Annotated in this window: 56 protein-coding genes and 5 pseudogenes (2 of these 61 cut by a window edge); 44 read left to right on the top strand and 17 right to left on the bottom strand. The window is 52.1% G+C overall.

Annotated features, from left to right (window positions below; genetic code table 11):
- The 6 genes from ACEVJK_RS00560 to ACEVJK_RS00585 form a co-directional block, all read left to right on the top strand.
- Positions 1–63 carry the end of a C-terminal binding protein gene (locus ACEVJK_RS00560; protein WP_186852054.1) on the top strand. It extends 957 nt beyond the left edge of the window, so the window shows 63 of its 1,020 coding nt (coding positions 958–1,020); its start codon lies beyond the left edge, outside the window; it ends in the stop codon at positions 61–63.
- 46 nt (positions 64–109) lie between these two features.
- Complete coding sequence (locus tag ACEVJK_RS00565) at positions 110–784, top strand: RraA family protein (protein ID WP_186852053.1); 675 nt, start codon at positions 110–112, stop codon at positions 782–784.
- 419 nt (positions 785–1,203) lie between these two features.
- Positions 1,204–2,244 carry a tripartite tricarboxylate transporter substrate binding protein gene (locus ACEVJK_RS00570; protein WP_186852052.1) on the top strand — a complete coding sequence of 347 codons (1,041 nt, stop codon included), beginning with the start codon at positions 1,204–1,206 and terminating at the stop codon, positions 2,242–2,244.
- Positions 2,245–2,326: 82 nt separating this feature from the next.
- A complete protein-coding gene (locus ACEVJK_RS00575) occupies positions 2,327–2,503 on the top strand; it encodes a hypothetical protein (RefSeq protein WP_374740047.1) in 177 nt (58 codons plus the stop codon).
- Positions 2,445–2,795, top strand: coding sequence for a tripartite tricarboxylate transporter TctB family protein (locus ACEVJK_RS00580; RefSeq protein ID WP_243200916.1), 351 nt, complete (start codon positions 2,445–2,447; stop codon positions 2,793–2,795). Before ACEVJK_RS00575 ends, ACEVJK_RS00580 begins: the two co-directional genes overlap by 59 nt.
- 12 nt (positions 2,796–2,807) lie before the next feature.
- The gene (locus ACEVJK_RS00585; protein WP_240287247.1) at positions 2,808–4,361 is read left to right on the top strand and encodes a tripartite tricarboxylate transporter permease; all 1,554 of its coding nucleotides are present in this window, start codon (positions 2,808–2,810) and stop codon (positions 4,359–4,361) included.
- 260 nt (positions 4,362–4,621) lie between these two features.
- Here the strand turns inward: ACEVJK_RS00585 and ACEVJK_RS00590 are convergent, their stop codons facing one another.
- The 12 genes from ACEVJK_RS00590 to ACEVJK_RS00645 all read right to left on the bottom strand — a co-directional run bounded on the left by ACEVJK_RS00590 (position 4,622) and on the right by ACEVJK_RS00645 (position 18,894).
- Positions 4,622–5,458 carry a nitroreductase family protein gene (locus ACEVJK_RS00590; RefSeq protein WP_374739753.1) on the bottom strand — a complete coding sequence of 279 codons (837 nt, stop codon included), beginning with the start codon at positions 5,456–5,458 and terminating at the stop codon, positions 4,622–4,624.
- 16 nt (positions 5,459–5,474) lie between these two features.
- Positions 5,475–5,723: a TIGR04076 family protein gene (locus ACEVJK_RS00595; protein WP_147572103.1), complete on the bottom strand. Its 249-nt coding sequence runs from the start codon at positions 5,721–5,723 to the stop codon at positions 5,475–5,477.
- Positions 5,724–5,806: 83 nt separating this feature from the next.
- Positions 5,807–6,589 (bottom strand): IclR family transcriptional regulator, encoded by a 783-nt coding sequence (locus ACEVJK_RS00600; RefSeq protein ID WP_374739754.1) that lies wholly within the window; start codon positions 6,587–6,589, stop codon positions 5,807–5,809.
- Between the two features lie 156 nt (positions 6,590–6,745).
- Positions 6,746–8,128 (bottom strand): allantoinase AllB, encoded by a 1,383-nt coding sequence (gene allB / locus ACEVJK_RS00605; protein ID WP_207721878.1) that lies wholly within the window; start codon positions 8,126–8,128, stop codon positions 6,746–6,748.
- Positions 8,129–8,151: 23 nt separating this feature from the next.
- The gene (locus ACEVJK_RS00610; protein ID WP_186852049.1) at positions 8,152–9,345 is read right to left on the bottom strand and encodes a Zn-dependent hydrolase; all 1,194 of its coding nucleotides are present in this window, start codon (positions 9,343–9,345) and stop codon (positions 8,152–8,154) included.
- A 114-nt stretch (positions 9,346–9,459) separates the two neighbouring features.
- Positions 9,460–10,899: a sodium:solute symporter gene (locus tag ACEVJK_RS00615; RefSeq protein ID WP_147572100.1), complete on the bottom strand. Its 1,440-nt coding sequence runs from the start codon at positions 10,897–10,899 to the stop codon at positions 9,460–9,462.
- A 261-nt stretch (positions 10,900–11,160) separates the two neighbouring features.
- Positions 11,161–11,808, bottom strand: a complete 648-nt coding sequence (locus ACEVJK_RS00620; RefSeq protein ID WP_374739755.1) for an aspartate/glutamate racemase family protein — start codon at positions 11,806–11,808, stop codon at positions 11,161–11,163.
- Between the two features lie 264 nt (positions 11,809–12,072).
- Positions 12,073–13,611, bottom strand: a complete 1,539-nt coding sequence (locus tag ACEVJK_RS00625; RefSeq protein WP_374739756.1) for an amidohydrolase family protein — start codon at positions 13,609–13,611, stop codon at positions 12,073–12,075.
- 272 nt (positions 13,612–13,883) lie between these two features.
- Positions 13,884–15,374 (bottom strand): UDP-glucose--hexose-1-phosphate uridylyltransferase, encoded by a 1,491-nt coding sequence (gene galT, locus ACEVJK_RS00630; RefSeq protein ID WP_186852047.1) that lies wholly within the window; start codon positions 15,372–15,374, stop codon positions 13,884–13,886.
- Positions 15,375–15,410: 36 nt separating this feature from the next.
- A complete protein-coding gene (gene galE, locus ACEVJK_RS00635) occupies positions 15,411–16,400 on the bottom strand; it encodes a UDP-glucose 4-epimerase GalE (RefSeq protein WP_186852046.1) in 990 nt (329 codons plus the stop codon).
- A 26-nt stretch (positions 16,401–16,426) separates the two neighbouring features.
- Entirely contained in the window at positions 16,427–17,728 is a 1,302-nt protein-coding gene (locus ACEVJK_RS00640) for a galactokinase family protein (protein ID WP_240287240.1), read from the bottom strand.
- 131 nt (positions 17,729–17,859) lie between these two features.
- Positions 17,860–18,894, bottom strand: coding sequence for a LacI family DNA-binding transcriptional regulator (locus ACEVJK_RS00645; protein ID WP_186852044.1), 1,035 nt, complete (start codon positions 18,892–18,894; stop codon positions 17,860–17,862).
- 157 nt (positions 18,895–19,051) lie between these two features.
- Here ACEVJK_RS00645 and ACEVJK_RS00650 point away from each other — a divergent pair, with 157 nt between their 5' ends.
- The gene (locus ACEVJK_RS00650; protein WP_186852043.1) at positions 19,052–20,101 is read left to right on the top strand and encodes an aldose epimerase family protein; all 1,050 of its coding nucleotides are present in this window, start codon (positions 19,052–19,054) and stop codon (positions 20,099–20,101) included.
- Between the two features lie 114 nt (positions 20,102–20,215).
- Here ACEVJK_RS00650 and ACEVJK_RS00655 read toward each other — a convergent pair whose 3' ends face one another.
- The 4 genes from ACEVJK_RS00655 to ACEVJK_RS00670 all read right to left on the bottom strand — a co-directional run bounded on the left by ACEVJK_RS00655 (position 20,216) and on the right by ACEVJK_RS00670 (position 24,352).
- Complete coding sequence (locus tag ACEVJK_RS00655) at positions 20,216–20,974, bottom strand: creatininase family protein (RefSeq protein WP_374739757.1); 759 nt, start codon at positions 20,972–20,974, stop codon at positions 20,216–20,218.
- A gap of 39 nt (positions 20,975–21,013) precedes the next feature.
- Positions 21,014–21,940, bottom strand: a complete 927-nt coding sequence (locus ACEVJK_RS00660) for a sugar phosphate nucleotidyltransferase (RefSeq protein ID WP_240287236.1) — start codon at positions 21,938–21,940, stop codon at positions 21,014–21,016.
- A 141-nt stretch (positions 21,941–22,081) separates the two neighbouring features.
- The gene (locus ACEVJK_RS00665) at positions 22,082–22,429 is read right to left on the bottom strand and encodes a hypothetical protein (RefSeq protein ID WP_374739758.1); all 348 of its coding nucleotides are present in this window, start codon (positions 22,427–22,429) and stop codon (positions 22,082–22,084) included.
- Between the two features lie 123 nt (positions 22,430–22,552).
- Positions 22,553–24,352: a hypothetical protein gene (locus ACEVJK_RS00670; RefSeq protein ID WP_374739759.1), complete on the bottom strand. Its 1,800-nt coding sequence runs from the start codon at positions 24,350–24,352 to the stop codon at positions 22,553–22,555.
- Positions 24,353–24,567: 215 nt separating this feature from the next.
- Here ACEVJK_RS00670 and ACEVJK_RS00675 point away from each other — a divergent pair, with 215 nt between their 5' ends.
- The 13 genes and pseudogenes from ACEVJK_RS00675 to ACEVJK_RS00735 form a co-directional block, all read left to right on the top strand.
- Positions 24,568–25,995 carry a ParB/RepB/Spo0J family partition protein gene (locus tag ACEVJK_RS00675; protein WP_374739760.1) on the top strand — a complete coding sequence of 476 codons (1,428 nt, stop codon included), beginning with the start codon at positions 24,568–24,570 and terminating at the stop codon, positions 25,993–25,995.
- Between the two features lie 300 nt (positions 25,996–26,295).
- The gene (locus ACEVJK_RS00680) at positions 26,296–26,637 is read left to right on the top strand and encodes a hypothetical protein (protein ID WP_374739761.1); all 342 of its coding nucleotides are present in this window, start codon (positions 26,296–26,298) and stop codon (positions 26,635–26,637) included.
- Complete coding sequence (locus ACEVJK_RS00685) at positions 26,637–27,347, top strand: antirestriction protein ArdA (protein WP_374739762.1); 711 nt, start codon at positions 26,637–26,639, stop codon at positions 27,345–27,347. The genes ACEVJK_RS00680 and ACEVJK_RS00685 overlap by 1 nt, the downstream gene beginning before the upstream one ends.
- 101 nt (positions 27,348–27,448) lie before the next feature.
- Complete coding sequence (locus ACEVJK_RS00690) at positions 27,449–27,883, top strand: PcfB family protein (protein ID WP_374739763.1); 435 nt, start codon at positions 27,449–27,451, stop codon at positions 27,881–27,883.
- Positions 27,870–28,868, top strand: a pseudogene (locus tag ACEVJK_RS00695) (type IV secretory system conjugative DNA transfer family protein); the annotation flags it as partial. The gene ACEVJK_RS00690 and the pseudogene ACEVJK_RS00695, both read left to right, overlap by 14 nt.
- Positions 28,869–28,928: 60 nt before the next feature.
- Positions 28,929–30,815 (top strand): DUF4368 domain-containing protein, encoded by a 1,887-nt coding sequence (locus ACEVJK_RS00700; protein ID WP_374740027.1) that lies wholly within the window; start codon positions 28,929–28,931, stop codon positions 30,813–30,815.
- Positions 30,816–30,947: 132 nt separating this feature from the next.
- Positions 30,948–31,196, top strand: coding sequence for a hypothetical protein (locus tag ACEVJK_RS00705; protein ID WP_178566223.1), 249 nt, complete (start codon positions 30,948–30,950; stop codon positions 31,194–31,196).
- Between the two features lie 350 nt (positions 31,197–31,546).
- Positions 31,547–31,906, top strand: a complete 360-nt coding sequence (locus tag ACEVJK_RS00710; protein ID WP_374739764.1) for a DUF3847 domain-containing protein — start codon at positions 31,547–31,549, stop codon at positions 31,904–31,906.
- On the top strand, positions 31,872–33,368 hold the full coding sequence (gene mobQ, locus ACEVJK_RS00715; protein WP_374739765.1) for a MobQ family relaxase: 1,497 nt from the start codon (positions 31,872–31,874) through the stop codon (positions 33,366–33,368). The genes ACEVJK_RS00710 and mobQ overlap by 35 nt, the downstream gene beginning before the upstream one ends.
- Positions 33,365–33,667: a hypothetical protein gene (locus tag ACEVJK_RS00720; RefSeq protein WP_374739766.1), complete on the top strand. Its 303-nt coding sequence runs from the start codon at positions 33,365–33,367 to the stop codon at positions 33,665–33,667. The genes mobQ and ACEVJK_RS00720 overlap by 4 nt, the downstream gene beginning before the upstream one ends.
- 11 nt (positions 33,668–33,678) lie before the next feature.
- A complete protein-coding gene (locus ACEVJK_RS00725; RefSeq protein WP_374739767.1) occupies positions 33,679–35,550 on the top strand; it encodes an AAA family ATPase in 1,872 nt (623 codons plus the stop codon).
- Positions 35,551–35,692: 142 nt separating this feature from the next.
- The gene (locus tag ACEVJK_RS00730; protein ID WP_009243220.1) at positions 35,693–35,851 is read left to right on the top strand and encodes a transposon-encoded TnpW family protein; all 159 of its coding nucleotides are present in this window, start codon (positions 35,693–35,695) and stop codon (positions 35,849–35,851) included.
- A 41-nt stretch (positions 35,852–35,892) separates the two neighbouring features.
- Positions 35,893–36,780 (top strand): annotated as a pseudogene (locus ACEVJK_RS00735) (VirD4-like conjugal transfer protein, CD1115 family); the annotation flags it as partial.
- Between the two features lie 160 nt (positions 36,781–36,940).
- On the opposite strand, the gene ACEVJK_RS00740 reads toward ACEVJK_RS00735, so the two are convergent.
- Positions 36,941–37,777, bottom strand: coding sequence for a helix-turn-helix domain-containing protein (locus tag ACEVJK_RS00740; RefSeq protein ID WP_374739768.1), 837 nt, complete (start codon positions 37,775–37,777; stop codon positions 36,941–36,943).
- A 361-nt stretch (positions 37,778–38,138) separates the two neighbouring features.
- Here ACEVJK_RS00740 and ACEVJK_RS00745 point away from each other — a divergent pair.
- The 24 genes and pseudogenes from ACEVJK_RS00745 to ACEVJK_RS00860 form a co-directional block, all read left to right on the top strand.
- Positions 38,139–38,267: pseudogene (locus ACEVJK_RS00745) on the top strand (Maff2 family mobile element protein); the annotation flags it as partial.
- Positions 38,268–38,530: 263 nt separating this feature from the next.
- Positions 38,531–38,752 (top strand): annotated as a pseudogene (locus ACEVJK_RS00750) (phosphotransferase); the annotation flags it as partial.
- A 363-nt stretch (positions 38,753–39,115) separates the two neighbouring features.
- Positions 39,116–41,035 (top strand): tetracycline resistance ribosomal protection protein Tet(32), encoded by a 1,920-nt coding sequence (gene tet(32) / locus ACEVJK_RS00755; protein WP_002602099.1) that lies wholly within the window; start codon positions 39,116–39,118, stop codon positions 41,033–41,035.
- Between the two features lie 81 nt (positions 41,036–41,116).
- Entirely contained in the window at positions 41,117–41,461 is a 345-nt protein-coding gene (locus ACEVJK_RS00760; protein ID WP_002602098.1) for a helix-turn-helix domain-containing protein, read from the top strand.
- 323 nt (positions 41,462–41,784) lie between these two features.
- Positions 41,785–42,552, top strand: coding sequence for a class I SAM-dependent methyltransferase (locus ACEVJK_RS00765; protein ID WP_002602097.1), 768 nt, complete (start codon positions 41,785–41,787; stop codon positions 42,550–42,552).
- Positions 42,553–42,756: 204 nt separating this feature from the next.
- Positions 42,757–43,203, top strand: a complete 447-nt coding sequence (locus ACEVJK_RS00770) for an RNA polymerase sigma factor (protein WP_002602096.1) — start codon at positions 42,757–42,759, stop codon at positions 43,201–43,203.
- Positions 43,193–43,396, top strand: coding sequence for a helix-turn-helix domain-containing protein (locus ACEVJK_RS00775; protein WP_002602095.1), 204 nt, complete (start codon positions 43,193–43,195; stop codon positions 43,394–43,396). The genes ACEVJK_RS00770 and ACEVJK_RS00775 overlap by 11 nt, the downstream gene beginning before the upstream one ends.
- A 533-nt stretch (positions 43,397–43,929) precedes the next feature.
- Positions 43,930–44,328, top strand: a complete 399-nt coding sequence (locus ACEVJK_RS00780; RefSeq protein WP_002602094.1) for a plasmid mobilization relaxosome protein MobC — start codon at positions 43,930–43,932, stop codon at positions 44,326–44,328.
- On the top strand, positions 44,300–45,922 hold the full coding sequence (locus ACEVJK_RS00785; RefSeq protein ID WP_002602093.1) for a relaxase/mobilization nuclease domain-containing protein: 1,623 nt from the start codon (positions 44,300–44,302) through the stop codon (positions 45,920–45,922). The genes ACEVJK_RS00780 and ACEVJK_RS00785 overlap by 29 nt, the downstream gene beginning before the upstream one ends.
- Positions 45,923–46,108: 186 nt before the next feature.
- A complete protein-coding gene (locus ACEVJK_RS00790) occupies positions 46,109–46,300 on the top strand; it encodes a hypothetical protein (RefSeq protein ID WP_006058351.1) in 192 nt (63 codons plus the stop codon).
- A complete protein-coding gene (locus ACEVJK_RS00795; protein WP_002605636.1) occupies positions 46,290–47,048 on the top strand; it encodes a phage replisome organizer N-terminal domain-containing protein in 759 nt (252 codons plus the stop codon). Before ACEVJK_RS00790 ends, ACEVJK_RS00795 begins: the two co-directional genes overlap by 11 nt.
- Entirely contained in the window at positions 47,045–47,902 is an 858-nt protein-coding gene (locus ACEVJK_RS00800; RefSeq protein ID WP_002605635.1) for an ATP-binding protein, read from the top strand. The genes ACEVJK_RS00795 and ACEVJK_RS00800 overlap by 4 nt, the downstream gene beginning before the upstream one ends.
- Complete coding sequence (locus ACEVJK_RS00805) at positions 47,899–48,081, top strand: transposon-encoded TnpW family protein (RefSeq protein ID WP_002605634.1); 183 nt, start codon at positions 47,899–47,901, stop codon at positions 48,079–48,081. The genes ACEVJK_RS00800 and ACEVJK_RS00805 overlap by 4 nt, the downstream gene beginning before the upstream one ends.
- Positions 48,082–48,181: 100 nt before the next feature.
- On the top strand, positions 48,182–49,792 hold the full coding sequence (locus ACEVJK_RS00810; RefSeq protein ID WP_002605633.1) for a recombinase family protein: 1,611 nt from the start codon (positions 48,182–48,184) through the stop codon (positions 49,790–49,792).
- 87 nt (positions 49,793–49,879) lie between these two features.
- Positions 49,880–49,972 (top strand): annotated as a pseudogene (locus ACEVJK_RS00815) (Maff2 family mobile element protein); the annotation flags it as partial.
- Between the two features lie 9 nt (positions 49,973–49,981).
- Entirely contained in the window at positions 49,982–50,848 is an 867-nt protein-coding gene (locus ACEVJK_RS00820) for a VirB6/TrbL-like conjugal transfer protein, CD1112 family (protein WP_374739769.1), read from the top strand.
- A gap of 47 nt (positions 50,849–50,895) precedes the next feature.
- Positions 50,896–51,990 carry a DNA cytosine methyltransferase gene (locus tag ACEVJK_RS00825; protein WP_374740029.1) on the top strand — a complete coding sequence of 365 codons (1,095 nt, stop codon included), beginning with the start codon at positions 50,896–50,898 and terminating at the stop codon, positions 51,988–51,990.
- 124 nt (positions 51,991–52,114) lie between these two features.
- Positions 52,115–52,369 carry a type II toxin-antitoxin system prevent-host-death family antitoxin gene (locus ACEVJK_RS00830; protein WP_374739770.1) on the top strand — a complete coding sequence of 85 codons (255 nt, stop codon included), beginning with the start codon at positions 52,115–52,117 and terminating at the stop codon, positions 52,367–52,369.
- Positions 52,362–52,688 (top strand): type II toxin-antitoxin system RelE/ParE family toxin, encoded by a 327-nt coding sequence (locus tag ACEVJK_RS00835; protein ID WP_374739771.1) that lies wholly within the window; start codon positions 52,362–52,364, stop codon positions 52,686–52,688. The genes ACEVJK_RS00830 and ACEVJK_RS00835 overlap by 8 nt, the downstream gene beginning before the upstream one ends.
- Positions 52,689–52,807: 119 nt before the next feature.
- Positions 52,808–53,203: a PrgI family protein gene (locus ACEVJK_RS00840; RefSeq protein WP_374740030.1), complete on the top strand. Its 396-nt coding sequence runs from the start codon at positions 52,808–52,810 to the stop codon at positions 53,201–53,203.
- The gene (locus tag ACEVJK_RS00845; RefSeq protein ID WP_374739772.1) at positions 53,151–55,520 is read left to right on the top strand and encodes a VirB4-like conjugal transfer ATPase, CD1110 family; all 2,370 of its coding nucleotides are present in this window, start codon (positions 53,151–53,153) and stop codon (positions 55,518–55,520) included. The genes ACEVJK_RS00840 and ACEVJK_RS00845 overlap by 53 nt, the downstream gene beginning before the upstream one ends.
- Positions 55,501–57,159, top strand: coding sequence for a C40 family peptidase (locus tag ACEVJK_RS00850; protein WP_374739773.1), 1,659 nt, complete (start codon positions 55,501–55,503; stop codon positions 57,157–57,159). The genes ACEVJK_RS00845 and ACEVJK_RS00850 overlap by 20 nt, the downstream gene beginning before the upstream one ends.
- A gap of 13 nt (positions 57,160–57,172) precedes the next feature.
- Complete coding sequence (locus tag ACEVJK_RS00855) at positions 57,173–57,436, top strand: DUF4315 family protein (protein ID WP_374739774.1); 264 nt, start codon at positions 57,173–57,175, stop codon at positions 57,434–57,436.
- Positions 57,437–57,438: 2 nt separating this feature from the next.
- Positions 57,439–57,671, top strand: partial view of a DUF4366 domain-containing protein gene (locus ACEVJK_RS00860; RefSeq protein ID WP_374739775.1) — the 5' portion only. It continues 493 nt past the right edge of the window; 233 of the gene's 726 nt are visible here — the first part of the coding sequence; the start codon lies at positions 57,439–57,441; its stop codon lies beyond the right edge, outside the window.

Genomic DNA, 57,671 nt, shown 5'->3' on the forward strand with positions numbered 1-57,671 from the left:
CCTCGTCGCTATGTAGCCAATCGCGCAGTTTTAGACAAAGATTTAGGACTTAAGTTTATTTGAAACGAACCGAAGGCTAATTGGTACAAATAGGGTAAAGGAGAGCAAAATGAGTATAGGAAACAAAATTGTATATGAAATCAACCGGCCTGATAAAAAACTGGTAGAACTGTTCCGAGAGATGCCAGTGGCCAACATCGATGATAATATGGGACGAATTGCAGCGGTAGACGCGGCAATTCGTCCCATGAACCGGAGCCCTTTACTGGGCACAGCCTTTACAATCCGTATGCCGCAGGGAGACAACCTCATGTTCCACAAAGCTATGGATATGGCTTTGCCTGGGGATGTCATCATGATCGACGCTGGCGGTAGTGTAGACCGTGCCATTTTCGGTGAACTAATGGTCAGCTATTGCCGAGTTCGGGGGATCGCCGGTATTGTCTGTGATGGGGCGATCCGCGATCTTGATGGGATTAGCACACTGACAGATTTTGCTGTCTATGCAAAAGGTGTAACCCCCAATGGGCCTTACAAGAATGGACCTGGAGAAATCAATGTTCCTATTGTTATTGGAGGGAAAACAGTAAAACCAGGAGATATTATTGTCGGAGATGGAGATGGTATTGTTATTATCGATCCTGTAGACGCCGAAGCACTGGCCGCCGCTACCTGCAAGACGATGGAAAAGGAAGCAAAAATTATGGAAAATATTATCCATAAAGGCGAATATATTCGCCCTTGGGTAGATGAAAAGTTAAAAGAAATCGGGTGTGATTTTTAAGTTTTTTTCTATTCAATGCATCTAGAAACAAATCCAACCGAGAATTAGAACAGTTAGCGCGGATATCGTTTAAATTGTTCCAACTCATGAACAACTCGAAACCTTCTCTGTAATCTATCACGAATGTGTCTTTATGAAAATCTTTTGTTTCACAGGGGTAACAGTCACTTCATTCACTACATTAAATTACCTTATAAATGAAGAAATTTTTCATTCCCCCTTTAAGAATCGGAAAAATAGATAAAAACGACCCTTCTTTTCTATAAATATTTTCCGATTGAATGAAGTAAATGTAGAGGCTATACTTCAAATTGTAGTGATAGTTTCCTTGTATTTAGTCTCCAGTGTAAGGTATTGTCGATTTGTTCGGGAACCCACCCCCGTACAAATAAAAATTAGGATGAAAAGGAGAATAGATTATGAAAAAGAAACTTGCATCCATTACCGCGTTGTCCTTGGCTCTGGTAATGACCTTAAGCGCTTGCGGAAACAACAACACCAAGACGCCCTCTACATCCGCTGACGGTGGTACGTCTACATCAGCACAGGCCCCTTCTCAAACCGGAACCTACCCAGGAAATAAAAATATTACACTGTACTGTGGCTATTCTGCCGGCGGCAGCTCCGACACCCTGTGCCGTCTGATGGCGGTTAAGGTCGGTGAGATTCTCGGTACTACCTGTACCGTCGAAAATGTTACGGGTGCCTCTGGTTGGGTGCTATGGAATCAAATGCTGGAGAGTACCGACCCCGATGGATATAGCTTTTTCCTCATCAACAGCCCCAATGTAACTGCCGGTAAATACGATGTGAATAACACGATGAAGTATGATCATAATGACTTCGAGTTAATTTGCAACCAGGTTACCGACTCAAGCTGTATGGCCATCCGAGTAGATGATGATCGTTACTCTGACTGGGAGAGCTTTGCAAACTACTGGAAACAGGAAGGTGTAATGATTACCTCCGCATCCGGTATGGGTATTACCTCTGACGATTCTACTACTGATATGCTGGTGGCGAATGACCTTGGTGTTGAAGTAGACATTATTGCTTCTGAAGGCTCTGGTGACAATATTACCTTCTTGCTGAACGGTACCACCGACTTTGTAATGGGTAATGTTTCCGAAATGGCCGCCGGTCATCTGGATGGTCAGTATAAAGTTCTGTGCGTATTTGCTGACGAGCGCGACCCCAATTTGCCCGACGTTCCTACTTACAAGGAGCTGACTGGAACCGACATTACTGGCTGCTCCAGCCGCGGATATGCTATGTTGAAGGATGTGCCCGAGGATATTAAAGTCGTTCTAGCTGACGCAGTTAAGCAGGCGGTTCAGGATCCTGATATGATTAAGCAGCTGTCTGATATTTACACCACCACTGATTTCAAGGAAGGCGAGGAGTATCTAAACTACCTGACCGAAATGCAGAACACTGCCCGAGAGATCTGGGGTGCCTAATCCGCGCTTCATAACATGACAGATATCACATAATAATAGGCGGCGTCCCCCCAGGCGCATCCGCCTGGGGGACGCTGGCTTTGTGTCTTATATCCGCAAAGGGGAGGAGATCCTTGGTGAACAGAAAGGCAAAGCAGGACATTTTTGCCTGTATTTTGATTTACGCATTCATGTTGTTTTGTTTCATGCAGACCTTTACTATGAAGAGCGGCGCCGAAACTATGCCGCGGCTGATTTTGTCAGTGGCTCTGATATGTAATACAGCTCTTTTAGTCCGCACGGTAAGGCAATTAAAAAAGAATCCTTCCAACGAGGGATATACATCTATCTCTGAAATTAAAGTCCCAATTCTGATGTTTTTGGGTGTCGTATTATATTGCGTCCTATTTAGCTTTACGAACTATTTTATCGCAACGGCGATTTTGATCCTCGTATTTATGCTAATTGAGAAAGTCAAGCCGCTTTGGTTGATTTTAACAATAGACGCCGTTTATTTAGTTTTTATTTACGTTTTGTTTGTAGTGGTACTGAAAGTACCTCTGTTGAAGTAAGGGGGCAAGCATATGTTTAACTTAATGGCGCAAGGTGCCGCTATGCTCACACAGCCCGACGTAATCGTTGCAATTATCGCCGGCACATTAGGCGGTATGTTTATTGGCGCTATGCCTGGATTGTCTGCCTCTATGGCAGTGGCGTTGTTGATTCCCGTAACCTTCGGTATGAGTGGCGAGGCAGGCATCACTTTGTTGGTTGCGGTTTATACCTCCGCAATTTATGGCGGTTCTATTACCGCATGTCTGCTCCACACCCCTGGCACTCCTGCATCAGCAGCCACCGCAGCAGATGGATTCGCGCTTACCCGCCAGGGCAAAGGACTCAAGGCAATTGGCACCTCCACCATCTGTTCGATGATTGGAGGAACAATTTCCGCAATTGCATTGCTGTTCATTGCGCCGGCTCTTTCCCAAGTCGCCTTGAAATTCAGCAGCCTGGAGTACTTTCTGATTGGGGTATTCGGTCTTACCATTATTGGGTCTTTGGCCGGCGATAACATGATGAAAGGGTTGCTCTCCGGTTGCCTCGGATTGATTATTGGCTGCGTGGGCCTGGATATCCAAACATCGGCCCCCAGATATTGCTTCGGTTTTTTAGAGCTTCAAGCAGGCATTAACTTAGTCCCCGCTATGATAGGCCTGTTTTCCATCAGCCAAGTCATGTTTTCGATAGAAGATGTAGTAAAAGGAAAATCTACCGTTCTGGATGAGAATGCCAAGAATTTGTCTGGCAGCCCGCTATTACCTTGGCGCGAATTCAAGCCGTTACTTCCCACGATTGCACAAAGCTCTATTATTGGCATTCTTGTTGGAATTTTGCCTGGTGCTGGCGGCGATATCGGCTCTTGGATTTCTTACAACACCGCAAAGAACTCCTCGAAGAATCCTGAACAGTTTGGACATGGCTCGCTTGTCGGTATTGCAGCATCTGAAACCGCCAATAACGCAGTCACCGGAGGTGCCCTGATTCCTCTCTTGACCTTGGGAATCCCCGGTTCTGGCGTGGCAGCTATCATGCTGGGCGGATTGATGATTAAGGGATTGAATCCCGGCTATAAGCTTTTTACTGATGCCACTACCGGTCCTATCGTCTATTGTATTATCTTAGCATTTGCAATCGCAAATATTTTAATGGGCGTTGCCGGATTGCTAGTATGTAAACAGGTAGTTAAAATTTCTACTGTAAAGATGACGATATTGGCGCCGCTGATTATCGCATTGTCCACTGTGGGCTCCTACGCTGTCCAACAGAGCATTTTTGATGTGTGGATTATGTTGATTTTTGGTTTTATCGGCTATTTCATGCGCAAGTACGGATTTGCTACGGCACCTGTAGTTCTGGCTATGATCCTAGGGCCAATAGCTGAAAGCAATTGGAGACAGACATTGGTCATCACGAAGCGTACAGGGCTATTCCAATACTTTTTGACAAGACCAATTTCCATGGTTTTGGTCGTGTTGATTCTTGTAGCATTGTTCAGCCCTGTATTGATGAAAATTATCAATAAGAAGGCCGCCCCTTCTGATCCAGACGTTTTAGCTGACACCGCTCATGAAGATTGATTCTCTGCGATAACCAGATACAGGATAGCAGAAGCATTCGCAACAATATTTTTCTTATAGAACATCGGCTTTTACATGTCAACCTCTGAATATATATAACTATATACCAAGAAGGTATAAGCATATAGGGCTGACGAAAGCAAAGAGTGTGCCGCCTGTGAAAACAGGCGGCACACTTCTTTTACGCATCAGGGTTTTGTTCCATCCATCTCCAATTATTAATCAGGATATGTCGCGGAGCTGTAGCGCTTCAGTCTCTACTATCGCCAAAAAACTTCCAGAGGATCCCTGGCCACAAGCCGTCTGAACTTCACATCAGGGTATCCGAAGATCATGCATCCACAGATTCGTTTTCCTTCCGGCAGTCCTATCAGCGCTCCAAACCGCTTCATATACTCCATTTGAGCGGTCAGCAGGCCCATCTGCCCACACCAGCAGGTGCCCAACCCAAGCGAGGGTGCCATGAGCGACAGAAATGTAAGAGAAAACTGGCTGTTCTCCTTCCATCGCTCGTGGTCCATATCTGCCAGAGTAAATATCAGCTGAGGTGCGCCGTAAAAAAGCGCGTCTGTCTTTTTCTCCTCCTGGACCAGTACAGGGCGCATGACACGGCTTCGCAGTGGAAAGTCCTCCGGCAAAGTTCTTGCGATCTCACAGTATAGTTGATTGATCTGTACCACTTTTTCCCGTCCGCTCACCACCAAATAGCTGATCCCCTGCGCATTCTTTGCGGTCTGAGGATAGCGTCCGGCATTGAGAAGTCTCTCTATGACATCTTTAGGGACCAGATCAGACCGATATCGGCGCACTGACCTGGGTGTCCGAAGGAAGGCCAGAGCCTCTTCCGGGGGCAGGACCAGAGGCTGTTCCGTCTGCAGGGGCGCATATGGATGTTCCATACAGCCGGTGGGGCATACCGCCGCACAATGACCGCAGCGGCTGCATCTGTCCAAATCAATCTTTACCCCATATTCTGTTTGCGTGATGGCATCCGCTTGTAGTACACATTCTCTATAACACATTCCGCAGGAGGGGCACTGTATTTCGTATGTTCTATCAGCTGCTCTGTTTCCCATTGTTTTCCTCTTTTCAGTCATTTCTGCACAGCGGATCTCAATCCAGGCGCATCACTTGGAATACGACGCTTTCGCCGCAGTCGGGACACTGAACTGGCGTCGGCTTTACACTTCCGCCCCGGCGGGCGGCATATACAAACGGATAAACGGCGTTTAAAGCCACAGCGCACAGTTCCGCGCTCTTTTCCTTTTCAATAAATGCGCCGCTGAAATAGATCTCATCCCCCGCCTGATAGTGGGGGCAGCCGCTCTCCAATACCACAATCTTTGTTTTATGGTCTTCCATGGCGATCCTCCTTTTGTGTTCTGGCCCTGAGCCGGGAAAATGGGTATGGGCCGTCCTGAGGCTAAGTAAAGCCGTTAGGTCCTTTATACGATAGACAGCACCTCTTGGATCCTCTCTATCGACGCTTGCAGGGCGCGGCGCATCTGTTCACGGCCCTTATTGGTCATGCGATGCTCCTCCCCTACGATGCCCAAAGAGTAAATGATGCGTCCGTCCCGCCCAAACAGCGGCATGGAAATAGAGGAAACTCCCTCGTCCCGCTCGGAAGTAGATACACAGTATCCGGTTTCCCTGATCTTCTCCAATGTCTTAAAGAGTGCCTCCCGGCCTTCCTCTGTGATGTCAGGGCTGTCCAACTGAATTGCCTTTTCCTGCATCTCCTTAGGGAGATAGGCCAGCAGGACTTTCCCGGTGGAACCTTTGGTCATTCCGATGGCATACCCTACGTTGGAAGATATCTGGAGCGCATTGTTGGATTTTATTTTTGTGATACAGACCGCCTGATAGCCGTCTACCAGGCCGGTCAGGACAATATCCTCGTTAAACCGCTGCCCCAGCAGCTGCATCTCCCGATAGATCATGTCGTCAATAGAAAACTGCTGACGGGAAACAGCCGAGAGGACGATCAGCTTCGCTCCAATCCGATATTTCCCATTTGGCGCGTCTTGGACTAGCCACCCTGTATGTTCCAGCGTTTTGACGATACGAAACACCGAGGTCTTATGCAGTCCTAACTCCTGGCTGATGTCGGTCACACCAAGATATTTGACATCTTTGACCCGATATAGATTCAAAATTTCTGTCGCCCGGACAATGGAATTGATATACTCACTTTCCTTCAGACTTTCCTTCAGACTTTCCTTCATTTCCGCCCCTCTTTTTCATTTCATGTGAATATCCATTGATAGGATACCGCTTTGGATTATATCCTGTTTCTCTCCGGATTTCAACATGAACCGGCCGGATGCAGAGAGCCCCCGAGCAGTAGCCGGGGGCTCTTTGAGCAGGAAAGAGAGAATAAGTTATTTCTGGGGAGTAACCAGCTGACCGTATCCGGCGCAATCTGGATCCACGACGCCGTCCTCCATCAGAACGCGGCCCCGTACCACCGTATAGTTCAGCTTGCAGCCCAACTCCCAGCCGTCAAAGATGCGGGCGGTCTCACGGGCTTTGCTGTAACTCTTGTTCCGGTCCACCACGGTAGTGTCGTTCATGTCAAATACCACCAAGTCAGCATCCGCGCCGGCACTGATGGTCCCCTTCTGGGGATAGATATTAAAGCACCGAGCGGGATTGACGCACAGCAGCTCCACCACACGCTCGATGGTGGTCTTTCCACGGGCGGCGGCATCCAGCATCAGCGGCAGACGCAGGTCCACGCCGGGGGCACCGCAGAATGCCTTAAAGATGTCCTCGTTCCCCTGCTCTTTCTCCGAGAGCAGGAAGGGGCCGTGGTCGCTGCCAATAAAGTCGATGGTGCCATCGTTTACATAGTCCCACAGCTTCTCCACGGTCTCCTTGGGACGCAGCGGGGGGTTGCAGCGGGCAAAGGGACCATACTTCTCCAACGCGGTCTCATCCAACAGCAGGTAGTGGGGGCAGGTCTCCACAAAGACCTTCTGTCCCTCAAAGCGAGCCTTTCTGGCCAGCTCCATGGACTCCACTGTGGACATATGGGCCAGCTCCAGCGTGCATCCTGTCTCCTTGGCAAACATGATGAGCTTTGCTACGGTGGAATACTCCGTGATGGGAGGACGGGACTTACAGTGGTCAAGAGGCTTGGTGTGCCCTTCGGCCCGCATCTTGGCGATGTTATAGGTAATCAGGTCATTATTCTCCGCATGGGAGGCCATCATGAGCCCGGTCTTTGCGATTTCACGCATACCCACCAGAATCTCAGCGTCGTTGGCCATCGTCAGGCCCACGAATTCTTTCTCACGGCCCTCAGGCGCCTGGTGGAGGAAGGATTTATAGGCCACGATGCCCTCCTTGGCGATCTCGGTGATCTCCTCGGGGAACTCTCCGCCGGCCGCGCCGTAAAAGGCGTAGTCCACCACACATTTGTCTCGGGCGATATTCTTGCGGTTATCCAGGATCTCCTTGTTGTACTGAGGAGGCGTGGAAATGGGGTGCTCCAAGATGGTGGTGCAGCCGCCCTGTGCCGCGCTCATGGTGCCGGTGTAAAAGTCCTCCCGGTCATCATGTCCTGGGCTGCGGATGTGAACATGGGTGTCAATGCCACCGGGGATCACATACTTCCCCTCCGCTTCAATGACGCGCTTCGCCTCACCCAGGATGCCGCACTCAGCCACACAGGCAATCTTACCATCCTTGACGCCTACGTCGCACTTTTTGAATACTCCATCTACATAGGTGAGGCCATTTTTGACCAAAAGATCCAGCATAGTTATCCTTCCTTTCCAATTTCTCAAAGATCTGTTTTATCCAGAGCTAACACGGTTTCATACAGGACATCCGCGCCCAGATCGATGTGCTTCGGATCCGTCCATTCGTCTCCATGGTGGCTAATCCCCTTTACACTGGGCACGAACACCATCCCAATGGGGACCCCTTCGTGCGCCATGGGATTTGCGTCATGGCCGGCGCCGCTGGGCATGATGATATGGCTGATATTCAAGCGGGTACAAACATGGTCGATCGTATCAATCAGGGCCGGGTCACAGGGAGTGGAGTACTTTGCCACAGTGTTCACAAAAGTAAACTCACAGTTGGATATCTCCTTGGCCATCGCCTGGATATCTGCATAGAACTGATCTGTGACCGCCTTGTCCATGTGCCGCATCTCAAAGGTTGCGACTACCTCGTTTGGAATAACATTCTCCTGCCCTGGGGCAACAGAGAGCTTTCCTACGGTGAACACCAGGGTATCATCCAGCTCTCTGGCGCGGGCATCGGCCCCCACAATGAGCTTGGACATCCCTACCAGCGCATCCTTGCGGCTGGGCATCATCGTCGTGCCGGCATGGTTACTGATCCCGTGGGCGGTCACCTCATAGCGGACAACGCTGACGATCCCGCTCACGACGCCAATATCCAGCCCGGCGCTGTCCAGCTTGTCGCCCTGCTCAATGTGGTACTCCAAATAACACCCATATTTATCCAAGTCCTTTTTGGCAGCTCGGACATTTTCCGGTTTCATTCCATACTTGGCCAGCCGTTCAGCATAGCCGGGAGCCTCCGCATCCACCATACCAGCCACACAGCGGCTTCCAAAAGTGCCCCCCAGAGGGCTGGATTCCTCCAGGTTAAAGCCCCAGATCTCCAGCGGATGCTTCAATGCCCGGCCCTGCTCCTTCAAGCGGTAAACCACCTCCAGCGCGCCAGTAACGCCCAGCATACCGTCAAAGACGCCGCCCTTGATCACCGTATCCAGATGAGATCCGAGTACAATGGACTTGGCCTCCGGGTCAGTGCCAGGGAGGATGCCATGCAGATTTCCAACCGGATCCTGCTCCGCTTTCATCCCCAGGGCCTCCATCCTCATTTTGACCTGCTCCAGGGCCTGGAAATACCCCTCTGACGCGCCAAGCCTCGTGATAGAACCGTCCTCATTCCGGCCGATCCCCCCGATCTCCTGGAGCATATCGTTTAACCGACTCATGATCACTGTCACCTCGTCTAACATATATCCTCCATCCCAGGTCCAGTTCCCCTAAGATGGTTTCTCTCAGCACCGGGATATCTCTGGAGATATCCCGGTGTCTGATTTCAAAAATTACTGTTTGCCAAACAGGTTCTCCATCACTTCCTTGTCGGCTGTATCATTTGCGCTGGCAGGCGTAATCCAGGAGGCGACCATGATGACCACGAAGCAGACGGCGCAAGCCGGCAGAGCGGGCATGATGCCAAAGGGCTGGTTCAGCGCGTACCAGATAACCGCGGTGACAAAGCCACAAACCGCGGCGATCATGGCGCTGATCTTGTTCGCCTTCTTATAGGCGACGCCCACCATAGTGGTGACTGCCAGGGCGGAACCCATCAGGGTAACGGCCTTCGCCTGGAAGGTCTGGATGGTATCATTGATGAAGAAGGTCAATACCACGCTGCCCACACCGAACACGATGGTGGACACACGGGACACCAGCAGCTCCTCCTTATCCGTCACGTTGCTCTTAACCTTGCAGTAGAAGTCGTGGGTAAAGGTGGTAGCTACTAGCAGCAACAGAGAGTCAGCGGTAGAAATGATGGCGGCGACCACAGCAGCCAACATCACAGCGCCCATCAGAGGAGTGACCTCGGACATAATCAGGGTGGTGAACACCGCGTCCTGCTTCTCAATGCCGGGATGGATCAGGATGCCGCACAGACCGATGATAGCCAGAGGCACATAGAACAGCAGCAGGCCGATGCCGGTGATGCCCTGGGACTTAGAGGCAACCTCAGGAGACTCAGCCGACATGAAGCGGGCCACGAACTGGGGAGCGCCAAAGTTGCAGATACCCCAGGTAATGACCCAAGACAGGGCGGTCATGGGCGGGATAGAGACACTGAAGCCCTGGACAAACTCCGGGTCAACGGCAGCAATGCCCTCGTTCATGGCGGTAAAGCCGCCCACACGGAACAGGAATTCTCCCGCGATGATCCACACGCCCACGATGATGACCAGCGCGCAGACCGTATCCGTCCAAGCCACAGCCTTCATACCGCCGATACAGGTAAAGACGATAAAGACCAGCAGCAGAATAACGCAGCAGGTAATGGTGCTCCAATCAACAAAGGACTGGAGCAGGATGACAGCGCCAGTGACCTGATTGGCCAACAGGGCAGTACAACACAGCACGACCAGCAGGGAGGCCGGAATAGAAAAGGCCCGGCTGTACCGCTTCTCAATAAACTCAGGCAGAGTATTGCATTCACTCTGACGGACCTTTCTGGCAAAGTAAATACAGGCCAGGAAGGAGGTCATCAGGGTTCCGGCGGCATTCCACCAGCCGGGCCAGCCATTCAAGTAATAATAGCCCATATAGGACATAATGGAGGTGGCCGAAACAATGGTGGCGAAATAAGTGCCGGCCATGGGGATCTTACCAAGGGACTTACCAGCTACCATCCAGTCCTCGGAGCTTTTTACGCCCCTGGAGATCATGATACCAATGATGGCCAAGCCAATCATGAACGCAACTGTGACCGCTAAGTAAATCGTGTTGTTATTCATCCCTTCTTACCCCCTTTCTTATCCTTTATGGAAACATAGACCAAGGGGAAAATCCCAAAAAAGAGATAAACAGCCCAGAGGAATATGCAGCTTCCAGAAACTCCCATGTTTCTTCATCCTTTCTGTTTGATACTGATTACAGGCTAAAATACCGGGAAATGGGCTTTTGCGTTATCTTATGTCCTCCTTTCTCAAGCAAACCGGGGCGCTCATTCCTTTGAACTCTATGCCCTCCTCTCCAAACGAGCTGCCCCACTCGGCCTATCCCAGAGTCTTTCTCTGATACTCCTTGTTATGAACCGCTCCCTCCGCGAGGATCAGGGCCCATATCAGACCGTCAAAAACTGGTACACTCAGCTCTTGCTCCAGGGCGCTGTCCAGGCCGCTATAATTGGCACAGCCCAGCACGATGGCGTTAACTCCTGGGACCTGCAGAGCTTTTCTCCCTGCATCCAGCAGGTGCTCCTTCTCGTTCCCTCCGCTGACCACCACAGTCCTCAGTTCTTCTTCACAGTGGTATTTTCGGGCGAGGGCGAATTTTTTGGGAATGATCTTCTCAGACGGAGTAATCACCGCATATCCGCCATGCAGCATAGCCGCCATCCTCATCGATGCTTCGGCAATGCCAAAGACGGGCTTGCCACCGGCTACTTCCCGTACCAGGTCCAGATTTGGGTCGGCATGGCAGGCCAGGATAAAGGCATCATATCGCTCTCTCCCCGCCCGTACCGTGGCGATCAGTTCCATGGCAGAGGCCGCCTGGTCCTCATAGGTGACCACCAATTTGGGGGCTGTTCTCATGGACACCACGTCGAACTCTCCCCGGTCCTCCAAAAACGACTGTGCCGTTTTGGATAACACATCTGCCGTTTCCTGGTCGCTATTTGGATTGATGATCAACACTCTCATCGCTTTCACCTTTCCAATCCAATTTACACAATATTGAAACATATTTCTTTAAGTTGACGGCATAATCCACTCTGGGACCCATAGACGTTCCGTCATTGTTCCAAATGTATCTTGATGATAAATATGTCTTGTCCTACTGCCTCATGACAGATATCGCAGGATATTGTGCTCTATTTTTAATAGAGCACAAGTCAGGGGCCCCTGACTTGTTTTGCGGTTGTTTTACCGGTTCCTCCTAAACACAGGATCGTTTCCTCGTAGCAGTCAATTCCGGCTGTTGAAGCGATAAAATGGATCTAGCTCCACATTCTCCAGCCAGCTGTTGTACCAAGCCTGGTAATAGGGCCTAATACGCTCCAAAAAGGCCTCCCGGTCCAACTGGGCCTGAGTGCGTCCATGGCTCACCTGCTCCCGCACCTCCTGATAGAGGGCCTCCAGATCAATCTTCAGCAGCTTGCGGTGCTCCATAATCTTCTCTCCGCCTACGATCACCGTATCCGTATAGCGCCCCAGTCCGCGGCGCAGCACTACCTCTCCCATATCGAAGCCAGGCAGCATACAGGGCGCATTCAGAATCTCCTGAGTATTCACAAGAATCATATCGGCCTTCATACCTGGACGCAGGGCCCCGATCTCTCCGGCAAAGCCAGTGGGCCTAGCCCCGTTCACCGTGGCCAGCCGCAGGACCTCATAAGGGCTCAATGCCGGACACTCTGTGAGGGAAATACCAGCGTGTCGGTGGAGGAAATAGATCATCCTCATCTCCATGAAGGGGTCTTCGTCATCGTTGATCCCCTTCTCATCCATCCCCATGGCCACATTCATCCCGGCCTTCAGCATATAATAGACCGGCGCGATTCCATCCCGCATGATCAAATTACAGCTGGCGTGGTGGGTGACAAAGGCGTCTTTTTCCGCCAACAGAGCAATATCCTCTTCACTCAGGTAGACAGCGTGGCCCAGCACCAGGTTGGAGTCCACCAGTCCCAGATCATCTAGATGCCCTACCAGTGATTTTCCATATTTGCGCAGGCCAAAGGCCTTTTGGACCGGGGTCTGCAAACAGTGGAGGTGGATGGGTATCTTATGCAGCTGGTCTGCCCGCTCCTTTACACGCCTTAAGAACTCATCCGTAGACCCCTGGACCCAATTTGGCCCAAAAAAGATCCGGGTCTTTGCGCTATTATACTTCGAATATAGATCCTCAAAGGCCTCCATATACTCATCGACCGCCCGCTCCTGATCGATATATACCATGGGCTCGGCCTCTTGCCGCAGGTCGGGCGGCAGTGTCTTTAGAAATTCCCGGTCGTCGTAGGCTAGCACGTTCTTATTTCGCACACCGGGGGAAAAACCCAGTCGGATACCAGTCGTCTGATACCCTTCTATCTTTCTGGCACACGTCTCCTTCAGATGAGGGTCCAGCGCCGCCCCACTCTCGTTATGGTGCAGGGTTGTGCAGCCATTTTGGATATGACGCACCGCGTTGAGCATAGCCGTGGTTTCAGGCTGGAGCTGAAAGGCTGTGGCAAATTTCAAAAGGGCGTTCTCCAGGTAGTCCAGCGTGACGCCCCTCTGTACATAGGACAGGCCGGCGCCATGGGTATGGGCGTCAATCAGACCCGGCATGAGGATCTGGGTGCCGTCCCCAGCTACATCCTCCTGAGGATACCTCCGGTGCAGGTCTTCATAAGGGCCGATCTCCCGAATCGTATCCTGGCAAATTAGGACAGCGGCATCCTCTTGAAATACAGATTTGCCGTTTGCTCCATCCGTAAGGACATATTTTCCTCTTACCAGCATAACAGCTCCTCCTATCCTTTTAAAATTCACAATATCGGAACATATTTTATGTATATGTCTATAATAGCCATTTTTTATAAATTTGTCAATGCATTTTAAGTTAGATTTTCTTTTAAACACCAATAATTTCCATTTAGGAGGCTTTAAGTTTCAAAATTGTGAACAGGAGTGAAGTGCAAATTAGAGATATAGCAGCTTGGGCGCCAGGATATCTAAAAATAAAAACAGGGCCCACAGCTATCTCTGCTGTGGGCCCATATCGATTCATTTGTTCAGATGGTCTTCAGGAATCTTAAGAAAGCCTCTCTGCCCTCGTTGGACCGCTTATACACTCCGGCATGCTCCAGTACCTGGGCAAAGACCAGTCCGGTCTCCCTCTGGACAATGTCCAGAGCATTTTCCCGTGTGATAGTATATTTTGTCTGGAATCTCTCCGCCCAATCCGCGTGCTTTTCTGTCAGCGCGCTGGCCCGCAGATCCGAGCCGGAGACCAGGCTGTCGGCTACGGCCGCAAGCTCCTCCTTCAGCCGGGCGGGAAGGACTGCCAGCCCCATTACCTCGATCAGGCCGATATTCTCCTTCTTGATGTGGTGAAGCTCGGCGTGTGGGTGATACAGCCCCAGGGGATGTTCCTCTGTAGTCAAATTGTTCCGCAGCACCAGATCCAGCTCATATTTCCCGTCCCGCATCCTGGCGATAGGCGTAATCGTATTGTGGGGAACACCCTCCGTCTCGGCCAAAATAGCGGCCGCCTCGTCGGTATATCCCCGCCAAGCTGTGAGTATCCTGTCCGCCAGCTCCACCAGACGTCCGCTGTCCTGACAGGCAAGACGAACCACGGACATGGGCCATTTGACGATGCCGGCCTTCACATCCTCAAAACCCGGGAAGGCGAAGGGCGTTTCCACGGGTGCCTTCTCCATAGCAAAGGTATAGCGCCCACCCTGGAAGTGGTCATGCGCCAGGATAGAGCCGCCCACAATGGGCAGGTCGGCGTTGGAGCCCACGAAGTAGTGGGGGAACTGCCGGACGAAGTCCAGCAGCTTTCCAAAGCAGGCCCTATCGATCTTCATGGGTGTGTGGACGCTGTTCAAGCAGATGCAGTGCTCATTGTAGTACACATAGGGGGAGTACTGCAAAAACCAAGGAGAATCATTAATGGTGATGGGAATGATGCGGTGGTTCTGCCGGGCCGGATGGTTCACCCGGCCAGCATAGCCCTCGTTTTCGGCGCATAGCTGACAGCGGGGATAGTTGGAAGCGGGCAGATCCCGGGCAGCCGCGATGGCCTTGGGGTCCTTCTCCGGCTTGGACAGGTTAATGGTGATGTCCAGCTGGCCGTATTCTGTGTCCGTCTTCCACTGCATATCCTTCGCGATGCGGTCCCGCCGGATATAGTTGGTGTCCTGACTCAGCTCGTAATACCAGTCAGTGGCCTTTTGGGGAGCCTCACGGTACAGCGCCTGGAACTTGCTGATGACCTGAGCAGGCCGGGGGGTGAGCCGCCCCATAAGCTCAGTGTCAAACAGATCCCGGTAGACAACAGAGTTCTCTGTCAGTACGCCCCTGGCGTATGCGTCGTCCAGCAGCTCCTCCAGCACGGGAGCCAGCTCGATTTCTCCCCACTCCTGTCCAGGGTCGGTGTAGCTGTCCAGCTTGAGCGTATCCAAAATCGTGTTTACCGCCCAGAGGTACTCGCTCTCTTCGATCAGCCCAGTGCGCAGGGCATAGACAGCCAGTTTGGAAACAGCGGCGTCGATCATGTTCCTCACCTCATACTCTATTTTCTGTGGTGCTCCTCAGCCCTGATAGCCGTTGGGATGATTTTTATGCCAAGTCCAGGCGGAGGACACGATGGTGTCCAGCTCCGCGTACTGGGGCTTCCAGCCCAGGACAGTCTTGGCCTTCTCCGAAGACGCCACAAGCTGGGCCGGGTCGCCCGCCCGCCGGGGGCAAATCTCGGCTGGGATGGGGTGGCCGGTCACTTTACGGGTCACATCGATGACCTCCTTGACGGTAAAGCCCACTCCGTTTCCCAGGTTGAACACGTTGTTCTCTCCACCGGCCAGCAGATAATCCAGCGCCAGGATATGTGCCTGGGCAAGATCAGTGACATGGATATAGTCCCGTACGCAGGTCCCGTCCCGGGTGGGGTAGTCATCGCCAAAGACAGAAATCTTCTCCCGCTCCCCGTTGGGCACCTGGAGAATCAGGGGGATGAGGTGTGTCTCAGGGTCGTGGGCTTCGCCGATGGCTCCGGAGGGATGGGCACCGCAGGCGTTGAAGTACCGCAGGGCCACATACCTCAGGCCGTGGGCCCGGCTGGTCCAGGACATCATGCGCTCCATGGCCAGCTTGGTCTCACCGTAGCAGTTGGTGGGTTCGGTCCGGTCGCTCTCCAGGATGGGCACCCGCTCCGGCTCACCATAGGTGGCGGCGGTGGAGGAAAAGACGATCTTATCCACCCCATGGGCCACCATGGACTGGAGCAGGACGGTGGTGCCCCAGAGGTTGTTGTCATAATACTTCAGCGGGTCCACCATGGACTCCCCAACCTGGGAGGAGGCGGCGAAGTGAATAACTCCCTCAATGGTCTCCTTCTCAAAAAGAGCGTCCACGGCCTTCCGGTCCCGGATGTCCAGCTCATAGAACCGGGCCTTGGGGTGTACGGCGGCCCGGAAGCCGGTGAGCAGGTTGTCCGCCACCACCACGTCCCGGCCAGCGTCGATCAGCTCATACACAGTGTGGGAGCCGATATAGCCAGCTCCACCCAGTACTAAAATCGCCATAATATAAAGACCTGCCTTTCTTAAATTCAACCAATCACCACAGTTCCGCCCTGGGGACGGATGTGGAGGATGTGACACTTGCCGCGGCCCAGCAGGGCCTCCATACCAGACCGGAAGGCCTCCAGCCTGTCGTTGGGGACGAAGGCCTGGATGGTGCCGGCAAAGCCTCCGCCATGGACCCTGATGGCTCCAGTGCCCTCCAGCAGTTCTTGACCGGCGGCCAGGGCCAGAGGGATGGCCTGCTGACTCGGATCTGATATAGACCAGGTATTCTGCAGATGGACTGCCGAGGAGAGGCCGGAGGCGTTGACCAGCTCCAGGAACCTGGCGAAATCTCCCCGCTCCAGGGCCTCGCCCTCCTGGACCGCCCTACGGTCATCCTCGTAGTAATGGATGGCCCGGAGGACTGCCCGGTCCCCACAGCGGACCCGCAGGGAGGGGATAGCGGCGCGGAAGTCGGCCTCAGGGACCTCCCGCAGGAACCGCTTGTTGAAGTGGGCCGCCACGGCGCCCATCTCCCGCGTAATGTCAGCGTAGTCGTCGGTCAGGTCGCCATGGCTGGAGCCGGTGTCCACGATGCACAGGGCGTGGCCGGACCGGGTAAAGTCATATTCCACCTTCTTGACTAACGGAGCGGACGGATTGGCAAAGTCGATGGCCACGGCCCCGCCCACCGAGGAGCCCATCTGGTCCATCAGGCCGCAGGGCTTGCCAAAATACACGTTCTCCGCGTACTGGCCAATCTTGGCGATCTGAATGGGGTCCAGCGCCCCACCGCAGCAAAAGTGGTTCAGGATATTGCCCACCAGCACCTCATAGGCGGCGGAGGAGGACAGTCCAGATCCGGACAGCACATTTGAGGTCACATAGGCGTCAAAGCCGGACATCGGGTAACCCAACTCCGCAGCCTTGGCAGCCACCCCTCGGACCAGGGCCGCGGAGGTATTCCGTTCCCGCTCCCTGGGCAGCAGGCTGCTCAACTCCACCTCCAGGGTGGGATAGCCCTGGGAGTGAATACGGATGACCTCCTTCCCGTTGGGGGCGGCACAGGCCAACATATCCAAGTCCACACTGCCGCACAGCACATGGCCGTGCTGGTGGTCGGTATGGTTGCCGCCGATCTCGGTGCGGCCGGGGCCGCTGAACAGAGCCACCGAAGCATGTTCCTCAGGGGTAAAAATCTCCGCAAAGGAACGGACCACCTGGGCGGCCCGTTCCTGGGCCCTGTCCAGACTTGCCTGTGTCCCATCCAGGGCGTAGAGGGCGGCCAGCACCTCGTCGTGGGTGCCGGCGGTCAGTTCTTGGAGCAGCTTGGCACAGCTGTTCATCGAGAGGTCACCTCATTCTCTTTTTTGATAGGTCAAGTATATTAAATTTTTACTAAAAATTCAACCACAATTTTTTCCATTAAAAAACTTTGGAACAGTATACAGAAATAAGGGTCTTTTTCTAGTGGTTTTCACAGTCGTCTGACTGGTCCGGTGCTCTCCCGCACAGTTAGAGTGGGCGGCACAACCAGCTTCAGCGGCAGGGTGCGGATGGGCTCCCGCCCTCCGATGGACGCCCTCTCCCCCAGCAGGCGCAGGGCCGCTCGTGCCATCTCCTCTACATGGGTGGACACAGAGGTGAGGGGCGGGTCCACAAGGGCAGAACGGGGCGTATCATTGAAGGACACAACCGACAGGTCGCCTGGAACAGACAGACCTGCCTCCCGCAAAGCCAGGAGGGCGCCCACAGCGCCCTCCTCGTTGGCGCACAAGAAAGCGGTAGGGAGGGCCGCTCCAGAGGATAAAAGCTCCCCCACCGCCCTGGCGGCGGCCTGGGCCTCCATGGGGCAGTCCAGCATCAGGCCCAGATCCAGCAGCCCTCTCTGTTCTGCCTGCCTCTCAAACAGCTGGCGACGGACCTCCAGCGCCCGCTGGCGGCGGTCATCCAATTTATATACCGGTCCGATAAAGCCGATCCTAGTGTGGCCCAGCTCAGTCAGGTGGTCCAGGGCCAGGGATATCCCTAGCTCATAGCCCAGCACTACCGAATCAAACCGGCTCTCAAAGGGAGATGAGTCCAAAAAAACCAGATTGGGGGACAGGGCCGCCAGAGAGTCGATCTGTGCTGGGGTAAACAGGCCGATGGCCACAACACCGTCCAGTTTCTCCTCCGGAGCCAAAAATCCCTCTCCCCTGCTCTCCAACGGAATGCAGGTATATTTCCTATCCAGGCAATTCTGGCGGAGGAAATTACTAAGATAGAGGTAATAAGGGTCGTCCAGCTGCTGGACCGGGGTGAGCATCTCCGCCACTCCAACCCGGAGCAACCCCTTCGGGCTCCTTCCCCGGCGGCTTCGGGTCGCGGTGTAGTTTAGCCGTCCCGCCTCCTCCAGCACCTTTCTCCTGGCCTCAGCTGTAACGGACAAGGAGGGGTCCCCCGACAGGATCCGGGAGATGGTAGCCGGAGAATAGCCCGTCCGGTCGGCAAGTTCTTTCAGGGTCGCCATAGCAGTCCTCCACAAAATTTTACTAAAAATAAAATAGCACATTCGGAAAATTTTATCAAGACTCACAGCCCCTTTTCTTTGCCTTTTTCCTAAAACTCTGCTACACTGGTGTCACATCTAACCTATAAAGGTCACAGTATCAAAAGGGGGCCTATCTATGACCACTGCCAGCCGTCAGCCCTTTGGCACCACCCACCACGGACAGCCGGTGGAGTTGCTCACGCTGGACAACGGCACTCTGTCCTGTCAGATCATTACCTTTGGCGCCGCCTTACGTGCCCTCTGGGTACCGGACCGGACCGGAAGGCCTGTGGACGTGGTCCTGGGGTACGAGACTCTCAAGGAGTATCAGGACCAGGACGGCTATCTGGGGGCGGTCGTGGGCCGCTTTGCCAACCGCATCGCTGGAGGCAGGTTTTCCCTGAATGGCCGGGAATATACCCTGGCAGTCAACAATGGCCCCAACCACCTGCATGGTGGTCTCCAGGGTTTCTCCTATAAGGTATGGACTGTGGAGGAGCTGACCGGAAGCCGTGCGGTTCTGTCCCTGTCCAGCCCGGACGGCGAGGAGGGCTATCCCGGTTCTCTGGAAGTCCGGGTCACCTACCAACTGGACCGCTCTACCCTATCCATCCACTATCAGGCCTGCAGTGACCAAGACACCCCCTGTAATCTGACCAACCACAGCTATTTCAACCTGGATGGCCAGGGCTCTGGCCCGGTATTGAACCAGGAGATCCGACTCTACGCCGGGTCCTATACTCCCGCTGACCAGACCAGTATCCCCTTTGGCTCTATTCAGCCGGTGGAGGGCACCCCGATGGACCTACGCTCCCCTACCCCCATTGGAGCCCACATTGAGGACCCCTTCCAGCAGTTGGAGTGGGGCAGTGGCTATGACCATAACTATGTGGTGGATGGACCTTTCGGGCTGCTCCGCCCCGCTGCCTGGGCCCGTTCGGCGGCCAGCGGCATCGCCCTCCAAGTGGATACCACCCTGCCGGGTCTCCAGTTCTACACCGCTAATTTCCTGGAAGCGGGCCGCCGTGGGAAAGAGGGGGCGGTGTACGCCCCCCGTCACGCCTTTTGTCTGGAGACCCAGTTTTTCCCCGACTCCCCCAACCAGCCCGCCTTTCCCTCCGCCATTTTGCGGGCCGGAGAGCACTATGACCATATCACCCGCTTCTGCTTCTCCACAGAAGATTGATAGGATTAGAAAGCCGCCTACGCTCACTGCATAGGCGGCTTTTTCTTCTTTTTGATTGAAATCTCAGGTTCGGAAACCGTTTTCCAAAATTCGGATCGGGTCTCCCTCTCCTTCCTAGTCAAAATAGTCCAGGAATCTGGCCAGTTCCTCCGTCACTGACTCAAAAAAGGCTTTGCCCTTCTGGGCTGTAGCCAACTGAGGCTGGCCAATATGCCCCTCTCGGTTGTCTTCATCAAAACGATGGAATCTCTGATATGCCTTGCTGCCCAAGAGGTCCTTTTGAAACCAGGGGCGCTCGGCCACAGGTCCACAGGGGACGATTTTCTCCTCCTGGACCAGGTCAGGGCGAAGATACATCATCATAGACGTCTCAAATTCGCCCGCATGGCCCATGCCCCCCAGCTCCGATTCCCGAATGGCGCTGATTCGCTCGCGCGCCACATCCCAATACTGCAGTTCCCGTAGCTGAAACTCCGTCCCGTGCTTCTCACCTATCTCATTGACAGCGGCGGACAGATAGACCTGATTTCCCCCGTGGGAGTTCACTAAGAACATCTGGGAAAAACCATTCGCTATCACGTTCTCACAGATAGAAACCGCATACTCCTTCAGCAGATGCTGAGGCATTGTCACATAGCCGGGGGCAAAGCGGTGGTGCGGGGAGTATCCAAAGCATACTTGGGGCAGGAGCAGGACTGGTCTATGGCACAACTCCGCAGCCCGTTCGGTCACAGCTGCCCCCAGAAAGGCGTCTGTCCCCACGGGCAGATGGAGCGAGTGCTGCTCTGTAGACGCGAAGTTTATCATTACTGCCGCCTGATCCCGATAAGCCCCCAGATCCGGGTAGGAGAGTTCGTTCCATCGAATCAACATAGTATCCCTCCTTTCTCTATCTGGCAAGGCCTTCCCGGCTCACCTTTCCCACAGCGACTCGGGGTAAAGCCCCTCGGCCGTCATCCTGGCGACCGCAGCTACCACAGCCGGCTTATCCGCCTGGTAGGTCACGCCATACCACCTGTCCTCAGAGCGCAGTACCTTCACCCTGGCTTTACCCTCCTCCAGCAGTTGGGTAACTACACTGGGCAAGAAATACTCCCCCTTTTGGGGCTCCTCCGCCAGTGCCCGGTCTAGAAAGGCAGGGAAGCGGGCCTCGGCCTCCCGAAGGAAGCTCTGGCTGAAGCCCCAGAGGTTCATGGACACGATGGCGTCTCCAGGCAGATGGGTCCAGGTCTGTCCTCCATCCTCGGTAAAGCGGGCGTCTGTCCCCTCTTTTTCGATATGGGTGCGCTCCGTAACGCGGATCAGATAGTTGTCCTGGTCCTCCTCACACACCCCACGGGCCACATGGCCGTGCTCCGTGACTGTGTTGCCCAAGCGGTAGCCCACCATGGCGTATTCATAGCGGCCGGGCTGGTCCGGATTGCGCTCCAGATAGTCGTAGATGGCCTGAAAGCCCTCTGGGCCGTAGTAGTCATCGGCGTTAACCACCGCGAAAGGGCCGTCAATCAGGTTGCGTGCCGCCAGAATGGCGTGGGCAGTGCCCCAGGGCTTTATCCGGCCTTCCGGAACAGAGTAGCCCTTTGGTATGTCATCCAGCTGCTGATAGGCGTATTTCACATCGATGACCCTGGACAGCCGGTTGCCGATGGCTGTTTTAAAGGTGTCCTCGATTTCGTGCTTGATCACAAAAATAACTGTCTCAAAGCCTGCCCGCCGGGCATCATAGATGGAGTAGTCGATGATGAGCTGGCCATGGCTTCCAACAGGATCCACCTGCTTCAGGCCGCCGTATCGGCTGCCCATACCGGCGGCCATGACCACCAAAACGGGTCTGTTCATTTTATATGCCTCCTGTGTCTTTCATAGATCGGATCGGGGCCCTATGTAAAGTTGCCCCACCCCTAGACTTTTACAGTCAAAAGAGGATCATCACTTACTTTACACGATAGAATTTTTAAGTCAAGCCTTTTCCTGTAAAAATCAGAGAATATAGGCAGGCACAGAGCGAACTCGGCCAGCACGAATATGGCGGTGTCCGAACAAATAAGCCTCCATCTGACCATCTGTAGTCCTCATCGGCCGCTCTTGGAAGCAGGTGTTGACTGTACGCTTTTGTAGAAATAGCGGGCAACGATCCCAGATGAAATATCGAGCCGCATTGGTAGGCATCTGGAGCGGGTGTTCCAATGAAACAGAACTGTTTGTCGGGGAAAGTTCCCTATAAAACAAAAATCCATTTCCTTTCGGAAACGGATTTTTGAAAGCAGCTCTCCTTGAGATGGTGGAGATAAGCGGGATCGAACCGCTGACCTCTTGAATGCCATTCAAGCGCTCTCCTCGTACAAGCGTGTGGCGCCCCCCTAAAAGGGGGGGTGGGGAGAGTGCTTTTGGTACGCAGGAAACCACCTTAATTCAAGAAAAGCACCATTTTACTTGTGATTTTTCCCGCTACTAATTGATATACCCAAAAATTACAGCAACAAAATCTTCATCTATTTTTTTAGGAGAACCATTCTGCTCCTTCTTTTCGAGGGAACGCAAGTAACGGTACTCTTTTTGCTGCAATGCAGTATAAATTGTTTTGATAGAAGTATATCCTTTTCCAGCATATATATTTATTGTGTCAATTAGGCTATCAACATAATGATGAAGGTTTTGAACAATTACATCGATATACGGGAAATGGCTACCATCATGAACAATCATATTGCGATTTCGATATATCCGCATAATGTGCCAGAACACTCGCTTCCGGTGAGCAACAAGGTATTCTTTTAAACTTAAACGATTTGACAGGACTTCAGAATATTGTTCAATTCTATACTGCAACAAAGGATAAAAATTTAATGTATTAATTAAGGATTCTTTTTCTGCTTGGTATTTGTCCATCACCAAAATAGCCGCAATCTTTTCTTCTTCGTTTTGTCCTTCAATCACCTTGCTGAGTTCACTATGAAGAACCTGTGGAATACAATGCTCCAAATCTGAAAGAAGTTGCGTGATAAGCGAAGAAATATATTGTGCGTTAAGTACAGATGTAATTACATTACATAACTGATTGATTTTAGCAAAACTGTGTTTCGGTTCTGTTGGAATGAGCACCTCAATTATTGTCCATAAATTTAGGAGTTGATTATGAATATCAGACGAATTAATGGCTGACGAATGTAGTTCAATTACATTGACCAGTTTCGCTGGAGAGAATGCAAAGTTTTTAACCATTAATGCCACTTTTTCATTGTTTTTTTCATCTGACAGTACAGTTCCTCTTTTTAATGGTGTTGTGGGGGCGCGGAGTGTGAGAGATTCATCAGATCCTTTCAAAGAAATGATGGTCAGTTCTGTGCTATATGACTGGCTTTTATGATTGTTATATTGGAGCAATGAGACAAAGAAACTTACTAACTGTATAGCATTAGCCTGAGCTTGGTATATATCCATACCAGTAATTTCTACTTCAATTATCCATTTACACGAATTGCGGAATAGTCTGTTTTCATTCTCTTTAATTGTAACATTCTGAAAATTTATAAGATGCTTTTGTAATGCTGCTGATTTTAATGGAAGGGTAACAATATATTCTTTTTCGGCGAAATCAAAATAAGACCAAAATAATTCTAAGGCACTATCTACTTCTAAGTCCGTTCGATCACGATTGTAAAAAATCTCATTCACTACCCAATATATGTATTCTTGGCTATATGAGTAGTTGATTAAATCTGTTAAGAGGAGTCTACTTAAATGGTATAAAATGTCTTGCTGCTCAAGTAAAAAAGGATTTATCTTAGCCGTTTCAGTAATAGTATCTTTAAGCATAACATAATACTGATCGTTTAGCTGCATCTCATTAAGCAAATAATTTATAACTTGGTTTATTCGCTTAAGTGATGCCTCGGAGCACGGATCTTTAAAAATATCCGAACAATCTTGGTGTATTTCACCATCTGCGTTCTTTGAAAAGAAAAGGCATTCAAAATTGTTCCCAAACAGGCGCTGGGCAATAGGATCTTTTTTGAATGCATCCTTCAGTTCAGCCAGCAAAGGGCGCATATTGCCTTTATCAACTATATCTGCATTAATTTTTTTAATTGTCTTTTGTATCTCAATACATAAAAAGCGAAAATTTAAAGCAGGGACTTTTAAAGAATCATGTCCATAATGAAAGAGCATTTCTTCCATTGCCTGAGCAAAAAAGAGCAATCCTTTATTTGAGAGGGATGACACCCATCCTGGAAATTCAAATGCTTTCATTAAGAACACCTCTTTTAAATAAATCCAATATTCTCCTGTTTTTATAACTATATCATAGTTAATATCAAAAGTCGACATGAGATAATTAATGTTCTGCCTAATCGGGACAAAACTGGCAGAACTTTAAATTATAACTTTGGATGAAAGGAGTGGTACTCCCCACAGGCCAGCCATTAGGCTGGCTTTTTTCATGCCATTACGAAGGAGGTTAGCAAATGGCAGATGACAAACTGAACGCAGGCACAAAAGATAATACGCCGCCGGAGGCACCCGCTCCTGTCGGAAAGGTCATTGACCTTTCTAGTATCCAGGTTGCCACCGATCATGACGGTAAGGAGTCCACCATTTCCGATGTGATTGCCAAACCCCCGGAGGCAGTCCCAGATCAAAAGCGCCGGGGTCGCCCGGCGAAAGAACAGGCTGCGGTGTCTACGGAAAAAAAGAAGAAAGCGGCGGAGCCCCGCACGGGCCGCCCGGCCAAGGCTGACAAGGCGGCCCGTGGCGAGTTCTCGTCCCCAGCTCTGGACAAAGTGTCCAGAGGTAAAGAAAAAGAGCTTACCCCCGCCCAGCGCGGTGGGAAAACACGAAAGGAACGCAATCAAAATGTAAAAGATTTTTTGGTGGGCAAGCGTGAAACTCCCTTTGCGGATGGTAAACAGCCGCCTAAATCCACTAAGGATGCCCCTGTCAAAGAGGCGGAGGCCCCGGTCCCGGAGATCCACCTGCCGCCCACTCCCGAAGTTCCGCCCCGCCCGGTGGAGCAGGGAAAAATCGTCTATTTGAAGCTGTCAGCGCTTCACCCATTCCATACCCTGCGGGATCACCCATTTAAGGTACAGGACGATAAGGCGATGGACGATCTGGTGGGGACGATCAAGGAACACGGCATTATGACCCCCGCCACCGTCCGCCCGGAAAAGGACGGCAAGGGCTATGAGATCATTGCGGGCCATCGCCGCTGTCATGGCGGTGAACGGGCTGGCCTGGATGAGATCCCCTGCATTGTCCGTGAGATGACCGATCTTGAGGCTGTCCGTGAAATGAAGAACAGCAACAAGCAGCGGGGCGACCCTCTCCCCAGCGAATTGGCAAAGCTCCTGGATTTGGAGCTGGAAGCCATCAAGCGCCAGGGGGCCCGGCCCAAAAATGACAAGGAAGCGGAGGCCCTGGGTAAGCTCTCGGTAGAGATCGTGGGCAAGGAGCACGATATGAACTATAAAAAGGTGCTCCGCTATGTCCGCCTTAATCATCTTGTCCCGGAGCTTCTGGATAAGGTGGACGCGAAAAGCATGGGCTTTATGCCTGCTGTGGAAATTTCGTATATCAGACCGGAAAACCAGCGGCTCATCGCCGTGTCCATTGACGGAGAGGTGGCTTCCCCCTCTGTGGCCCAGGCAAAAAAGCTCCGGGAGCTTGACAAGGAGGGCCTGCTCAACGGCGATGTGATCGACGGTATTTTAAGTGAAGAAAAAAAGGAGGAGCGCGGCGTGATTATTTCAATGGCGGAACTGTCAAAGTATTTCGGCAAGGAGGTCACTCCTGCCAAAATGAAGGAGCAGATCATGGCCCTTTTGGACGACTGGAAAGAGAAACAGCCCCCGGAGCTGGCAAAGCCTGACAAAAAGAAGGATTTGGAAAAGTAACCAGACCCCTGCTTCTGGACACTTTGTCCAGAGGTGCGCGTCCCGCGCTTGTGATGTGCTCTGCGGTGATATATCCCCCGTCGCCGGGATTTATGCTGCACAGCCGGGAGTGGGCAGTCAAGGGGCGGAACGCCCGCCGCTTGCGGCGGCTTGCCCTTTACGGCCTGCCCCGGCTGTGCTATTTCCGGCAAGCGGCGGGGGTATATCCTCCAGAGCCGCCCCCTGTCCCTGGATAGGGAAAGGGCGGGGGATAGGGTTGACCCCTACCTATTACAATGAAAAGAAACGGAGGTTTTGATTATGAAACGACCCCTTGCGTATGTGACCGCCGCATGGCGCGGCGGCGAATGCGAGGTTATGGAGCAGGCGGCTAAATACTGCCGTATTGTCTACGATGCGGGGTATTCCCCCATCTGCCCTATGCTCTATCTGCCGCTGTTCCTCAATGATGCGGTGCCGGAGGAGCATAAAAGCGGCATTGATATGGGGCGCGACCTGCTTCGGCGCTCCCGCGTGCTGGTAGTCTGCGGGAGCTCTGTCGATGAAGCGGTGAAAAATGACATCGCTGTGGCCCAGCGGCTGGGGATCACCGCCACTACCCTGGATGGCATCCTCACCGTCAAGGGCCAGAGGCGGCGCTGATGCCCTCCCTCTTTGAAGCCTACATCACAAACCTGGGGAAATATAACGAGGGTGAGCTGGTGGGTGAAACCTTAAAGTTTCCTACTACTACCGAGGAGGTGCAGGGCCTTTTGAAGCGCATCGGTGTGGATGGGGTACGGTATGAGGAATTTTTCATCACCAGCTTTGACGGTGATGCGCTGGGGCTCTATAACTATCTGACAGAATATGAAAATCTGGACGAGCTCAACCACCTGGCCTGCCTGCTCTCTGATATGGAACAAAGCGATTTGGAGAAATTCGAGGCGGTCATTGACAGCGGAGAACATACTTCCAGCGTGGCCGACCTCATCAATCTGGCGCAAAACCTGGATTGCTATGAATTTTATCCCGGAGTCGGGGACGATGAAGCCCTGGGCCGTATCTATGCAGAGGACATGGAGGCTATCGAGGTGCCGGCGCACCTGCTGAATTATTTTGACTATGAGGCATACGGGCGGGACATCCGGATCAACGAGGACGGCCACTTTGCCCCTGGCGGCTATGTGCTGAACAACGGCGGCAAATTCATTGAGCACTACCACGGGCTCAATGACATTCCCGATGAGCAAAAGGTTTTTGCATACCCCCGTCTTTCGATCCGGGAGCAGATGGCGGCCTATAAAGAAATCATTGACGGCTCATCCCTGGAGGGCTATCGAAAGATCGCAAAAAAAGAACAGGAACGATAGCGGCACTTCTGGACACATTGTCCAGAGGTGCTTTTTTCGCATGGAAGGAGGGATAAGGGCTGATAGACGAGGACGTTTCCAGACGTACCATAGCAGTATCTATGAAGGCAAGCAAGCTCACGGTGCGGGGGCTTGCCTATGTTCTCCAGTCAGTAGGCCGGAAGATGGCCAAACACCACCGGGACAAGCAGACGCCCCACGGCAGACAGACGGTGGGGCAGCTCATGGGCCACGGGGCCGCCACCAACAGTATCGAGGTGGAGGCCCCGGCCCTCTTTGACCGGGTAGCCCGGAAATGGAATGTGGACTACGCCTTTTATCAAGTCGCGCCGGATAAGCACCTGCTGTTCTTCAAGGCGGGGCAGGCCGACGCGATCACAGCCTGTTTCTCCGAGTATTCCAAACGGCTGCTAAAGCGCACCAAATCCACAAAAGCCCCCATCCGGGAGCAGATTAAGGAGGCCGCCGCAGAAGCGGCCCGCCAGCCCGCCCAAAAGCTGGAACGCGCAAAGGAGGCGGTGCATGAGGACAGGTAGCGTCAAAAAATATGTGATACCAAACATCCCCTATTTGTTTGTGCTGTGGGCCTGCCTAAAGCTGGGGACGGCCTACCGGCTGGCCGCTGGCGCGGATTTCCCTCATAAGCTCATGGGCCTGGGGCAGACGGTAGGCCCGGCCTTTGCCGACCTCGCACCAGGGCTTGATCCCTTTGACTGGCTTGTTGGCATTGTGGGTGCGGTGGGCTTCCGGCTGCTGATCTACTTCAAGAGCAAAAACGCCAAAAAATTCCGGCGGGATGAGGAGTTCGGGAGCGCCCGATGGGGCGGGCCTAAAGATATAGCCCCTTTCGTCGATCCCGTCTTTGAAAACAATGTGATCCTCACCGGGACGGAGCTTCTTACCATGAACACCCGCCCCAAAAATCTGGCCAACGCCCGCAACCTCAACGCCTGTGTGATCGGCTCGTCCGGCTCCGGCAAAACCCGGTTCTGGCTCACCCCGCAGCTTCTCCAGGCCAGCGCAAGGAAAAAGGGCGGGTGCAGCTTTGTGGTGGTCGATCCAAAATCCAGCGTTCTTTCCCAGGTGGGGGCGTTCCTGCAACGGCGGGGCTATCGGCTCAAGGTATTCAATTCCATTGATTTTTCCCAAAGTATGCACTATAACCCCCTGTCGTATATCCGCAACGAGGCCGATATTCTAAAGTTTGTCGATACCCTCATCGCCAACACCAAAGGCAAGGGCAAGGAGGGCGATCCATTTTGGACAAAGGCGGAAACGCTTTTGTACTGCGCCCTCATCGCCTATATCATTTTCGAGGGCCCCGCTGAGGATCGGAACATGAATACCCTGGTGGATATGATCTCCGGCATGGAGGTGAAAGAGGACAACGAAAACTTTATGAACGCGGTGGACTATATGTTTAAGGGCCTGGAAAAGCGTAAACCGGATTGCTTTGCGGTGAAGCAGTACAAAAAGTACAAATTAGCCAGCGGTGTTGTATGCTCTAAAAGACTTCTTAATCAAGCGGTTGGGAAGTCTCTTAGAACACACAACCTAAAGCCGAAGAAAGGAGCGCAAGTTATGAGAAAAAACGAGAAAATCACAGCTCTGTACGAACGACTGAGCCGTGATGACTTTGGCAAAGATGATGACCAACAGCGTGAGAGCAATTCCATTTCCAATCAAAAGGCTATGTTGGAGGAGTTCGCCGCACGGCAGGGCTTTACAAACATTGTCCATTTCACGGACGATGGCATTAGCGGCACCTGCTTTGACCGTCCCGGATTTTTGGCAATGATGAAAGAGGTTGAAGCCGGGAATGTGGAGTATTTGTGCATCAAGGACATGAGCCGCATGGGTCGTGACTATCTGAAAGTTGGTCAGATTATGGAAATCCTGCGTCAGCGTGGCGTTCGCCTTATCGCCATCAATGACGGCGTGGACAGTGCCAGAGGGGACGATGATTTTACCCCTTTCCGCAACATTATGAACGAGTATTACGCCAGAGACACCAGCCGTAAAATCCGTTCCACTTTCCAGTCCAAAGGCAAGTCCGGCAAGCACCTTACAGGCACGGTCATTTACGGCTATCTCTGGAATGAAGCCAGAGACCAATGGTTGGTTGACCCCGAAGCCGCCGAAGTGGTAAAGCGCATCTTTGCCATGACGATTGAGGGCTACGGTCCGTATCAGATCGCCAGCAAGCTGAAAGAAGAAAAAGTCATCATTCCGTCCGCTTACCTTGCCCAGCACGGCGAGGGCGTGAACAAGAATAAGACTTTCAAAGATGTGTACGGCTGGGGTTCTTCCACCATCTGCAACCTTCTTGAAAAGCGTGAATATCTGGGACACACCATCAATTTCAAGACCCGAAAGCACTTCAAGGACAAGAAAAGCCATTATGTCCCGGAGGACGAATGGACGATTTTTGAGAATACGCACGAAGCCATTATTGACCAGCAGACCTTTGACCTTGTGCAGAAAATCCGTGGGAATGTCAGACGCTACCCGGACGGCTGGGGCGAAGCAGCTCCCCTCACAGGCTTGCTTTATTGTGCCGATTGCGGCGGCAAGATGTATGTCCACCGCACCAACAACGGCAAGCGCATTTCTCAATACACCTGCTCACAGTACACCAAAGTTCCTTGCGGAACGCTCTGCAAGACCCAGCACCGTATCAATGAAGATGTGGTACTGTCCCTTGTCTCGGAAATGCTGAAAGCCATTGCCGAGTATGCGAAGCATGACAGAGCCGAGTTTGTCCGTGTGGTGCAGGAAGCGCAGTCCAGCCAGCAGACGGCAGAGGTCAGGAAGCAGCGGACACGCCTTGCCACAGCAAAGCAGAGAGTTTCCGAGCTGGAAGTCCTGCTCTGCAAAATCTATGAGGACAACATTTTAGGCAAGCTGTCCGACAGCAGATACGCCACTCTGGACGCTCAATACGAAAAGGAACAGTCCGAGCTTACCGCTGAAATCTCTGTTCTGGAAAAGGCTGTCAAGAGCTATGAGAAGCACGAAAAGGACGCTGACCGTTTTATCGCTCTGATTGACAAATATGAGAACTTCGACAAGCTGACCATTGCCATGCTCAACGAGTTTATCGAGAAAATCCTTGTGCATGAGCGTGACCGCAAGGGCAGTATACAGACCACACAGGAGGTCGAGATTTACTTCAATTTTGTCGGGCGATTTGTTCCCCCGGCGTTTGGAGAAGTGGAGCTGACCCCGGAGGAATTAGAGGAAATCCGCAAACGTGAGGAACGCAAGGACAGGCTTCATCAGAACTACTTGAAGCGGAAAGCCAGCGGAGCGCAGAAGCGATACGAGGACAAAATCAAGAAGCGGAAAAAGGCGGAAATCGAAGCCAAGAAAGCCGCCATTCGTGCAGAGGACATTGCAAAGGGCGTGTTCGTTCCGGTCAGCAGTTTACCGCAGAGAGGGCCGCAGAAAGGAACGCAGATTGCGTGAACATAGCTTGTAGGTAGAACAAAGATTATTTTATCCCGGAATGGTGGAAAAGTTCAAACTTTTATGATATAATTTGATTTGAAAAGATGTAAGTAACACTTTCCAAAGGCATAGTTTGCGGGAGGTAGCGATATGAATAATAAAGATTTGCTTAAATTTGGAAAATGCCTGCTCATTGGAATCATTGTTGCCATAGGAGGCACGTTCTTTAGCGATTTGTATGGAAACATTTTCAACGGATCGGGGGATTATCGTTTATCCGCTATATTTGGTATCGGTCTGTATCTTTGCATCGTTATTGTTACTTGCACAGGCTTGATACTTAACCGTTTGGATAAAGATAAAACAAACGACAAAGATGATGAACACACGGACGAGTAAGTTTTTATTTCCAGAAGCCGAGAAATCCCTTTAGGAACTAAAGGGCGCACTTCTATACTCTCTGTCGAGAGTAGTGCGTCCTGCAGAGCTTCATTCCCGGTCGGCAGAGAATAAACTGCCAGATCGAGAATGCTTCGTCACTTCGTTCCGTCAAGGTGGCTACACCCCCTTGCGCCGCTAAAGCGGCTATCCCCTGTGGACTTGCCGTCCGCAAACAGCATAAAATGCTGTTCGCCGCCAGCAAGTTTGAAAAACCGAATACCGAAAATCAGACCGTTGACCTGCGCCCTCTGCGCACAAAGTCGGCGGTCTTTTTTTATCCCCATTTTCAAAAAAGGAGGTCAATCCCAATGACAAAATCGAAAACCCTTGAACAGCTCCGAGCCGAAAAGGAACGAGCCGAGACGCAGCTTGCACAGGAACAGCACAAGCTTGAGCGTCTGGAGAACCGAAAGAAGTATCTTGAGAAAGGCGAACGCACCAAGCGCACCCACCGCCTTTGCAATCTGGGCGGCACGGTTGAGAGCCTTGCCCCGGAGATCAAAGATCTCACACGCACCGAAATGACAGAGCTGATGGAACACATCTTTTCCCTGTCCGAAGTCCAGCGAGCTGTCCGTCACATGGCGATTACCCACATCAGCCAAGCAAACAGAGAAAGGGAGTTGAAAGCCGATGGCACTATTTCACCTGAGCGTCACGCAGACTAAGCGAAGCGCAGGACAGTCCGCTATTGCTTCTGCCGCCTACCGTGCCGGGGAGCGATTGTATAGCGAGTATTACGGCGAGTACAGCGACTACACCCGCAAGGGCGGCGTGATCTGCTCCGACATTCTCCTGCCGTCCCATGCACCGCCCGAATACGCAGACCGCCAGACGCTATGGAACGCCGTGGAAAAAGCCGAGCGTGGGAAGAACGCCCAGCTTGCATACAGCTTTGACATTGCCTTGCAGAATGAATTTTTCCTTGAGGAAAACATCGCTCTTGCAAGGCAATTTTTGTTGGAGAACTTTGTGAGCCGGGGCATGGTGGTTGACTTCGCCGTACACCAGCCGGACAAGGAGGACGGCGGCATATCAAACCCGCATTTCCATGTGCTTTGCCCCATCCGTCCCATTGAGCAGAACGGCAAGTGGGGGCTAAAGCAACGCCGGGTGTATGAGCTGGACGAGGACGGCAACCGTATCCGAGACCAGAACGGCGAGTATATTTTCAACGCCGTTCCCACTACCGACTGGGGCAGTCCCGAAACGCTGGAATACTGGCGGCAGACATGGGTGGAGCTATGCAATGGCAAGTTTGCGGAAAAAGGGCTTGACGTTCGCATCGACCACCGAAGCTATGAGCGTCAGGGCGTGGAGCTTCTTCCCAGCGTCCATGAGGGCGCAACCGTCCGGGCAATGGAGAAGAAAGGCATACGCACCGAGAAAGGCGAGTTCAACCGCTGGATCAGAGCGACCAATGCCGTTATTCGGGACATTAAGAAGAAAATCGCTCTCCTGTTTGATTGGATTGCCGAAGCAAAAGCGGAGCTTGCCAAGCCACAGGCACCCGACCTTGTTTCTCTGCTGAACGCCTATTACACCCAGCGCAGAGCCGGGGCATATTCGCAGAAAGGCAAGGTCAGCAACCTAAAAGAGATGAACGAGACTTTCAATTATCTCCGGGCAAACGGCATTTACTCCCTTGAAGATTTGGAAAGCCGTGTCAGCGAACACAGTGCTGCCACAGAGAGCTTGAAGAAAACGCTGGACGAACAGACCGCTCAAATGAAAGCAATTAAGCAGCTCTATGACAGCTCCGCTGCTTTCCAGAGCTTGAAGCCTGTCTATGACGGCTTGCAGAAAATCAAGTTTGAGAAGCCCAGAGCCAAGTACAAGGCTGAACACGCCGACGAACTGAAAATGTTCTACGCCGCCAGACGCAAGCTGACCGGGGAGTTCCCGGACGGCAAGGTGGATATGAAAAAGCTGACCGAAGAGTATGACGAGCTGGAACAGGCGCACAACACCACCTATGGCGAGTTTAAGACCGTCAGAGACGATTTACACCGTCTTTGGAAGGTCAAGTCATGTGTAGATACTGCCGCCCGATTTAACGAGCGTACAGAGGAACAAATGCTCCAAAATCGACCCCAAACACGACACAAAAAGGAGAATATGACACGATGAAAAAATACGACTGGAAGAACGAGTACAACCCCATCCGCAGAACGGCAAAACGCATTTTGAGCGGAGAAGCTTTGACCGATGGCAGACCGCTTTCCGACCTGATCGAGCTGGACGAACACACCCGGAAATGCCTTGCCTTTGAAGCCACCCTCACCGACCGCCAGATTGATATGTTGCAGGAGCTGGGCTATCTGCCTGTTATCATGAGACAGTACGGCGAGGAATGTGCGAACTGCCCCTACACGATGGACGAGCGTGAGCATGGCATTTGCAGACGATGCGCTGTTTTCAAGAAGTAAGGAGGACGCCCATGCAGTACACCCAAGCACAGATCGACCGGGCAAACGCCGTCAGTCTGGAAGATTTTCTCCGCACACAGGGAGAGACGCTTATCAAAAGCGGACGGGAATACCGCTGGAAAGAACATGACAGCCTGACCGTCCGGGGAAACAAGTGGTTTCGCCACAGCCAGAGCAAGGGCGGCTATCCCATTGATTTTGTCATGGAGTTTTACGGCAAGTCCTTTCCCGAAGCTGTCCAGCTCTTAACCGGCGAAAGCGGTGAGGGACAGAGCGAAGCCAGCACAGCACCGCCCACAGCGTTTCACTTGCCCTTGCACAACAGGACAGCCGACAGAGCAATCCAATATCTCACAGAAAGCCGAGGTCTCAACAAAACGCTTGTTGAGGCTTTTCTTCTTTCCGGGGATATTTACGAGGACGCAAAGCGGCACAATGTTGTGTTTGTCGGCAGAGACCGAAGCGGTACGCCGAGATACGCCCATGTGCGAGGAACGGCAGACCCATTCAGACAGGACATTGCCGGGTCTGACAAATCCTATCCGTTCCGACACGAGGGTAATGGCAATCAGCTCTTTGTCTTTGAAGCGCCGATTGACCTGTTATCGTTTATCTGCCTTTATCCGCAGGATTGGCAGACAAGAAATTATCTTGCCCTGGGCGGCGTTTCGGGCAAAGCCCTTGACCGTTTCCTTTCTGAACGCAAGGACACCCGAAAAGTGTTCCTCTGCCTTGACAGCGACACCGCAGGAAGCGAAGCCTGTACCCGACTGGCACAGTCCATTCCCGGCAAGATCGCCGTCATGCGCCTTGTCCCGGCAAGGAAAGACTGGAACGATGTTCTCCGTCAGCAAAAGGACATTCCGAGCCACAAATTCATAGTCGAAACAATCACGCTGCGAGAGCTGCCCACCGCCCAGCCTGTTCCCATGCTCCGCATGGCAGATGTGGAGCTGACGAGCGTGGAATGGCTATGGTTTCCCTATATCCCCTTTGGAAAGCTGACCATCATACAGGGCAACCCCGGCGAGGGCAAGACCTACTTTGCCATGCGTCTTGCGGCGGCTTGCACCAACCGAAAGCCCTTACCCGGTATGGAGACACTTGAGCCTTTCAATATCATCTATCAGACCGCCGAGGACGGTCTGGGCGATACCGTTAAGCCCCGGCTGATGGAAGCTGACGCAGACCTTGAACGAGTGCTTGTTATTGACGATAGAGACACGCCGCTGACCCTTGCTGATGAGCGCATCGCAAGAGCAATCCGAGAGAACAACGCAAGGCTGGTTATCATTGACCCGATGCAGGCGTTTCTGGGCGCAGATGTGGACATGAACCGGGCAAATGAAGTCCGTCCCATCTTCCGTAGTCTGGGAGACATTGCACAGGCTACCGGATGCGCTATCGTGCTGATCGGACACCTGAACAAAGCCGCAGGAACGCAAAGCACCTATCGGGGATTAGGGTCTATCGACATTACGGCGGCAGTCCGCAGTCTGCTTTTTATCGGCAAGCTGAAGGACAGCCCCACAACGAGGGTGCTTATCCATGAGAAAAGCTCCCTTGCGCCGCCCGGACAGTCCCTTGCCTTTTCTCTGGGAGACGAGAAAGGCTTTGAATGGATAGGAGCTTATGACATTACCGCTGACGAGCTTCTTGCCGGGACAGACACCGCCAAGACCGAGAGCAAGACCGCACAAGCGCAAATGCTCATTCTGGAACTGCTGGCAGATGGAAAGCGTATGCCAAGTGCAGAGCTGGAAAAGACGGTCAATGAGCGTGGGATTTCCTCACGCACCATGAGAACGGCAAAGAGCCGTATCGGGGACAGGCTTGTGACCGAGAAAGACGGCACAGCATGGGTCTGCTATCTCCGAGACTGACAACAGGAACACGGCAAGCGTGGCAAAGACGGCAAGGTTTTTATAGATACCTTAATGTTGCCGCCTTGCCTTGTTCCCTCATACCGACATCGCCCGATGATGAACAGTCACCGGGCATTTTTCATTTACAGGAGGATTTTGAATGAACAATACCGCAACCAACACCGCCCCTTGCCCGACTGTCAGAAAGCAGATCGGAAAGACAACCTATATCGTCCGTGTGCATTTCAGCCAGACCGCAAAAGAGACGATGGAGGACAAAATCAAGCGTCTGCTCCGTGAGGAAGTCCGCAAAATGTAACTTCTTTTTGAATTTGATGAAAAAGTCCTTGACTTTTCGTCTCTGGCAAAACGGCGAAGTCGATCCTTATCTCCTGCGGCTCCCGGCTGGCCCCCTTTGACATCCCCCAGCTCCGGGAGATCATGTCCTATGACGAGCTGGGGCTTGACCGCATCGGGGACCGGAAAACAGCGGTGTTCTTCACCATTTCCGACACCACGCCTACCTACAACTTTCTTGTGGCGCTGGCCTTTTCGCAGATGTTCAATCTGCTGTGCGAGAGGGCCGACAATGTTCACGGAGGCCGCCTGCCCCATCATGTGCGGGTGCTGTGGGACGAGGCGGCCAATACAGGACAGGTGCCCAACCTGGAAAAGCTGGTGGCCGTCATCCGCTCCCGTGAAATATCGCTGACGCTCTTTTACCAGCAGATGGCGCAGTGCAAGGCCATTTATGACAAGCACGCGGAAACGATCATGGGAAATATGGACAGCGTGGTTTTCCTGGGAGGCCGGGAAAGCTCCACCATCAAGGAGATCTCGGAAAACTGGCTGGGGAAGTCCACCATCTATATGCAGACAGACGGGCGCTCCAAAGGCCAGTCGGAAAGCTACAACCTCAACACCCAGCGGCTGGGCCGGGAGCTGATGACCCCCGCCGAGCTTGCCACCATGCCGGGGGATCGCTGTATTTTACAGCTCCGGGGCCTGCCCCCATTCTATTCCCCAAAGTATGACTTGAAGCAGCACCCCAACTACAAATACACGGCTGAGGCCGATAAAAAGAAAAACGCCTTTTTCCTCGATCAGCTCATCAACCGCCGCAGGCGACCTGGGCTGAACGAGGCTTGTGAGGTGTACGAGGCAGGCGGAACAGACACAGGGCCCATAGGCGAGGACGAGGACATCCTCAACTATGACGATGTGGACGATCCAGACGCCTATGTATAAAATGAAACAACCGATTCTAATAAAAGCAACCAAACTGGACTTACCTGTAAGACAGGGTAAGTCCAGCTTAGGTTGTTTACTTTTTCAGCATCGACAGAATAGCGAGCATCAGAAAAAGCACCAATACCATAGTAGAATCAGTCATGTTTACCTCCTTAATTTAAATGACTATTTGGGGGAGATCGGAGACGTCTATATCATCTGTGAGCTGGCTCATGATCTCGTAAATGGCAGTATCATCAATTTTGGACGAGTCATTGATAAAAAAGCACTTAAGCGGAGTTGGCTTTTTTTTGCCGAGTGTAATTTCCTTTTCGCCATTGACAATCGCAACTTTTTCTTCACCCTCAAACGTCCAGAGCTTTTTCGCAGCGTCTGCGTTTGTCGTGGTGGAGATGTTGTAAATAAAGGTGTCAACGCGGTTAATTTCAACAGAATCCACAGTAGTCGGTTTTTGCAGATGAACACATAAAACCTCATTGACCGAGTCCGCTACATCTCCTTTTACATAAAGCTTTGTCAAAGACTGAATCTTCCCAAAAACTTTTGTGTGCACATTTATGCCATACAAGTCCAGCTCACTAATTACTTGCTCAATTTGTTGGATGTTCATTTTCACCGCAAATCCTGTCAAGGGTAAAACAAAGGTAGCCTTACTCTTTTTCCCAGTGCTGGTTCTATAGATCAGACCGAGATTTTCTAGCTGGTTGTTCCAATTACTGATGCTTCTTTCAGTGGCTCCCAGTTTTTTGCTAATTGTATCAATACTATGCCAGGATTCACCGGTGTCGTTGTTAGCTACAAGTGCATAGTACAGATATAGTTTTATTGCGCCATCTTTAAGGTGTGGAACAAAGACGGCTAAATTGTTGTCGACCTTTGCAAATCGAAATGCTTTATTCGATTTGCCTGTTGCGCTTGAATAAAACAGGGACAACAGGTCGTTCTCAGCGTTTTTGAAGTGGGTCTCTTTTTTCTTTAAGTTCAACTGAATCATTATATTTCGTCCTTTCGTGTTCTCTTGATGCGGTTAAAATATATCAGAAAAAATTCAACTTGTAAATTCCTATAAGTAAGAACTATATAAGAATTATATTTCATATTTATATGTATTATATTGCCTATAAACTATATAACATGTATAAGACTTAACACAGATTAAAGCAACAAGAGACAATGTACACGAATAGCGGGAATGAAATAGCAAGGAAAACTCACGACATTTAGGAGGAAACAATATGCCACGAGCACCTCCTTACGTCCGATTGAAACCGTACTATCATTAAAATACATAAGTAGCCGCCCTTTCGGGCGGCTTTTTTCATAGCCGGGGCTTCCCCCGGAGAAATGGAGGCTATATGCAGTTTTTCGCTTCTGCTGTTGACACTTTGCAGACCCTGGTTGTGGCCCTCGGCGCTGGCCTTGGCGTGTGGGGCGTTGTCAATCTGCTGGAGGGCTACGGCTCGGATAATCCTGGCTCAAATGCTCATGTACGGTAAGGAAGCAAGCAACCGAAAACAAGAGATAGACCGCCAGCACTACACTATTCCGAACCAAAGACCAAAAGATAAGCATTGTGGGAAAATCTAAACTTTTGGATTTTCCTACAATGCCGACTACGGCGGAATCCTTCCCACTCCTTATATCTTTATTTCCGTATACATTGAATTTGTATTTAGTAAATGCTATAATGTCCCTATTCAAATTATAAATGTGTTGAATTAGTTACATGTACATATTTTTTGTGCCGCATAAATACCCTGTTGAGGTTGTCGTTCTTTGTCCAGATGTGGAAACAATAAAAGGAAGGGAACGATACAGGGAGAAAACAGGCTATTCCGGCTTTACGGTTGAAACCTTATACGATACATTTATGCAGACAACACCACGGATCGGCTTTTGGCTGGACAATTCCAACCAAACACCACAGCAGACAGCAGAAACCATTCTGAACGCCAGAAAGTCGGTATGATTGTTACATATAAGGGGAAGAAAAATTTCTTTTAGGTACTTTCTTTCCTAAAACTAATGTGATATAATAGCATCATTCCAAAAAAGGAGTAAAAAATATGCGGCAAGGTATTCTTAAATAAAACTATAATCAAATAGTGGGAACAAAGGATTATGATAGTCCCTTTTGTGGGGGCTTGGTTTTTTGTACCCAATTTAAGAAATACTTTTGCCTTATCAATTTTGACATATCCGAAAAACAGCAATCACAAACAGGTGTATGCTGTATATGTGTATGTCCGCAAATTATAATCCCCAGTGGTAAAAGTATTTTACTGCTGGGGATTTTTATGCCCTTTTGGGGCTGTAAAAGGAGGACAATCACATGAAAATAATCAATATTGGAATTCTCGCCCATGTAGACGCAGGAAAAACAACATTGACGGAAAGCCTGCTGTACACCAGTGGAGCGATTGCGGAACAAGGAAACGTGGATAAAGGAACTACAAGAACAGACACTATGATTTTGGAACGGCAGCGCGGAATTACCATTCAGACAGCGGTTACTTCTTTTTGCTGGAATGATTATAAAATCAATATCGTGGACACTCCCGGTCATATGGATTTTTTAACCGAAGCATACCGCTCTTTATCTGTCCTTGACGGAGCTGTTTTAGTCATTTCGGCAAAAGACGGCGTACAGGCACAAACCCGTATATTATTCCATGCGCTTCAGAAAATGGACATTCCGACAATTATCTTTATAAATAAGATAGACCAAAATGGGATCGACCTGCGGCGTGTTTACCAAAGCATTAAAGATAAACTTACCAGTGATATGATTGTCATGCAGGAGGTTTCCCTGTCGCCAAAGATAACCATGACCGATATTTCTGATTTGGACAAATGGGATATGATTATTTCCGGAAGCGATGAACTATTAGAACGATATGTTGCAGAGGATTCTTTGGATATACAGGAATTACAATATGAAAAGTGCAAAAGAACCAGATGCTGCTCTTTGTTTCCTGTTTATCATGGGAGTGCAAAAGACAATTTAGGAACAGAAAAACTGATTGAAGCGATTACAGAAACTTTCATTACAGAAACAGACGATATTCAGTCTGAATTATGTGGATATGTTTTTAAGGTTGAGTATACAGAGCGGAAAAAACGGCTTTCTTATTTACGCCTGTATCATGGGACGCTCCATTTACGGGATACCCTGCTGCTGTCAAAAAAGGAAAAAATAAAGATTACAGAAATGTGTATTCCGTCAAATGGTGAAATCGTCCCGGTTGACCATGCCTGTCCGGGAGAAATTGTTATTTTAGCTGATGATACTTTGAAACTGAACGACATTCTGGGAAATGAAAAACTCCTGCCTCACAAAACACGGATTGATAATCCCATGCCATTACTTCGGACAACGGTAGAGCCGCAAAAGCCGGAGCAAAGGGAAGCCCTGTTAAATGCCCTCACAGAGATTGCTGATACAGACCCTCTTTTGCATTTTGACATTGATACTGTTACACATGAGATTATATTATCTTTTTTGGGAAAAGTACAGTTAGAAGTTATTTGTTCGCTATTAGAAGAAAAATATCATGTGGGCGTGGCTATGAAAGAGCCTTCGGTTATTTATCTGGAAAGACCGCAAAAAAAAGCGAGCTACACGATTCATATTGAAGTGCCGCCGAATCCGTTTTGGGCATCTATTGGTTTGACTGTAACACCGCTTCCTGTTGGAAGCGGAACACAATATAAAAGCGAGGTATCTCTCGGCTATTTAAACCAAAGTTTTCAAAATGCCGTCATGGAGGGTGTGCGTTATGGAATGGAGCAGGGCTTATATGGCTGGGGAGTGACAGACTGCCAAATTTGTTTTGATTATGGAGTTTATTACAGCCCGGTCAGCACCCCCGCTGATTTTCGTTTTCTTGCGCCTGTCGTGTTGGAGCAGGCATTGAAAAAAGCAGGAACACAACTGTTGGAACCATACCTTTCCTTTACCCTTTTTGCACCGCAGGAATATCTTTCACGGGCTTATAATGACGCACCAAAGTATTGCGCAATCATTGAATCAACCAGACTTGAAAAAGATGAAGTTATTTTTAAGGGGGAAATCCCTGCCCGTTGTATTGGTGAATATAGAAATGATTTGAATTTTTATACAAATGGAAGAAGTGTCTGCATTACAGAATTAAAAGGGTATCAGGAAACTTCCGGCGAGCCTGTGTTTCAGCCACGCCGCCCGAACAGCCGTTTAGACAAGATCCGGCATATGTTTCAGAAGATAATGTAACATCTTGCGCAATGCAAACGTTCATTGCTGGCTATTGCGAAATATCATTGATAAAATCAGCATCAGAGAGGAGGAACCATTTTGAACCAGAAACAGACGGATATTACAACAGGAAAGCAAATACGTCATCTGCGAACACAATCGGGAATGACACAGGAAGAACTGGCTGGGAAATTGAATGTTACCCGGCAGGCGCTATCGAATTGGGAGAGAGATGTTAATGAACCCGATTTAAATACGTTGAAAAAAATTTGTTTTCTTTTTGGAGTCCACATGGACGATTTTGCGAAGGAGGTAATAACAAAAATGGAAACATGTGAAAAAAAGAGAAACGACAATTTAATAAGTATGATATGGCAATTGGACTTTTTTATGGTGTCGGGATATTTCTTGGCATTGGTATTTTCTTTGTTGGCGGTTTTATGACAATGTCGGGTGCAGGGTGGGGAGCATCACTATTTGGCGGTGGCTGTTTTTCTCTTGTATTTGGCTTGATATGCCATGCAGTTATTACATTGAGAAGAAATGACAAATGATGACATATCCTGCTTTCTAGTCTTTTCGGTCATATCGCGTAAAAAAGCCGCTGCTTTTGGCTTTCCAATAGCGGCGGCAAAGGGAAATATCCTTTGAATACCTTACAGAAGAAAAGTTTTGCAGCATTATAAAAATAAAAGCCTATACCATTTTGGAAAGAAAAGATACATAATAGTCAAGACGGCAACAATCAGAAGTTATGGAGGGTAACAATGGAATATAGTAAGGAAGATTTAATGGAAGCAAAAAGGCAAATTTTGGGAGTGGGAGAGAACATGGGAACAGAGGAAAGCAAAAAGATCTGGGAGAAAAACGCACAATTTTGGGATGATGCAATGGGTGACGAATCCAATGAATTTCACAGAGAGGTAGTACGTCCCAAAGTAACGGAACTTCTCTCTCCTGATCCTTCGGATTACATTTTGGATATTGCGTGCGGCAATGGAAATTATTCTTCGTATCTTGCACAGAGAGGCGCTTCGGTCGTCGCTTTTGATTACAGCAAAAAAATGATAGAATTGGCTAAAAGACGGCGATCACAATATGCAAAACAAATTGAGTTTTGCGTAGCGGATGCGACCAATAGAGAAAGCTTATTAGGATTAAAAAGAAATCGAGCCTTTACGAAAGCAGTTTCTAATATGGCAATTATGGATATTACGGATATTGAACCGCTTTTTATGGCTGTTTATGAACTATTGGAGGAAAACGGGATTTTTGTCTTTGCAACGCAGCACCCTTGTTTTATCACATTGACTGAAAAATATATGACACCGCACAGTTACTATGATATAGCGATCGAAGGGCAGCCGGAGGAGCAGATTTATTATCATCGTTCCATACAAGATATTTTTAACCTTTGTTTCAGAGCTGGATTTGTCATTGATGGATTTTATGAAGAATGTTTCAAAAACAATAAAGAAATTCCTATGGTAATGATAGTAAGGCTTAAAAAGGTAAAACGTGATAGCTTAAAATAAATTCAAGTTTGCCGGATAAATAGCAAACCCGGCCGAGCCAGTCAACGGTCAAGATGAACGGGCTTCGCCCGCCGTTGACAGCCCCGCCCGGTTTTGCAGTTAGGCAGTCAAGGAGCGACAGCCTAAAGTGCTGCCGCCCCTTACTATCATAAAAAGCAACTACTAACCAGCCACAGCCCTTTTGGGAGGAAAGGGGGATTTTCCATGACCTGTACAGAAGAATATCGGGAACATATCGAGTACACTTTCCATGCCTTTTGCAAAGTCGTTATCCGAAATGCAACGATCAACGCAGCGAGGACACGGAGCAGGAAGCACAAAAGAGAAATATCCCTTGAATACCTCACAGACGAAAAGCACTACCCTTTAGGCACGACAGATGAATATTTCCAAGCCCCGGAGCCGGACGAGGAATACATACTTACCCTTTGCGGCGATACGGTCATTTTCAGCAGCGGTTTACTTGCGGAAGCCCTGTCACGGCTGGACGAACGGGAGCGGGAAATGATTTACCTGTCCTTTTTCAAGCGTATTCCACAGCACGAAATTGGCAGACAGTACGGGCGCAGCCGCAGCACAGCGGGCTACCATATCCGAAAAGCCCTACGGCAGCTCCAAGCGGAAATGGAGGGAATGGCATATGAGAAATAATAGGCTTCTCCCCTATGAAACAATCGTCCAAGCCGCCAGCGGGGAGCCGGAAGCGGTGGGAACTGTATTGCAGTATTACCGCCGCCGCATACAATGTGCCGCCCGTGTGAATGGACGGGTAGACCAAGATACAGAGGACTACATCACCCAGACGCTTCTCACAGCTATTTTCAAGTTCCGCTTTGGGAGATAGCCCTACCGCCTACAACTGAATAACCGCCGCTTCGCCGGCAACCAGAAAGCAGTAAATCTATTCAACAGATTTGCTGCTTTTTTTCGTTCCTGTTTGGCATTTTTGAAAATCCCCAGTATGAAAAAACAAAAGGGAAAATAGCCGCCGCAGTTGGCAAAATCCCTTACTTATCCGTAGAGGGTATCAAAGAAAAAAATACTGCCATTGTCCGCCTATTCCGGCTTGCGTGGTGTTGTAGGGAATAGAGGGGAAATTCTAAAAATCTCCGTCCATTTTGCTTTGCGTGGTGTTGTAGGTAGTGAAAGGAAAATTTTCAAGATAAGCCGGAATAGCGGGTAGCAAAGCCCTTTTGAAACGTTTTGTTAGCGGAAAGGACGGGAGCCGGGGAACGCCGGAGTTTTTCAGAGCAAGATTCTACCGAGGTGCCAAAATTCGCTCTCCGCTTATTTTTGCCCCTGCGGGAATCTTGTTGGGGAGTGCCTTCCCCAAACCCTGCTATGCGCCCTGTCGGGCGAGAAAGGAGGTCACAGACCATGCGAAAGAAATACAATACGCCCCACCGCCGTCATGTGGTAAAGACCCGCATGACCGATGAAGAATACGCCGACTTCACCGGGCGGCTGGCGGCTTATGAAATCAGCCAGTCCGAGTTTATCCGGCAAGCCATACGGAAAGCGACCATACGCCCCATTGTCACCGTTTCCCCGGTCAATGACGGGCTGCTTGCCGCCCTCTCCAAGCTCACGGCAGAGTACGGGAAAATCGGCGGCAACTTAAACCAGATTGCCCGGAGCCTGAACGAATACGGAAGCCCCTACCGGGGGCTGGAAAAGGAAGTGCGGGGAGCCGCCGCCGACCTTGCCGCCTTGAAGTTTGAAGTCTTGCAGAAAGTAGGTGAAGCCGTTGGCGATACTCAAACATATCAGCTCTAAAAATGCCAACTACGGGGACGCTGAAAAATACCTCACATTCGAGCATGACGAGTTTACCATGAAGCCCACCCTTGACGCAGACGGGCGGCTCATACCGAGGGTAGACTACCGCATATCCTCTCTGAATTGTGGCGGGGAGGATTTTGCCGTTGCCTGTATGCGCTCCAATCTCCGCTACGGCAAGAACCAGAAACGGGAGGACGTAAAGAGCCACCACTACATCATCAGCTTTGACCCACGGGACGGCCCGGACAACGGCTTGACCGTTGATCGGGCGCAGGAGCTGGGCGAGAAGTTCTGCGCCGAGCATTTCCCCGGACACCAGGCCCTTGTCTGCACCCACCCGGACGGACACAGCCACACCGAAAATATCCATGTGCATATCGTCATTAACAGTCTGCGGATTGCGGAGGTTCCCATGCTGCCCCACATGGACAGGCCAGCGGACAGGAAAGCAGGCTGCAAGCACCGCTGTACGGACGCAGCTATGAACTATCTGAAAGCCGAAGTCATGGAGATGTGCCACAGCGAGGGGCTTTACCAGATAGACCTTTTGAACGGCAGCAAAGAACGCATTACCGAGCGTGAGTATTGGGCGCAGAAGAAAGGACAGGCTGCCCTTGACAGAGCCAACGCCCCTATTGCTGCGGACGGTATCGCGCCCCGGCAGACCAAGTTTGAAACGGATAAGGCGAAGCTGCGCCGGACTATCCGGGAAGCCCTTGCCGCTGCTTCCGGCTTTGATGAGTTTGCCGCCCTGCTTCTCCGGCATGGTGTGACCGTCAAGGAGAGCCGGGGGCGGCTAAGTTACCTCACGCCGGACAGGACGAAGCCAATTACCGCCCGGAAGCTGGGGGACGATTTTGACCGGGCTGCTGTCCTCTCCGTTTTGGAGCAGAACGCCGCCAGAGCCGCCGAAAAACCCGCAGCCATAGCGGAATACCCCGGCAGTATCAAAGACCGCTTACGGACGAAAAAAGAAGCGAAAAACGCCCCGAACAATGACGCTGTACAGCGCATGGTAGACATAGCCGCCAAGCGAGCCGAGGGGAAAGGACGGGGCTATGAGAAGTGGGCGACCATGCACAACCTCAAACAGATGTCGGCTACCCTCATGCTCTACCAGCAGTATGGCTTTTCTTCCCCGGACGAGCTGGACGCTGCCATTTCCGCAGCCAACACCGCCACGCAGGAGAGCCTTGCCGGACTGAAAGGGCTGGAAGCCGCTATCCGGGAGAAAAAGGAATTGCAGCGCAACCTTTTGGGCTATATCGGCACGAAGCCCGCCCGTGACGGTCTGAAAGCGCAGAAATCGGAGAAAGCCCGGAGAGCCTACCGGGAACAGCACGAAAGCGATTTTATCATAGCGGACACAGCCGCCCGTTATTTCCGGGAGCATGGAATAACCAAGCTGCCAGCCAGCAAAGCCCTGCAAAGGGAGATTGAGCAGCTTACCGTCCAGAAGAACGCCGGATATAACGACTACCGGGAGAAACGCCAGCGGGCGCAGGAGCTTCAGACAGTCAGACGCAATATCGACCAGATTTTAAGGGGCGCACCGAGCCAGCAGAAAAAGCGTGAACAGGAGCGTTAAAGACCGCCCCGAAATGATACCGAAACCCTACAAAAATACAGGTATGATATGAACCCTTACCGCAATACTCCCCGACTTCCAAACGGGGCTTACAGGGCAGAAAAAGCCCGAAAATGATACCGAGAACATACAGAAAATGCCCCCTATCCCGCTACACCGATAGGAACGGCAGAAAGGAGCTTACCATTGCCGAGAATGAGCAAGAAGCGGCGGCTGGAATGGTCTTTCTTCCTCAACCACCGCAACCGTATCACTTACAACGACCTATGCCGGGGCTGCACCCGTGACTGCAAACAGAGCTTCCGGGCGGTTATCATACTATGCCCTCGCTATTATTCCAAACGCTGGAAAAAGGAGGACGCAGCCTATGGCAGATAACCGCAAATATTACTACCTCAAGCTGAAAGAGAGCTATTTTGACGATGATGCAATCGTTCTGCTGGAAAGTATGCAGGACGGCGTTATCTATTCCAACATTCTCTTGAAGCTGTACTTGAAATCGCTGAAAAACGGCGGGAAATTGCAGCTTGACGAGAATATCCCCTACACCGCCCAGATGATTGCGACCATTACCCGCCAGCAGGTAGGTACCGTAGAGAGAGCTTTGAAAATCTTTATGAAGCTGGGGCTTGTGGAGCCTTTGCCAAGCGGCGCACTCTACATGAGCAACATTGAGCTTTTAATCGGCCAGTCCTCTACCGAGGGGGAGCGCAAGCGCAGGGCGCGGCTGGCTTTGCAGGAACAAAAAGCCCTGCCGCAGACAGGGGCGGACAAATGTCCACCATATCGAGCGGACATTTGTCCACCAGAGATAGAGATAGAGAAAGAGATAGATATAGAAATAGAAAAAGAGAGAGAGTTAGAAACGGGACACCCCGCCCCCGCCGCCTATGGCAGATACCACAATGTCATTCTTTCCGATACGGAGCTTGACGGGCTGAAAACAGAGCTTCCCGGCAAGTGGGAGTATTACATTGACCGCCTATCCTGCCATATCGCTTCCAGCGGGAGGAAATACAAGAGCCATGCAGCCACGATTTTCAAGTGGGCGCAGGAGGACGCAGCCAAGAAAGCCCCGAAAAAGGGCATACCCGATTATACCTGTAAGGAGGGCGAGAGCTTATGACGAATGGATTTGATGAAATGATTTTGAATATGACCGACACCACGCCGGAGCCGGAGGACTACACCGGCGAGGACGGGCTTTTATACTGCGGGAAGTGCCACAAGCCCAAAGAGGGCTATTTCCCCAAAGAAACCGCCGCATGGCTGGGGCGTGACCGCCACCCGGCAGAATGTGACTGCCAGCGGGCAGAGCGTGAGGAACGGGAAGCCGCAGAGAAACAGCGCAGTCACCTTGAAACTGTCGAGCGGTTGAAGCGGCGGGGCTTTACAGACCCGGCTATGCAGGGCTGGACGTTTGAGAACGACAACGGCAAGTGCCCGCAAATGGAACACGCCCATTTCTATGTGGAGAACTGGGAAACCATGAAAGAGCGCAACATTGGCTATCTGCTATGGGGCGGCGTTGGCACAGGCAAGAGCTATTTTGCGGGCTGTATCGCAAATGCCCTTATGGAGCGTGAAATCCCCGTGTGCATGACAAACTTTGCATTGATATTGGGTGACCTTGCCGCCAGCTTTGAGGGCAGGAATGAATATATCTCCCGACTTTGCAGCTTCCCGCTGCTTATCCTTGACGATTTTGGAATGGAACGGGGAACGGAATACGGCTTAGAGCAGGTCTACAACGTGATTGACAGCCGTTACCGCAGCGGCAGGCCGCTGATCGTCACGACTAATCTCACGCTGGAGGACTTGCAGCACCCGGAGGACACCGCCCACGCCCGCATTTATGACCGTCTGATTGAAATGTGTTCTCCTGTCCGCTTTACCGGGAGCAACTTCCGAAAAGCCACGGCGCAGGAGAAAATGGGACAACTGAAAAAGCTGATGAACAGAAAGGAGAGCCGCCTATGACCAACACCCCAAAGAATGACCGCAGCACCCGCCGCCCGGATTGCGTGACGGAAATCCGCATAGGTAATTCTGTCCTTGTCGTTTCCGGCTATTTCAAGCAGGACACCACCGCCACCGCCGCCGATAAAATGCTGAAAGTGCTGGAAGCGGAAGCTGCTACACAAAAATCGGCAATTTGACGGGACGTAAAGAAGCAGAAAGGACTGTACAGCCAGCCCCGGCGTGTGGTATGATAGTCATACGGAATAGTGGGGCTGGCTGTCGGAAATGGAGGACACTATGTTAAGACAGACCACCCGAAACCTTATTACCGCCCTTTATCCGAGATTATCCCACGAGGACGAGCTGCAAGGTGAGAGCAATTCTATTTCAAACCAGAAGCGTATTCTTGAAACCTATGCGAAGCAGAACGGCTTTTCCAATCTGCAATGGTACACAGATGACGGTTATTCTGGGGCGAACTTCCAAAGACCCGGTTTTCAAGCCATGCTTGCGGACATTGAAGCCGGAAAAGTCGGCACCGTTATCGTCAAGGATATGTCACGGTTAGGGCGAAACTATCTGCAAGTGGGAATGTATACGGAAATGATTTTCCCACAGAAAGGCGTCCGCTTTATCGCTATCAATGACGGAGTGGACAGCGCACAGGGCGACAATGATTTTGCCCCTCTGCGGAACATTTTTAACGAATGGCTGGTGAGAGATACGAGCAAGAAAATCAAAGCAGTAAAACGGTCTAAGGGTATGAGCGGGAAGCCCGTCACGAGCAAACCCGTATACGGCTACTTTATGGACGAGGACGAAAATTTTATCATTGACGGGGAAGCCGCCCCTGTTGTGCGGCAGATTTACAGCTTGTGCCTTGCCGGGAACGGGCCGACCAAGATAGCCCGTATGCTCACAGAGCAGGAGATCCCCACGCCGGGAACGCTGGAATACCGTCGGACGGGAAGCACCCGCCGCTACCACCCCGGCTATGAGTGCAAGTGGGCGACCAATACCGTGGTACATATCCTTGAAAACAGGGAGTACACGGGCTGTCTGGTAAACTTCAAGACGGAGAAGCCGTCCTACAAGACCAAGCACAGCGTAGAGAACCCCATTGAGAAACAGGCGATTTTCGAGAACCACCATGAGCCTATCATTGACACCCAGATGTGGGAGCGTGTGCAGGAGTTACGCAAGCAGCGCAAACGCCCGAACCGCTATGATGAAGTGGGCTTATTCTCCGGCATACTCTTTTGTGCCGACTGCGGCAGCGTCCTTTACCAGCAGCGTTACCAGAACGCCACCCGCAAGCAGGATTGTTATATCTGCGGGAGCTACAAGAAGCGTACCCGTGACTGTACGGCGCACTTTATCCGCACCGACCTGTTGACCGCCGGAGTGACCGACAATCTGCGGAAAGTCACCAGCTATGCAGCGAAGCACGAAGCCCGGTTTATGAAGCTGCTGATCGAGCAGAACGAGGACGGGGGCAAGCGCAGGAACGCCGCAAGGAAAAAGGAGCTGGAAGCCGCCGAGAAGCGTATCAGCGAGTTATCCGCTATCTTCAAGCGGCTGTATGAGGACAGCGTGACCGGGCGCATTTCAGACGAGCGTTTCACGGAGCTGTCGGCAGACTATGAAGCCGAGCAGAAAGAACTGAAAGAGAGAGCCGCCGCTATCCGGGCAGAGCTTTCCAAAGCGCAGGAAGCCACGGTAAACGCAGAAAAGTTTATGAATGTTGTCCGCAAGTACACCAGCTTTGAAGAACTTACCCCTACCCTTTTGCGTGAGTTTGTGGAGAAAATCGTTGTGCATGAGTGCAGCTATGACGAGAACGGCACACGCAGACAGGACATTGATATTTATTACTCTTTCGTTGGCAAGGTAGACCTGCCCGAATGACCGCCCGACCTATCCGGCGCAATGCGCAAACGCCGGATAGGAACGGCAAAATTTTTTACACTTCTACTACTTCTTTATCACACATCAGCAAAAAGCCAGGGCATGAAGCAGCTCATGGCGGGCGGCGGCATCATCCTGCTGGGCACTACGCTGATCCCCCTGCTGTCCGGTTTGTTCTAAGGAGGGCTTATGGATTTTCTCACCGACTGGCTCACGGACTGGCTCAAAGAGCTGCTGATTGGCGGGATCATGGGCAACCTGGAGGGGCTCACCGATTACGTCAACGCCCAGGTCGGGGAGATCGCGGTACAAGTGGGGACTACTCCGGCGGCCTGGAACGCCGGGGTTTTCTCCCTTATACGCCAGCTTTCCGAAACGGTGATCTTACCGATTGCCGGTCTGGTGCTGACCTTTGTTGCCACCTACGAGCTGATACAGATGCTTTTGGAAAAGAACAATATGCACGAGTTTGATGTGGCGAATATCTATAAATGGATGTTCAAAACGGCTTGTTCCATTCTCATCCTGTCCAACACCTTTAATATCGTTATGGCGGTGTTCGACGTGTCGCAGTCCGTGATCGCCCAGGCGGGCGGGCTCATCCAGGGCTCCACGGACATTACGCCGGATATGATGGCGGAGCTGGAAACCACCCTGGAGGGCATGGACTTGGGCCCGCTTCTCGGCCTGTGGCTCCAATCCTCTATTATCGGTGTGACCATGTGGGCGCTGGGCATTGTCATTTTTGTGCTGGTCTATGGCAGGATGTTGGAAATATATTTGCTGACCAGCTTGGCCCCCATCCCTATGGCTACCCTGGCCCACCGGGAGGTAGGGCAAATGGGCCAGAATTATCTGCGCTCCCTGTTCGCCGTGGGCTTTCAAGGGATGCTCATTCTGGTGTGTGTCGCCATCTATGCGGTGCTCGTCCAGGGGATCGCCACCAGCGGAGATCCCATTGGGGCGATCTGGGGTATCGTCGGCTATACGGTCTTGCTTTGCTTTATGCTGTTTAAGACGGGCGGCATCGCCCAACGCATCTTTGGGGCGCATTGAGAGGAGGCGCTTCAATGGAAAAACGACAGCTGATACTTCTGGACAAAATGTCCAGAAGTAGCGGATCAAAAGGAGGGCTTGTGAGCGGGCTCACTTTGGGGAGCCTGTTTGACGGGATCGGGGTTTTCCCCCTGGCGGCGTCGCGGTGCGGCATCCGCCCCCTGTGGGCAAGCGAGATTGAGGCCGCCCCGATCTCCATCACCCGGCGGCACTTCCCGGATATGGCCCACCTGGGGGACATCACCAAACTGGACGGCGGGGCCATCCCGCCCGTCCATGTGCTGACCTTTGGCTCCCCTTGTCAAAATCTTTCACAGATCGGCAGGCGCGAGGGGCTGGACGGTGCCAAGTCCGGCCTGTTTTTTCACGCCATCCGTATCATTCAAGAAATGAGAAAGGCCACCAATGATCTATATCCAGTTATCTCTGTTTGGGAAAACGTCATGGGAGCGTTTTCTTCAAATGACCGGATGGACTTTAGAGCCGTCCTATCCGCTTTCACAGACACCGAAATTTCAATGCCTGCTTCGGGAAGATGGGCAAACGCCGGAATGGTGCGAGGGGGATGCCCCGATCTCGCATGGCGGCTCATGGATGCCCAGCATTGGGCAAGGCCCCGGCTGGCCCGACGCCAGCGCGTCTTTCTTGTGGCAGACTTTGGAGGGCGGCGTGCTCCCGAAATATTGTTTAAGCCCCGCCCAATGCTCCCACTTCCTGCGCCTTGCACAGCGGGCGGGCTGCCCGCCCCCGGCGGAGATCGAGGCCCTGTTCTTGAAACAGGGGGGCGCATACCCGTCACCAGACCCTTTCAAGGCTTCCGTATGCGGGGAGCCGCCAAGGAGGGGGAACAAACAGCGTTCCAAAACAGCTTCGGATTTCCAACTGACCCTTTTCCCACTCTGTTAGCCGGTACGGTGACACCGTTCGCTTTTTGGTACGAGGACGATCCGGCAGGCGGCTGTATTCGTTTCCCCACGGAGTTGGAATGTGAGCGGCTGATGGGACTGCCGGAGGGCTGGACAAAATATGGCGCGGACGTCAAAGAGATCAGCGCCGCCAGCCGCTATAAAGCCCTGGGCAACGCCATCGCCCTGCCCTGCGCGGAGTATATCATGGCGGGGATCGCGGAGGCCCTGCGTTAAAACTACCTGGACTTCTGGACAAAGTGTCCAGAGGTGCCGCCTATAAAAATCGCTTGTAGTAAAATTTGATGTTGAATTTTACAGCAGATTGGGATATACTAAAAGCAAGAAGGAGGCTGATGATATGCCGAACATTAAACCAATCTCCGATCTGCGTAATTACAGCGAGGTGCTGCATGATGTGGCGGTGGGCGCTCCCGTTTTCCTCACAAAGAACGGGCGGGGCCGGTACGCGATCATAGATATGCAGGACTATGAGAAAACCCAGGCGACCCTCCGTCTGATGAACGAACTGGCAAAGGGGCGTAAGGCTGGCGAAGAAAAGGGCTGGCTGACGCTGGAGGCCGTGGAGGAACACCTCGGAATTGCCAATGAATGAGCTTCGCCTGTCACCGGAGGCCCAGGCTGATTTAGAGGAAATCAAAGCCTATATTGCAGAGGAGCTGGAAAACCCCAGCGCAGCCCTTGCTACGGTCAGCCGGATCACCAAAAGTATGCGCCTTTTGCAGACGCACGCCCTTGCGGGAGCGCCGTTATCCTCGGTGGCAGATGTAGAAAGTGATTACCGCTTTCTGGTGAGCGGCAATTACATGGTCTTTTACCGGGCCTATGGGAATACGGTCTATGTGGATCGCGTCCTGTATGGCCGGAGGGATTATATGCGCGTCCTGTTTGGAGATACGGAAACAACAGAATAACGGTTCCCCGTGTGGGGAGCAGCCGCTTGTAGAGATACAGGCGGTTTTTTTATTGCCAAAAACCGGGCGCTTCTGGACAAAGTGTCCAGAGGTGGCCGGGCTGGAAAGGAGTGAGCAAAATTCCCTATGTGAATGTTCCAAACGATCTGTCAAAGGTCAAAACAAAACTTGCCTTTAATCTCACGAAACGCCAGCTTGTGTGCTTCGGCATCGCGGCGGCGGTGGGCGTCCCGTCCTACCTGCTGGCCCGGAGCTCCATCGGCAACACCGGGGCCATGTTCCTAATGATGGCGGTGGCGCTCCCGGCGTTTTTGCTGGCGATGTATGAGAAAGACGGGCTCCCGCTGGAAAAGGTGGTGCGAAACATCATCCGGGCCCGTTTCCTGCGGCCTGGGGTGAGGCCCTACCAAACAGAAAACATTTACGCCCCGTTCACCCAGCGGGGCGCTGCGGGAAAGGAGGATGCGATTGCAGAAAGCAAAAAATCAAAAGCGCGGCCCCGGAAAGGCCGCTGACCGGAAAGCTGCGTTGTCTGCCCAGCAGACGATCCCCTATCTGGTGATGCACCCGGACGGGGTGTGCCAGCTCCCCGGCGGGCTTTACACAAAAACGGTGGAATATGAGGACATCAACTACTCCGTGGCAAGCACCGAGGATCAGACGGCTATCTTTGGCGGCTGGAGCTCATTCCTCAACTACTTTGATACCTCTTTGCCGTTCCAGCTCTCCTTTATCAACCGCCGCTCCCGTTCCCGGAACAAATACCGGGTGAACATCCCCCAGGCCCAGGATGACTTCAACAGCGTCCGGGCTGAATTTACCGGGATGTTAAAAAACCAGATCGCCCGGTCAAACAACGGGATCGAGCGGTCAAAATATATCACCTTTGGGCTCCCCGCCGATGGGATCGGGGAGGCTCGGCCCCGGCTGGAGCGTGTGGAGGCCGATGTGACAGGCAACCTCAAACGGCTGGGGGTGCCATCGGAGCCCCTGGACGGGCGGGCGCGGCTGGCCCTGCTCCACAGCCAGATGCACCCCGGCAGCCGGGAGCCGTTCCGCTTCTCCTGGCAGGACATTCCCAAAACAGGGCTGGGCACCAAAGACTATATCGCCCCGGACAGCTTCGACTTTCGGCAGTCCCGCCTGTTCCGGGTGGGCCAGTATTGGGGCGCTGCGTCCTACTTGCAGATCATGGCTTCGGAGCTCTCCGACAAGCTCCTGGCGGAAATTCTGGAGCTGGACGCGGAGCTGACTGTGACCATGCACATTCAGACGGTGGATCAGCTCAAGGCCATTAAAACGGTAAAAGGCAAGCTGTCCGATATTGGAAAAATGAAGGTGGAGGAACAGCGCAAGGCGGTGCGGGCCGGGTACGATCCCGACATCCTGCCCCCCGACCTCATTACCTTTTCCAAAGACGCGGCGGAGCTGCTGGCCGACCTGCAATCCCGCAACGAGCGGATGTTCCTCTTAACCTTTACGGTGGTGAATATCGCCCCCACCCGCCAGCGGCTGGAAAATGATATTTTCACGGTGGGCGGCATCGCGCAGAAATACAACTGTGCCTTGAAGCGGCTGGACTGGCAGCAGGAGCAGGGCTTCGTGTCCTCCCTGGCCCTGGGCTATAACGAGGTGGAGATCCAGCGGGGCATGACCACCAGCTCCACGGCGATTTTCATTCCCTTTATGACCAGGGAACTGCGGATGGCGGGGCCCTCCCTCTATTACGGGATGAACGCCCTTTCCCACAATGTCATCATGGCTGACCGCAAAAAGCTGAAATCGGCCAACGGCCTGTACCTGGGCTCTACTGGCTCCGGCAAGAGTTTTGCCGCAAAGCGTGAGCTTCTGAATGTGTTCCTCACCATTCCCCAGGACAGAATTTTGATCGTCGATCCAATGGGCGAGTATGCCCCGCTGGTACGGCGGCTGGGCGGGCAGGTCATTGAGATCGCCCCCGGCTCCCCCAGCCATATCAACCCTATGGACATCCAGCTGGATATAGACGAGGACGAGAGTCCGCTTTCCATGAAAGCGGATTTTTTGTTGTCCCTGTGCGAGCTGGTGGTGGGCGGCAAGGACGGCTTACAGCCCATTGAAAAAACGGTGATCGACCGCTGTGTGCGGCTCATCTACCGGGATATGGCCCTGGGGATCGGGGACGGCAAGCCGCCCTTGCTCCAGGACTTGTATGAGGAGCTTCTGAAACAGCCAGAACCGGAGGCCCGGCGGGTGGCAACCGCCCTGGAGCTCTACTGCACCGGTTCCCTCAACCTGTTTAATCACCCGACCAATGTGGACTTGACCGCCCGTGTGGTGTGCATCGTCCTCAAAGGGCTGGGGGAAAACCTGCGGAAGATCGCCATGCACATCACCAACGATTTTGTCACTTCGGCGGTCAATGTGAATTTCCACAACGGCATTTCGACCTGGTGCTACTTTGACGAGTTTCACATTTTGCTCCGGGACGCCCTCACCGCCAGCTACTTTGTAGCCGTGTGGAAGATGCTCCGTAAAAAGGGTTGCGTCCCCAGCGCACTTACGCAGAATGTGAAAGACCTGTTAGCCAGCCGGGAGATCGAGGCCATTTTGGACAACACCGACTTTATGATCCTGCTGGCCCAGGCCCAAAGCGACCGGGCGATCCTGGCAAAGCAGCTGGGTATTTCCGAGCACCAGCTTTCCTACATCACCCACTCCAATTCCGGCGAGGGCCTGCTGTTCTATGGGGATGTGACCATCCCCTTTGTTGACCGTTTCCCAAAGGGGGAGATCTATAATCTGCTCACCACCCGCCCGGAGGATTTGAAGAATGAAGTGGAAACCGAATAGGCCCGGCCCAGAGGGGGAGCCCCGGCCAAAGGCTGACAAGGGCTCCCCCTCCAGGGCCGGGGCGGAGGCCACCTCTGGACAAAATGTCCAGAAGTCAAAATTTCGGCAGAAAAGCAAACAGGAGCAGGCCGCCGCGTCTAAGCTCCGCATGGAAAAGCGCGGGGAACGGCTGGAACAGGCAAAGGATAAGCTGTCTAAACAAAAGCCCCCAAAAAAGCCCGGCCCGGTGCGGCGGGCGGGCCGGGCCGCTGGCGGCACCGTCCACAGCTTTGTGCATGGCAAGCTCTTTGAGGTGGAACAGGAGAATGTGGGTACCGAGGGGACCCACCGCTCCGAGCTGGCGGGTGAAACCGCCCTGCGGCATGGCTCCCGCTTCGTCAAGAGGAAAGTCCGGGAACACCCGGCAAAGGCTGTTCAGTGGGCAGAGTCCAAATATATCAAGGCTACGGCGGATCATCAGTTCCGCGTGGCCGCCCAGGAGCACCCGGAGCTGGAGAAAAATGCCTGGAAACGGTTTTGGCAGAAACGGCAATACCGCAAGCAGGCGGGGCAGACCGCCAGGGCTGGGACGGCAAAGGCGGCCCAAAAGACCGCCGCCGCCACGGAAAAGGCCGGGGCCCAGGCAGTGGGCTTTATCAAGCGGCATCCCGTGGGGGTGCTCCTGGCCCTGGCCTGTGTCCTGCTCCTGTTTATGGTGCAGTCCTGTTCGTCCTCCCTGGTGATGCTGGGCAACTCCGGTGTGGGGGCCGTGGGTGCGACCACTTACCCCTCAAAGGACGAGGATATTTTGGGGGCCGAGGCTACCTACGCGGATATGGAGGCGGAACTGCAAAACTACCTGGACGCCTACGAAAGCACCCACGACTATGACGAATACCATTTTGACCTAGACGGGATCGAACACGATCCCTATGTGCTGATCTCCATTCTGTCGGTGCTTCACGAGGGGGAATGGACGCTTGCCCAGGTACAGGGCACCCTGGAAATGCTCTTTGACCGCCAGTATATTCTGACGGAGCGTGTGGTGCGGGAAACCCGGTACGACAGCGAGGGCGATCCCTACTCCTGGTATATCTGCTATGTGACACTGGAAAACAAAAACCTTTCCCTTCTCCCTCTGGAGCTTATGGGTGAGGAGGAGCTGTCCCGGTATGCCCTCTATATGTCCAGCCTGGGCAACCGGCCCGACCTGTTCCCGGAGTCGGCCTATGTGGGGAAATACATCACGAACCCGCCCGCTGACTATGATGTGCCGGAGGAATACCTGGGTGATGAAACCTTTGCGGCCATTTTGGGCGAGGCGGAAAAGTACCTGGGTTATCCCTATGTGTGGGGCGGCAGCTCTCCGGCTACGTCCTTTGACTGCTCCGGCTTCGTGTCCTGGGTGATCAATCACTCCGGCTGGAATGTGGGCCGTCTGGGGGCCCAGGGGCTTTACAACATTTGCACCCCCACCGGCGCGCCCCGCCCCGGCGATCTGGTGTTCTTTGTGGGCACCTATGACACGGCGGGCGTGTCCCATTGTGGCATCTATGTGGGGGACGGGATGATGATCCATTGTGGCGATCCCATCAGCTACGCGAATTTGAATACAAGCTACTGGCAGTCCCATTTCTACGCCTACGGGCGTTTACCATGATTGGAGGTATTCTATGGCGGCAAGCAAAAGCCAAAAAATCCAGGCTGAGATTGAAAAGGTCAAGGCCAAAATCAGCGAACAGCAGGCCCGGCTGAAAGAGCTGGAGCAGAAGCACCGGGAGGCGGAAAACGAGGAGATCGTGGACATCGTGCGGGGCCTGAGCATTTCCCTGGAGGAGCTGCCCCTGGTGCTTCAGCAGCTCCGGGAGGGCACTTCTGGACAAAGTGTCCAGAAGTCGGGGCCCATGCCTGTTACCGAGGGGAAGGAGGAAAATTGAATATGAAACGATGGAAGTCTTTGACGGCGGCGCTCTGCGCCGCTGTTCTTTTATGCGGATTCAGCACCACCGCCTATGCCGGGGGCGGCGAGTATGAGGACTACGGCGATTCCACAATGGAAACCCCGGCCCCGGAGCCGGAGCCCACCATAGAGCCCGGCCAGGGCTTTTCGGAGGAGGGCGGTTTTGTGACCCGCGATCTGCTCTATGACGAGCACACCAACAAGCAGTTTAT

The organism is Flintibacter sp. P01028, from assembly GCF_041925235.1.
Taxonomy (GTDB): Bacteria; Bacillota; Clostridia; order Oscillospirales; family Oscillospiraceae; genus Lawsonibacter; species Lawsonibacter aceti.

Bases quoted from the DNA above. Each gene is read 5' to 3' on its own strand.
- ACEVJK_RS00765 (WP_002602097.1), top strand. From the start codon at position 41,785: ATGGAATATAGTAAGGAAGATTTAATGGAAGCAAAAAGGCAAATTTTG.
- ACEVJK_RS00845 (WP_374739772.1), top strand. From the start codon at position 53,151: ATGCGATTGCAGAAAGCAAAAAATCAAAAGCGCGGCCCCGGAAAGGCC.
- ACEVJK_RS00850 (WP_374739773.1), top strand. From the start codon at position 55,501: ATGAAGTGGAAACCGAATAGGCCCGGCCCAGAGGGGGAGCCCCGGCCA.
- mobQ (WP_374739765.1), top strand. From the start codon at position 31,872: ATGGCACTATTTCACCTGAGCGTCACGCAGACTAAGCGAAGCGCAGGA.
- ACEVJK_RS00820 (WP_374739769.1), top strand. From the start codon at position 49,982: ATGGATTTTCTCACCGACTGGCTCACGGACTGGCTCAAAGAGCTGCTG.
- ACEVJK_RS00830 (WP_374739770.1), top strand. From the start codon at position 52,115: ATGCCGAACATTAAACCAATCTCCGATCTGCGTAATTACAGCGAGGTG.
- ACEVJK_RS00805 (WP_002605634.1), top strand. From the start codon at position 47,899: ATGACCAACACCCCAAAGAATGACCGCAGCACCCGCCGCCCGGATTGC.
- ACEVJK_RS00645 (WP_186852044.1), bottom strand. From the start codon at position 18,894: ATGGCGACCCTGAAAGAACTTGCCGACCGGACGGGCTATTCTCCGGCT.
- ACEVJK_RS00590 (WP_374739753.1), bottom strand. From the start codon at position 5,458: ATGACTGAAAAGAGGAAAACAATGGGAAACAGAGCAGCTGATAGAACA.
- ACEVJK_RS00570 (WP_186852052.1), top strand. From the start codon at position 1,204: ATGAAAAAGAAACTTGCATCCATTACCGCGTTGTCCTTGGCTCTGGTA.
- ACEVJK_RS00780 (WP_002602094.1), top strand. From the start codon at position 43,930: ATGCGAAAGAAATACAATACGCCCCACCGCCGTCATGTGGTAAAGACC.
- ACEVJK_RS00700 (WP_374740027.1), top strand. From the start codon at position 28,929: ATGAGAAAAAACGAGAAAATCACAGCTCTGTACGAACGACTGAGCCGT.
- ACEVJK_RS00775 (WP_002602095.1), top strand. From the start codon at position 43,193: ATGAGAAATAATAGGCTTCTCCCCTATGAAACAATCGTCCAAGCCGCC.
- ACEVJK_RS00580 (WP_243200916.1), top strand. From the start codon at position 2,445: ATGAAGAGCGGCGCCGAAACTATGCCGCGGCTGATTTTGTCAGTGGCT.
- ACEVJK_RS00710 (WP_374739764.1), top strand. From the start codon at position 31,547: ATGACAAAATCGAAAACCCTTGAACAGCTCCGAGCCGAAAAGGAACGA.
- ACEVJK_RS00685 (WP_374739762.1), top strand. From the start codon at position 26,637: ATGCCCTCCCTCTTTGAAGCCTACATCACAAACCTGGGGAAATATAAC.
- galT (WP_186852047.1), bottom strand. From the start codon at position 15,374: ATGATCGACGCCGCTGTTTCCAAACTGGCTGTCTATGCCCTGCGCACT.
- allB (WP_207721878.1), bottom strand. From the start codon at position 8,128: ATGCTGGATCTTTTGGTCAAAAATGGCCTCACCTATGTAGATGGAGTA.
- ACEVJK_RS00795 (WP_002605636.1), top strand. From the start codon at position 46,290: ATGGCAGATAACCGCAAATATTACTACCTCAAGCTGAAAGAGAGCTAT.
- ACEVJK_RS00680 (WP_374739761.1), top strand. From the start codon at position 26,296: ATGAAACGACCCCTTGCGTATGTGACCGCCGCATGGCGCGGCGGCGAA.
- ACEVJK_RS00620 (WP_374739755.1), bottom strand. From the start codon at position 11,808: ATGAGAGTGTTGATCATCAATCCAAATAGCGACCAGGAAACGGCAGAT.
- ACEVJK_RS00800 (WP_002605635.1), top strand. From the start codon at position 47,045: ATGACGAATGGATTTGATGAAATGATTTTGAATATGACCGACACCACG.
- ACEVJK_RS00770 (WP_002602096.1), top strand. From the start codon at position 42,757: ATGACCTGTACAGAAGAATATCGGGAACATATCGAGTACACTTTCCAT.
- ACEVJK_RS00660 (WP_240287236.1), bottom strand. From the start codon at position 21,940: ATGAACAGACCCGTTTTGGTGGTCATGGCCGCCGGTATGGGCAGCCGA.
- ACEVJK_RS00655 (WP_374739757.1), bottom strand. From the start codon at position 20,974: ATGTTGATTCGATGGAACGAACTCTCCTACCCGGATCTGGGGGCTTAT.
- ACEVJK_RS00670 (WP_374739759.1), bottom strand. From the start codon at position 24,352: ATGAAAGCATTTGAATTTCCAGGATGGGTGTCATCCCTCTCAAATAAA.
- ACEVJK_RS00565 (WP_186852053.1), top strand. From the start codon at position 110: ATGAGTATAGGAAACAAAATTGTATATGAAATCAACCGGCCTGATAAA.
- ACEVJK_RS00690 (WP_374739763.1), top strand. From the start codon at position 27,449: ATGAAGGCAAGCAAGCTCACGGTGCGGGGGCTTGCCTATGTTCTCCAG.
- ACEVJK_RS00650 (WP_186852043.1), top strand. From the start codon at position 19,052: ATGACCACTGCCAGCCGTCAGCCCTTTGGCACCACCCACCACGGACAG.
- ACEVJK_RS00585 (WP_240287247.1), top strand. From the start codon at position 2,808: ATGTTTAACTTAATGGCGCAAGGTGCCGCTATGCTCACACAGCCCGAC.
- ACEVJK_RS00595 (WP_147572103.1), bottom strand. From the start codon at position 5,723: ATGGAAGACCATAAAACAAAGATTGTGGTATTGGAGAGCGGCTGCCCC.
- ACEVJK_RS00675 (WP_374739760.1), top strand. From the start codon at position 24,568: ATGGCAGATGACAAACTGAACGCAGGCACAAAAGATAATACGCCGCCG.
- ACEVJK_RS00825 (WP_374740029.1), top strand. From the start codon at position 50,896: ATGTCCAGAAGTAGCGGATCAAAAGGAGGGCTTGTGAGCGGGCTCACT.
- ACEVJK_RS00705 (WP_178566223.1), top strand. From the start codon at position 30,948: ATGAATAATAAAGATTTGCTTAAATTTGGAAAATGCCTGCTCATTGGA.
- ACEVJK_RS00625 (WP_374739756.1), bottom strand. From the start codon at position 13,611: ATGCTGGTAAGAGGAAAATATGTCCTTACGGATGGAGCAAACGGCAAA.
- ACEVJK_RS00740 (WP_374739768.1), bottom strand. From the start codon at position 37,777: ATGATTCAGTTGAACTTAAAGAAAAAAGAGACCCACTTCAAAAACGCT.
- ACEVJK_RS00810 (WP_002605633.1), top strand. From the start codon at position 48,182: ATGTTAAGACAGACCACCCGAAACCTTATTACCGCCCTTTATCCGAGA.
- ACEVJK_RS00725 (WP_374739767.1), top strand. From the start codon at position 33,679: ATGCAGTACACCCAAGCACAGATCGACCGGGCAAACGCCGTCAGTCTG.
- ACEVJK_RS00615 (WP_147572100.1), bottom strand. From the start codon at position 10,899: ATGAATAACAACACGATTTACTTAGCGGTCACAGTTGCGTTCATGATT.
- ACEVJK_RS00640 (WP_240287240.1), bottom strand. From the start codon at position 17,728: ATGAACAGCTGTGCCAAGCTGCTCCAAGAACTGACCGCCGGCACCCAC.
- ACEVJK_RS00730 (WP_009243220.1), top strand. From the start codon at position 35,693: ATGAACAATACCGCAACCAACACCGCCCCTTGCCCGACTGTCAGAAAG.
- ACEVJK_RS00600 (WP_374739754.1), bottom strand. From the start codon at position 6,589: ATGAAGGAAAGTCTGAAGGAAAGTCTGAAGGAAAGTGAGTATATCAAT.
- ACEVJK_RS00610 (WP_186852049.1), bottom strand. From the start codon at position 9,345: ATGAGTCGGTTAAACGATATGCTCCAGGAGATCGGGGGGATCGGCCGG.
- ACEVJK_RS00720 (WP_374739766.1), top strand. From the start codon at position 33,365: ATGAAAAAATACGACTGGAAGAACGAGTACAACCCCATCCGCAGAACG.
- galE (WP_186852046.1), bottom strand. From the start codon at position 16,400: ATGGCGATTTTAGTACTGGGTGGAGCTGGCTATATCGGCTCCCACACT.
- ACEVJK_RS00855 (WP_374739774.1), top strand. From the start codon at position 57,173: ATGGCGGCAAGCAAAAGCCAAAAAATCCAGGCTGAGATTGAAAAGGTC.
- ACEVJK_RS00835 (WP_374739771.1), top strand. From the start codon at position 52,362: ATGAATGAGCTTCGCCTGTCACCGGAGGCCCAGGCTGATTTAGAGGAA.